At 70.2% G+C, this 56,575-nt stretch carries 51 protein-coding genes, 1 other RNA gene and 2 pseudogenes (1 of these 54 cut by a window edge); 23 read left to right on the top strand and 31 right to left on the bottom strand.

The annotated features are described in order from the left end of the window. The 8 genes from ACWD4G_RS41855 to ACWD4G_RS41820 form a co-directional block, all read left to right on the top strand. Window positions 1–94, top strand: partial view of an MFS transporter gene (locus tag ACWD4G_RS41855; protein WP_451303287.1) — the 3' portion only. The gene continues 884 nt to the left of window position 1, outside the view; only the last 94 of its 978 coding nucleotides appear in the window; its start codon lies off the left edge, out of view; the stop codon is at window positions 92–94. After that, the gene (locus tag ACWD4G_RS41850) at window positions 58–735 is read left to right on the top strand and encodes an MFS transporter (protein WP_451303285.1); all 678 of its coding nucleotides are present in this window, start codon (window positions 58–60) and stop codon (window positions 733–735) included. The genes ACWD4G_RS41855 and ACWD4G_RS41850 overlap by 37 nt, the downstream gene beginning before the upstream one ends. A gap of 379 nt (window positions 736–1,114) precedes the next feature. Continuing rightward, window positions 1,115–1,444: a hypothetical protein gene (locus ACWD4G_RS41845; RefSeq protein ID WP_451303283.1), complete on the top strand. Its 330-nt coding sequence runs from the start codon at window positions 1,115–1,117 to the stop codon at window positions 1,442–1,444. Between the two features lie 540 nt (window positions 1,445–1,984). Further along, the gene (locus ACWD4G_RS41840) at window positions 1,985–2,647 is read left to right on the top strand and encodes a hydrolase (protein ID WP_451303281.1); all 663 of its coding nucleotides are present in this window, start codon (window positions 1,985–1,987) and stop codon (window positions 2,645–2,647) included. Window positions 2,648–2,857: 210 nt separating this feature from the next. Continuing rightward, window positions 2,858–3,562, top strand: coding sequence for a YoaK family protein (locus ACWD4G_RS41835; RefSeq protein WP_451303279.1), 705 nt, complete (start codon window positions 2,858–2,860; stop codon window positions 3,560–3,562). A gap of 98 nt (window positions 3,563–3,660) precedes the next feature. Continuing rightward, on the top strand, window positions 3,661–5,550 hold the full coding sequence (locus ACWD4G_RS41830; protein WP_451303277.1) for an amidohydrolase: 1,890 nt from the start codon (window positions 3,661–3,663) through the stop codon (window positions 5,548–5,550). Window positions 5,551–5,605: 55 nt separating this feature from the next. Continuing rightward, window positions 5,606–6,103, top strand: coding sequence for a DoxX family protein (locus ACWD4G_RS41825; protein ID WP_451303275.1), 498 nt, complete (start codon window positions 5,606–5,608; stop codon window positions 6,101–6,103). A 37-nt stretch (window positions 6,104–6,140) separates the two neighbouring features. Then, window positions 6,141–6,671, top strand: coding sequence for a MarR family winged helix-turn-helix transcriptional regulator (locus ACWD4G_RS41820; RefSeq protein ID WP_451303273.1), 531 nt, complete (start codon window positions 6,141–6,143; stop codon window positions 6,669–6,671). Between the two features lie 385 nt (window positions 6,672–7,056). Here the strand turns inward: ACWD4G_RS41820 and ACWD4G_RS41815 are convergent, their stop codons facing one another. Beyond that, entirely contained in the window at window positions 7,057–7,557 is a 501-nt protein-coding gene (locus ACWD4G_RS41815; RefSeq protein ID WP_451303271.1) for a MarR family winged helix-turn-helix transcriptional regulator, read from the bottom strand. 655 nt (window positions 7,558–8,212) lie between these two features. Between ACWD4G_RS41815 and ACWD4G_RS41810 the strand changes: the two genes are divergently transcribed. Together ACWD4G_RS41810 and ACWD4G_RS41805 are read left to right on the top strand one after the other, a co-directional pair. After that, the gene (locus tag ACWD4G_RS41810; RefSeq protein WP_451303269.1) at window positions 8,213–8,425 is read left to right on the top strand and encodes a hypothetical protein; all 213 of its coding nucleotides are present in this window, start codon (window positions 8,213–8,215) and stop codon (window positions 8,423–8,425) included. Window positions 8,426–8,702: 277 nt separating this feature from the next. Beyond that, window positions 8,703–8,870 (top strand): hypothetical protein, encoded by a 168-nt coding sequence (locus ACWD4G_RS41805; protein WP_451303267.1) that lies wholly within the window; start codon window positions 8,703–8,705, stop codon window positions 8,868–8,870. Between the two features lie 400 nt (window positions 8,871–9,270). On the opposite strand, the gene ACWD4G_RS41800 is transcribed toward ACWD4G_RS41805, so the two are convergent. From ACWD4G_RS41800 to wrbA, 6 genes are all read right to left on the bottom strand, one after another. Next, window positions 9,271–10,032 (bottom strand): pirin family protein, encoded by a 762-nt coding sequence (locus ACWD4G_RS41800; RefSeq protein WP_451303265.1) that lies wholly within the window; start codon window positions 10,030–10,032, stop codon window positions 9,271–9,273. Between the two features lie 349 nt (window positions 10,033–10,381). Further along, window positions 10,382–11,728, bottom strand: coding sequence for a glutamyl-tRNA reductase (locus ACWD4G_RS41795; protein WP_451303263.1), 1,347 nt, complete (start codon window positions 11,726–11,728; stop codon window positions 10,382–10,384). 276 nt (window positions 11,729–12,004) lie between these two features. Continuing rightward, complete coding sequence (locus ACWD4G_RS41790) at window positions 12,005–13,207, bottom strand: thiolase family protein (RefSeq protein WP_451303297.1); 1,203 nt, start codon at window positions 13,205–13,207, stop codon at window positions 12,005–12,007. Between the two features lie 11 nt (window positions 13,208–13,218). Continuing rightward, the gene (locus ACWD4G_RS41785) at window positions 13,219–13,995 is read right to left on the bottom strand and encodes a CoA-transferase subunit beta (RefSeq protein ID WP_451303261.1); all 777 of its coding nucleotides are present in this window, start codon (window positions 13,993–13,995) and stop codon (window positions 13,219–13,221) included. Next, a complete protein-coding gene (locus ACWD4G_RS41780; protein ID WP_451303259.1) occupies window positions 13,992–14,813 on the bottom strand; it encodes a CoA transferase subunit A in 822 nt (273 codons plus the stop codon). Before ACWD4G_RS41780 ends, ACWD4G_RS41785 begins: the two co-directional genes overlap by 4 nt. A gap of 725 nt (window positions 14,814–15,538) precedes the next feature. After that, window positions 15,539–16,162, bottom strand: a complete 624-nt coding sequence (gene wrbA, locus ACWD4G_RS41775) for an NAD(P)H:quinone oxidoreductase (RefSeq protein WP_451303257.1) — start codon at window positions 16,160–16,162, stop codon at window positions 15,539–15,541. A gap of 528 nt (window positions 16,163–16,690) precedes the next feature. On the opposite strand from wrbA, the gene ACWD4G_RS41770 reads away from it, so the two are divergent. Beyond that, window positions 16,691–18,049: an MFS transporter gene (locus ACWD4G_RS41770; protein WP_451303255.1), complete on the top strand. Its 1,359-nt coding sequence runs from the start codon at window positions 16,691–16,693 to the stop codon at window positions 18,047–18,049. A 305-nt stretch (window positions 18,050–18,354) separates the two neighbouring features. Further along, window positions 18,355–19,554, top strand: coding sequence for a serine hydrolase domain-containing protein (locus ACWD4G_RS41765; protein WP_451303253.1), 1,200 nt, complete (start codon window positions 18,355–18,357; stop codon window positions 19,552–19,554). A 768-nt stretch (window positions 19,555–20,322) separates the two neighbouring features. On the opposite strand, the gene ACWD4G_RS41760 is transcribed toward ACWD4G_RS41765, so the two are convergent. The 6 genes from ACWD4G_RS41760 to ACWD4G_RS41735 form a co-directional block, all read right to left on the bottom strand. Next, window positions 20,323–21,039, bottom strand: coding sequence for a class I SAM-dependent methyltransferase (locus tag ACWD4G_RS41760; RefSeq protein WP_451303251.1), 717 nt, complete (start codon window positions 21,037–21,039; stop codon window positions 20,323–20,325). A 200-nt stretch (window positions 21,040–21,239) separates the two neighbouring features. Continuing rightward, window positions 21,240–21,656 carry an SsgA family sporulation/cell division regulator gene (locus ACWD4G_RS41755; RefSeq protein ID WP_451303249.1) on the bottom strand — a complete coding sequence of 139 codons (417 nt, stop codon included), beginning with the start codon at window positions 21,654–21,656 and terminating at the stop codon, window positions 21,240–21,242. A gap of 604 nt (window positions 21,657–22,260) precedes the next feature. Further along, a complete protein-coding gene (locus tag ACWD4G_RS41750) occupies window positions 22,261–23,727 on the bottom strand; it encodes an aldehyde dehydrogenase family protein (RefSeq protein WP_451303247.1) in 1,467 nt (488 codons plus the stop codon). Window positions 23,728–23,802: 75 nt separating this feature from the next. Beyond that, complete coding sequence (locus ACWD4G_RS41745; protein WP_451303245.1) at window positions 23,803–24,789, bottom strand: hypothetical protein; 987 nt, start codon at window positions 24,787–24,789, stop codon at window positions 23,803–23,805. A 37-nt stretch (window positions 24,790–24,826) separates the two neighbouring features. Continuing rightward, entirely contained in the window at window positions 24,827–25,348 is a 522-nt protein-coding gene (locus tag ACWD4G_RS41740) for a hypothetical protein (RefSeq protein WP_451303243.1), read from the bottom strand. 650 nt (window positions 25,349–25,998) lie between these two features. Continuing rightward, a complete protein-coding gene (locus ACWD4G_RS41735; protein ID WP_451303241.1) occupies window positions 25,999–26,754 on the bottom strand; it encodes a hypothetical protein in 756 nt (251 codons plus the stop codon). A 30-nt stretch (window positions 26,755–26,784) separates the two neighbouring features. On the opposite strand from ACWD4G_RS41735, the gene ACWD4G_RS41730 reads away from it, so the two are divergent. Beyond that, window positions 26,785–28,185 (top strand): VWA domain-containing protein, encoded by a 1,401-nt coding sequence (locus ACWD4G_RS41730; RefSeq protein WP_451303239.1) that lies wholly within the window; start codon window positions 26,785–26,787, stop codon window positions 28,183–28,185. 148 nt (window positions 28,186–28,333) lie between these two features. Then, entirely contained in the window at window positions 28,334–29,194 is an 861-nt protein-coding gene (locus ACWD4G_RS41725; RefSeq protein ID WP_451303237.1) for an AAA family ATPase, read from the top strand. 187 nt (window positions 29,195–29,381) lie between these two features. On the opposite strand, the gene ACWD4G_RS41720 is transcribed toward ACWD4G_RS41725, so the two are convergent. The 3 genes from ACWD4G_RS41720 to ACWD4G_RS41710 form a co-directional block, all read right to left on the bottom strand. Continuing rightward, a complete protein-coding gene (locus ACWD4G_RS41720; protein WP_451303235.1) occupies window positions 29,382–31,325 on the bottom strand; it encodes a maleylacetate reductase and hydroxyquinol 1,2-dioxygenase domain-containing protein in 1,944 nt (647 codons plus the stop codon). Between the two features lie 132 nt (window positions 31,326–31,457). Further along, a complete protein-coding gene (locus tag ACWD4G_RS41715) occupies window positions 31,458–32,339 on the bottom strand; it encodes a helix-turn-helix domain-containing protein (RefSeq protein WP_451303233.1) in 882 nt (293 codons plus the stop codon). 772 nt (window positions 32,340–33,111) lie between these two features. Beyond that, window positions 33,112–33,456 carry a transposase gene (locus ACWD4G_RS41710; RefSeq protein WP_451303231.1) on the bottom strand — a complete coding sequence of 115 codons (345 nt, stop codon included), beginning with the start codon at window positions 33,454–33,456 and terminating at the stop codon, window positions 33,112–33,114. On the opposite strand from ACWD4G_RS41710, the gene ACWD4G_RS41705 reads away from it, so the two are divergent. Further along, complete coding sequence (locus ACWD4G_RS41705) at window positions 33,401–33,655, top strand: HNH endonuclease (protein WP_451303229.1); 255 nt, start codon at window positions 33,401–33,403, stop codon at window positions 33,653–33,655. The two genes, ACWD4G_RS41710 and ACWD4G_RS41705, sit on opposite strands and share 56 nt — an antisense overlap. A 234-nt stretch (window positions 33,656–33,889) precedes the next feature. On the opposite strand, the gene ACWD4G_RS41700 is transcribed toward ACWD4G_RS41705, so the two are convergent. From ACWD4G_RS41700 to rnpB, 4 genes are all read right to left on the bottom strand, one after another. Further along, the gene (locus ACWD4G_RS41700) at window positions 33,890–34,357 is read right to left on the bottom strand and encodes a hypothetical protein (RefSeq protein ID WP_451303227.1); all 468 of its coding nucleotides are present in this window, start codon (window positions 34,355–34,357) and stop codon (window positions 33,890–33,892) included. 107 nt (window positions 34,358–34,464) lie between these two features. Continuing rightward, window positions 34,465–35,454, bottom strand: a complete 990-nt coding sequence (locus ACWD4G_RS41695) for a transposase (RefSeq protein ID WP_451303225.1) — start codon at window positions 35,452–35,454, stop codon at window positions 34,465–34,467. Then, window positions 35,397–36,122 carry an ISL3 family transposase gene (locus ACWD4G_RS41690; RefSeq protein ID WP_451303223.1) on the bottom strand — a complete coding sequence of 242 codons (726 nt, stop codon included), beginning with the start codon at window positions 36,120–36,122 and terminating at the stop codon, window positions 35,397–35,399. Before ACWD4G_RS41690 ends, ACWD4G_RS41695 begins: the two co-directional genes overlap by 58 nt. 1,053 nt (window positions 36,123–37,175) lie before the next feature. Next, an RNA gene (gene rnpB, locus ACWD4G_RS41685) (RNase P RNA component class A) lies at window positions 37,176–37,593 on the bottom strand. Window positions 37,594–37,697: 104 nt separating this feature from the next. On the opposite strand from rnpB, the gene ACWD4G_RS41680 reads away from it, so the two are divergent. Next, window positions 37,698–37,862 (top strand): hypothetical protein, encoded by a 165-nt coding sequence (locus ACWD4G_RS41680; protein WP_451303221.1) that lies wholly within the window; start codon window positions 37,698–37,700, stop codon window positions 37,860–37,862. Here the strand turns inward: ACWD4G_RS41680 and ACWD4G_RS41675 are convergent. From ACWD4G_RS41675 to ACWD4G_RS41665, 3 genes and pseudogenes are all read right to left on the bottom strand, one after another. Beyond that, window positions 37,808–38,527: pseudogene (locus ACWD4G_RS41675) on the bottom strand (DMT family transporter); the annotation flags it as partial. The gene ACWD4G_RS41680 and the pseudogene ACWD4G_RS41675 overlap by 55 nt on opposite strands. 228 nt (window positions 38,528–38,755) lie before the next feature. Further along, a complete protein-coding gene (locus tag ACWD4G_RS41670) occupies window positions 38,756–39,571 on the bottom strand; it encodes a helix-turn-helix domain-containing protein (protein WP_451303219.1) in 816 nt (271 codons plus the stop codon). 73 nt (window positions 39,572–39,644) lie between these two features. Next, entirely contained in the window at window positions 39,645–40,223 is a 579-nt protein-coding gene (locus tag ACWD4G_RS41665) for a Uma2 family endonuclease (protein ID WP_451303217.1), read from the bottom strand. A gap of 205 nt (window positions 40,224–40,428) precedes the next feature. Here ACWD4G_RS41665 and ACWD4G_RS41660 point away from each other — a divergent pair, with 205 nt between their 5' ends. Together ACWD4G_RS41660 and ACWD4G_RS41655 are read left to right on the top strand one after the other, a co-directional pair. Next, window positions 40,429–41,217, top strand: a complete 789-nt coding sequence (locus ACWD4G_RS41660; RefSeq protein ID WP_451303215.1) for a MerR family transcriptional regulator — start codon at window positions 40,429–40,431, stop codon at window positions 41,215–41,217. A 32-nt stretch (window positions 41,218–41,249) separates the two neighbouring features. Then, window positions 41,250–41,912 carry a hypothetical protein gene (locus tag ACWD4G_RS41655; RefSeq protein ID WP_451303213.1) on the top strand — a complete coding sequence of 221 codons (663 nt, stop codon included), beginning with the start codon at window positions 41,250–41,252 and terminating at the stop codon, window positions 41,910–41,912. On the opposite strand, the gene ACWD4G_RS41650 is transcribed toward ACWD4G_RS41655, so the two are convergent. Next, window positions 41,854–43,461 carry an RNB domain-containing ribonuclease gene (locus ACWD4G_RS41650; protein WP_451303211.1) on the bottom strand — a complete coding sequence of 536 codons (1,608 nt, stop codon included), beginning with the start codon at window positions 43,459–43,461 and terminating at the stop codon, window positions 41,854–41,856. The two genes, ACWD4G_RS41655 and ACWD4G_RS41650, sit on opposite strands and share 59 nt — an antisense overlap. Before the next feature lie 180 nt (window positions 43,462–43,641). On the opposite strand from ACWD4G_RS41650, the gene yaaA reads away from it, so the two are divergent. After that, window positions 43,642–44,442: a peroxide stress protein YaaA gene (gene yaaA, locus ACWD4G_RS41645; RefSeq protein ID WP_451303209.1), complete on the top strand. Its 801-nt coding sequence runs from the start codon at window positions 43,642–43,644 to the stop codon at window positions 44,440–44,442. Window positions 44,443–44,540: 98 nt separating this feature from the next. Further along, window positions 44,541–45,212: a bifunctional 4-hydroxy-2-oxoglutarate aldolase/2-dehydro-3-deoxy-phosphogluconate aldolase gene (gene eda / locus ACWD4G_RS41640; protein ID WP_451303207.1), complete on the top strand. Its 672-nt coding sequence runs from the start codon at window positions 44,541–44,543 to the stop codon at window positions 45,210–45,212. Between the two features lie 7 nt (window positions 45,213–45,219). Here eda and ACWD4G_RS41635 read toward each other — a convergent pair whose 3' ends face one another. The 4 genes and pseudogenes from ACWD4G_RS41635 to ACWD4G_RS41620 all read right to left on the bottom strand — a co-directional run bounded on the left by ACWD4G_RS41635 (window position 45,220) and on the right by ACWD4G_RS41620 (window position 49,488). Further along, entirely contained in the window at window positions 45,220–46,374 is a 1,155-nt protein-coding gene (locus ACWD4G_RS41635; protein ID WP_451303295.1) for a histidine phosphatase family protein, read from the bottom strand. Window positions 46,375–47,271: 897 nt separating this feature from the next. Beyond that, window positions 47,272–47,715, bottom strand: a pseudogene (locus tag ACWD4G_RS41630) (reverse transcriptase-like protein); the annotation flags it as partial. A 160-nt stretch (window positions 47,716–47,875) separates the two neighbouring features. Further along, window positions 47,876–48,619 (bottom strand): zinc ribbon domain-containing protein, encoded by a 744-nt coding sequence (locus ACWD4G_RS41625; protein WP_451303293.1) that lies wholly within the window; start codon window positions 48,617–48,619, stop codon window positions 47,876–47,878. Beyond that, window positions 48,616–49,488 (bottom strand): Nif3-like dinuclear metal center hexameric protein, encoded by an 873-nt coding sequence (locus tag ACWD4G_RS41620; protein WP_451303205.1) that lies wholly within the window; start codon window positions 49,486–49,488, stop codon window positions 48,616–48,618. Before ACWD4G_RS41620 ends, ACWD4G_RS41625 begins: the two co-directional genes overlap by 4 nt. Window positions 49,489–49,745: 257 nt before the next feature. Here ACWD4G_RS41620 and ACWD4G_RS41615 point away from each other — a divergent pair, with 257 nt between their 5' ends. After that, complete coding sequence (locus ACWD4G_RS41615) at window positions 49,746–51,089, top strand: hypothetical protein (protein ID WP_451303203.1); 1,344 nt, start codon at window positions 49,746–49,748, stop codon at window positions 51,087–51,089. A gap of 143 nt (window positions 51,090–51,232) precedes the next feature. Then, the gene (locus tag ACWD4G_RS41610) at window positions 51,233–51,415 is read left to right on the top strand and encodes a hypothetical protein (protein ID WP_451303201.1); all 183 of its coding nucleotides are present in this window, start codon (window positions 51,233–51,235) and stop codon (window positions 51,413–51,415) included. 120 nt (window positions 51,416–51,535) lie between these two features. On the opposite strand, the gene ACWD4G_RS41605 is transcribed toward ACWD4G_RS41610, so the two are convergent. Genes ACWD4G_RS41605 through ACWD4G_RS41595 form a run of 3 tightly spaced genes read right to left on the bottom strand, consistent with a single transcriptional unit; the run spans window position 51,536 to window position 54,576 of the window. After that, window positions 51,536–52,477: a 3-oxoacyl-ACP reductase gene (locus ACWD4G_RS41605; RefSeq protein ID WP_451303199.1), complete on the bottom strand. Its 942-nt coding sequence runs from the start codon at window positions 52,475–52,477 to the stop codon at window positions 51,536–51,538. Window positions 52,478–52,527: 50 nt separating this feature from the next. Further along, window positions 52,528–53,604, bottom strand: a complete 1,077-nt coding sequence (locus ACWD4G_RS41600) for a Zn-dependent alcohol dehydrogenase (RefSeq protein WP_451303197.1) — start codon at window positions 53,602–53,604, stop codon at window positions 52,528–52,530. A 48-nt stretch (window positions 53,605–53,652) separates the two neighbouring features. Beyond that, window positions 53,653–54,576 (bottom strand): MaoC/PaaZ C-terminal domain-containing protein, encoded by a 924-nt coding sequence (locus ACWD4G_RS41595; RefSeq protein ID WP_451303196.1) that lies wholly within the window; start codon window positions 54,574–54,576, stop codon window positions 53,653–53,655. 295 nt (window positions 54,577–54,871) lie between these two features. Between ACWD4G_RS41595 and ACWD4G_RS41590 the strand changes: the two genes are divergently transcribed. Beyond that, window positions 54,872–56,395, top strand: coding sequence for an MFS transporter (locus tag ACWD4G_RS41590; protein WP_451303194.1), 1,524 nt, complete (start codon window positions 54,872–54,874; stop codon window positions 56,393–56,395). Window positions 56,396–56,575: the final 180 nt, after the last annotated feature.

The raw sequence follows: 56,575 nt of genomic DNA, 5'->3' as shown, positions 1-56,575 counted from the left end.
CAACACGACGCTGGCAGCCGGAGGCGGGTCTTCGCCCTGGCCATCGTTCTGCTCGCCATGGTGCGCACCCTGTGGCTCGTCGGGTTGGCGCTGACGGCTTCGGGAGTCGCCTGGGTCGCCGTGCTGGCCATTCCCAACTCCCAGATGCAGTTGACGGTTCCTGGCCGGGTCCGGGCCCGTGCACTGGCCATCTACCTCACGGCCTTCCAAGGAGGCATGGCGATCGGCGCAGCAGTCTGGGGCATGCTTGCCGACCGGATCGGCCCGGTCGGCGCCTTGCTGACGGCCGCCGCGCTTCTGGCCGTGGGCTCGGCCGTAGGATGGCGTCTTTCCGTCTCCGACACTCCGCTGGACCGGTCGCCCTCCCTGCACTGGCCGGAACCGGCCATGGTGCTCGACCCTGCCGAGGCCGATGGGCCGGTCCTGGTCACCGTGGAGTACTACGTGCTTCCCGACCGCGCTGATGCCTTCGATGCGGCCATGGGCGCGGTCGGACGCTCACGACGGCGCACTGGCGCTCTTCAGTGGGAGCTGTACCGGGACGGGGCCCAGCCGAACCGGTTCCTGGAGACCTTCCTGGTGGCATCCTGGGGCGAGCACCTGCGCCAGCACGGCGGACGGCTCACCGGCGCCGATCGAGTCTTCGAGCAGCAGGCCCGCGCTCTCATCGATCCCGACCGACCTTTTCTGGTCTCCCACCTCCTCCCGGCACGGGCGTCCGGGCCCCTGGGATGACCGGGCCGGAGAGGCGGCCGTCACGTCGGGCTGCTCTCCGCCCAGCGGGCACATCCGCCCGGTCGTTGCGCCGGTGGACGACCATCAGAAAAGAGCAGGCCATAGACCGCGCGCACGGGCCGCGTCCTGGATTGGGGCGCCCGCAGGCAGAGCTCACCAAGCTCGGACGCGTCCCCAGTACCAACGACAACAACTGAATACCCCCCAGCGGAAGACCCTGAGAGCCAGATTTCAACAGCCCAAGAGGAGAGGGAGGATTCAGCCGCCGCCGACGCTCAAGAGAGCGAAACTCTCGCAGTTCTCGACGGAGACGATCGAGCGGGACGGCTTGGCGAGCCTCGCCGACCTGCACACCCCTCAACCCCGTTCAAGGAGGACCGTGCCCCAACCCGGCAACTGCACGCCGGAGGCGTTCGGGGACGAACTCGACCTGTTGCTGGAGCCAGGGAAACGGTGGTGGGGCGGTGCCGCCGCCGACGGTCGCCACATGCCTTTCGGTGCCCGGCCGCATGCCCGCGACCTTGTCCGGTCCGCCGGGCTGCGCGACGACGAGATGCGCGGGGGCAACCAGAGCTGCCCGTTGCTGGTGTCCAGCAGGGGCCGGGTCGTATGGTCCGAGCGGCCCTTCGCGTTCTCCTTCGGCGAGGGAACGACTCCGCGTGTCCGGCAGCGACGTCGTCGTCGGACGTGGGGGCACCGCCCTGCGTGAGAGCTTTTGCGCCGCTTCCGCCCGCTTCTTCCCGCCATCGGGGCGCGCACCCGTCCGGCAGTTGTTCACCGGGCCGCAGCACAACAGCTGGATCGAGCCGCCACATACGCCCACACAGGACGGAGTCCTGGCGTACGCCGTCGCCTCCGTTCCGCACGGCACCGTCTCAAACCGCAGCAGGCCTTCCCCCGCATTCAAGCGCCGGCCCCTCCGCACCCTTGTACGCCGTCGTCGAAAGCGGGCCCACCCGCGACCGGTCGGGAACGGAGTACGACACAACCCACAGGGGCGTGATCCACGTCACTCATTTAATTCATGCTTCAACCTCTTTCTTGGAAATTTCTAGCTCGGAAGATTGATTGTCATGGGTGTCCCACCCGGGACGACCACCGCCCCGGCGTGACACCCAAGGAGGCCGCGATGACGGCATCCAAGAACCAATCGCAAGGACTGTTCGGACGGATCGGCCGTGCCCTTCTGGGTCGACCGACAGCAACGACCGAGTCCCTGCCCATCCCCAACGAAGAGAAGGAACCTGTCATGTTCAACATCGCCAATGTCAAGGCCGCCCCCAGCCCGGACCTGCTGACCCCGGACAACTCGGTGATGCTGTTCGTCGACCACCAGCCGCAGATGTTCTTCGGGACCGGCAGCGGCGACCGCACCGCGATCGTCAATGCCACGGTGGGCCTGGCGAAGGCGGCCAAGACGTTCAACGTCCCGGCAGTACTGACCACCGTGGCCGCCGACTCGTTCTCCGGCCCGCTCCTGCCGCAGCTGGCCGAGGTCTTCCCGGGCCAGGAGATCATCGACCGGACCACGATGAACGCCTGGGAGGACAGCGCCGTTGTCGAGGCCATCAAGGCCACCGGCCGCCGGAAGATCATCATCTCGGGTCTGTGGACCGAGGTCTGCATCGTGCTTCCGGTCCTGTCCGCACTCGGCCAGGGCTACGAGGTCTACGTGGTAGCCGATGCCTCCGGCGGCGTGACCCCGCAGGCCCACGAGCACGCCATCGCGCGGATGGTCAACGCCGGCGCGGTGCCGGTGACCTGGATCCAGGTCCTGCTCGAGCTGCAGCGCGACTGGGCCCGTGGCGAGACCTACGTTCCCGTCACCGAGCTCGTCAAGGAGCACGGCGGTGCCTACGGCCTCGGCATCATCTACGCCCAGGCGGTCATCGGCGCCCACGCCGCAGGCTGATCCGCCGCGCCGGCGCCGGCCCGAGGTCAGCTCCCACCCCGGGCCGGCGCCGGCCGACTGCCGAAGCCCCCTGCGCACGACACCCGTCGGCTCCGGCGGAACGTTCCAGGGCCTGCACACGGCTGGAAAGCCGCCCCTGCCTGCGGCGGGGCGTCCAGCCGGCACGGCGGACGAGTCTCCGCCCATAGCAGGCCGAACCGAACCCGGGTCATGATCAAGGAAACGACAGTGAACCTCAAACCTTCGTCGGCCCCGCGTGCGCCAGGCAGTCGCGAGCCGTTCTTGCCGGCTCTCATGACCGTGACAGGCGTGAGCGGCCTCATCGACGCGATCAGCTACGTGGGCCTGGGACATGTCTTCACCGCGAACATGACCGGCAATGTGGTCCTCATCGGCTTCGCCGCCGCCGGTGTCCCCGGCTTCCCGCTGGTCGGCTCGCTGGTGTCGCTCGCCGCCTTCCTGACCGGAGCGGTGATCGCCGGCCGTCTGGAAACCGTGATGCGCCACCATACGGCGCCGGGCTGGCTCCGCTGGGTTCTGGTGTCCGAAACGGTGCTGCTGGCCACCGCCACCACCGTGGCCTTCACCACGGACCACACGGTACATGTGCTCATCGCGGTCACCGCGCTGGCCATGGGCCTGCGCAACGGGACGGTGCGCAAACTCGCCGTACCGGATGTGACCACGACGGTCCTGACGCTCACGCTGACCGGACTGGCGTCCGACTCGACTCTGGCGGGCGGCACCAATCCGCGGGCCGGCCGTCGGCTGGCCTCCGTGCTGGCGATGCTGGCAGGCGCCTTCACCGGCGCCCTGCTCGTGCGGCACACCGGACTGGGCTGGCCCCTGCTGATCAGCACGCTGGGCACCGCCGCGGCCGCGCTGGCCGTGCCGCGCAGCCCGTCCTCCGACTGACGCGGCCCGCAGCCCCACCCACCCCGCCGCGTGCCGCCGGCAACCGATACACCCCTCCCCCAGCCTCTCAGAATCCCTGCTCACTGGAGATGATTCCCATGGCAACCATGCCCGTGGCCGGTCTGCCCCCTGTCACCGACGACCACGTCGCCGACGTCGTGGTCCGCAATGCCAAGGTCTACACCGGCGACCCGACGCACCCTCAGGTGAGCGCCGTCGCCATCAAGGACGGCAAGGTCACTGTGGTCGGCGACGACGCGGACGTCGCCCCGCTGATCAGCGCCCGGACCCGGGTGGTCGACGCGCTGGGCCGCCGGGTCGTCCCCGGCCTCAACGACTCCCACCTGCACGTCATCCGCGGCGGCCTGAACTACGTGCTGGAACTGCGCTGGGACGGCGTTCCCACGCTGCGTCAGGCGCTGGCGATGCTGCGCGAGCAGGCCGCCCGCACCCCCAAGGGCCAGTGGGTCAGGGTGGTCGGCGGCTGGTCGGCGGACCAGTTCGCCGAGAAGCGCCTGCCCACCCTCGCCGAGCTCAACGCGGCCGCGCCGGACACCCCGGTGTTCGTGCTGCACCTGTACCAGTCCGCGCTGATGAACCGCGCCGCGCTGAAGGCGGCCGGCTACACCAAGGCCACCCCCGACCCGCGGGGCGGTCAGCTCGTGCGCGGCCGTGACGGGGAGCCGACCGGGATGCTCCTGGCCGCGCCCAGCGCCCTGATCCTGTACTCCACCCTCGCCGCGGCACCCACCCTGCAGGGCGAGGACCTCAAGACCTCCACCCGGCACTTCCTGCGCGAGCTGAACCGGTTCGGCCTCACCTCGGCCATCGACGCGGCCGGCGGCTTCCAGAACTTCCCCGACAACTACGGCACCGTCATCGAGCTCGCCAAGGACAAGCAGCTGTCGCTGCGCATCGCCTACCACCTCTTCCCGCAGACGCCGGGACAGGAGATCGACGACCTGCGGCGCTGGATCGACATGGTCCGACCCGGGGACGGCGACGAATGGCTGCGGCTCAACGGCGCCGGAGAGAACCTGACCTGGTCGGCGGCCGACTTCGAGAACTTCACCGAGCCGCGGCCCGAACTCGCGACGGGCTACGAGGAGGGCTTCGAGAAGGCCGTCCGGCTGCTGATGGAGAACGGCTGGGGCTTCCGCCTGCACGCCACCTACGACGAGACGATCCGCCGCGACCTCGACGTCTTCGAGAAGCTCGCGGCCGAGGGCCTGTTCCCCGCCGGGAACCGCTGGCTGTTCGACCACGCCGAGACGGTCTCCCACGACAGCCTCGACCGCATCGCCGCACTCGGCGGCGCCCTGTCGGTCCAAAACCGGATGTCCTTCCAGGGCGAGGCGTTCGTGCGCCGCTACGGCGCCGGAGCCGCCGCGGAGGCGCCGCCAGTACGCGCCATGCTGGACCGCGGACTGACCGTCGGCGCCGGCACGGACGCCACCCGGGTGTCCTCCTACAACCCCTGGGTCGCGCTGCACTGGCTGGTCTCCGGCCGGACCGTCGGCGATCTGACGCTCTATCCGCCGCAGAACCGCGTCAGCCGGGAGACCGCCCTGGCCATGTACACCCAGGCCGGTGCCGAACTCACCGGCGAACAGGACGTCAAGGGCATCCTCAGGCCGGGGTTCTACGGCGACCTCGCCGTCCTGTCCGACGACTTCTTCACCGTCCCGGAACAGGACATCCCGCACATCGAGTCCGTGCTCACCGTCACCGGCGGCCGCATCGTCTACGCCGCGGCCGAGTACGAGGGCCTGGACGAGGCGGTACCGGAGATCAGCCCGGCCTGGAGCCCGGTCGCGCACTACGGCGGCTACCAGGCCACCGTCAAGCCCAGCATCTCGGGCGCACGGCAGGCCGAACTGCTCGGCCAGGCCGTCGCCGAGTCCGAGCAGCACCGGCAGTGGCGTGCGCAGCGCGGCTTCACCCCCGAAGCCCCGACCGAGATCTTCGACACCTGCTTCGCGCTGTAACCCGCTCGAACCCCACCGCTACCGCACCACCTACCCATGCACCGAGGAGTGTGTGATGGACATCGGACTGCTCGTTCTGCGAGTCGCCATCGGCCTGCTGTTCGCCGGGCACGGCATCCAGAAAGTCAGCCACCGCCTCGGAGGTCACGGAATCGAGGGCGGAGCGGCGGAGTTCCGGGCGGACGGGTTCCGCGGCGGCCGCCTCACCGCGGCCGCCGCGGGCCTCGGGCAGATCACCGCGGGCCTGCTGTTCTGTGCAGGAGCGCTGACCCCCCTGGCGGCCACCATCGCGGCGGGCGTCATGACCGTCGCGATCACCGTGAAGTGGCACAACGGACTGTGGGTGCAGCACGACGGCTACGAGTACCCACTCGTCCTGGTGATCCTGCCCGCGGTGCTGACGCTCACCGGGCCCGGCCGTTGGTCGGTCGACCAGGCCCTCGGGCTGCTCGCCTGGTCCCCGTGGTGGACGGTCGCGGCCGTCGGCCTGGGCGTCTTCAGCGGGCTGATGACCCGTGTCATCCTTGGGCGGCCGGGCCTGCATACTGAGTGATGAGGAACAACTGCGCAGTCAAGGCGTTGAGTCTGCCATGGAGAACGAAGCGAGGGGGTCGAAGAGCGTGGTGACGCCGTCCCCTGCCGCCAGCGACGATGGTCGAGGTGTTGGCCAGAGCGTTGATCGCGAACTGCTCGACTGGTGGAAACTGGTGATGCAGGGCTTCCACGCCACACAGGAGTCCCTCGTGAGTGACCTGGCCGAGCGCTTCAACCTCGGCCGGGGCCTCGCCGGCGTACTGCTGCGCCTGCTCGCCGCCCCCGATCAGCGGATGCCGATGACACACCTGGCCTACGAGACAGGCATGTCCAGCGGCGGGTTCACCAAGGTTGCCGACCGACTCTGCGCAGCCGGCCTGGTCCGGCGTGTGGCGTGCAAGGCCGACCGGCGCGTCACGTACCTCGAACTGACCGACGAGGGCGAGGACACGGCCCAGGCGATCTCCCAGGCAGTTACCCAGATGCTCCGCGCCCGAGTGCTCGAGCCCCTCGGGCGCGACGGGTTCAGCAAGCTCGCCGGGTCCATGAGTGCACTACGCAAAGCCAACGACGGCCTCGGGAAGTGACGACGGCACAGCTCACGCTGGGACGCGGGCAATACCGCACGCGCAGGCCCGTGATGGTGCAGTCGGAGCCGGCAGCGCCTGTGCAGTCCCCCCCTGAGATGTGACGAGTACTGACAGCCGGTCAGACGAGTCTTGGCTCACAAGAGAATCCCCGATGATGCCTTTCCCGAAGTACCCGCGAAGTCTCGCCACGTCGGCATCGGAAGACCGTCGCGGCCTGAGATGACGAGACCTATCCCCACCGCTCAGAAGCCATGACTCGCCTCGCGGTAATCGGCCTCATGGCCGGTCGCTTCACCAGACAGACCATTCCGAACTGACGCGACACCTGACTGGGGCCAAGCGCAAATAGCTGGGCCAAATGTCCGGCTGAGGGGCGACGACGTCAGGTTGATGTGCCTGTGTCTCCCAACCCCCTGCCGCCTTCATGCCGTTGGTCGACCGACCCAATGAGCGCCTCGCTGATCTCATGCAACTGCTCCACCTGGGCCGGAGTGAGAAGCTCGAGAAAGCGCGAGCCCACACATGCGAGTTGGAAGGGGGCTGCTGCCTGCAGGGCGTCTTTCCCCGGACCGGTCAGCCTGGCGAGGATGACGCGGTGGCCAGCAGGGTCGGGCGCGCGTTCGACCCAGCCGTTGTCGTGCGCACGATCCACCAGATGGGAGAGCCTGCTCGGCGATATCCCCATGCGCCGAGCCAACTTGCCCAATCCCATTTGTCCCTCAGGAGCTTCCGACAGCCACGCGAGCATCTCGTAGTGGATCTGTCGCATGCCGGTCTCGCGTCGAAATTCCTGCCCGAGTCGCTCGGTGAGCCAGCGTGCCGCACTGCTGAAGGCGCGCATAGGCTGCTGCGGGTCGAGGCTGACCGGTTCGATTCGCTCCACAGGGACTCCTTGAATTCGCTGAGGACGCAGCGCGACTCCACATTATTCCTTTGTTTCAACAAAGCAGACCGGTCGAATCTTCCGCTGCCACCTCAGTACGTGTACGTCTTTTGTGCAGCAGGATGCGCCGATCGTGCAGGAATTCTGCACACTCAGCGGGAACAGCCGACGAACCCAGAAAAGGCTCACCGCCACGCCGTGAACCCTTTTCAACCTGACGATGCATGTTGACGAGTCGAATGTGAAGGGGTTTCCATCACGTGACCGACGACCTGGCAGCCTCAGCCGGGGACTGATGCCTCGGCAGGGGCACCCGGGTGACACCCTGCTCTCTCACTCACCAGCCACAACTGACGCAGTCCGTCAGGTACTCATCGGACGGAAGCGCTGATCTCCTGGGCGGCCTCAAGCAGTAACAGGGCCAGTTCATCGACCCGCCCAGAGGGGAAGCCTGTCGTTGACCGCCGAGACGGGCGTCTTCACGGGGCGCTTCCTGGTGACCGCGACCGGGCACCTCAGCGACGAGAGCCTCCCCACGGTCAGGGCCTGGACGGCTTCACCGACGAGGTGTTCCACTCGGCCCGGTGGAACCACGAGGCCGCGCTGGAAGGCAAGCGGATCGGCGTCGTCGGGCTCCGGGGCCACAGCGACACAGGTGGTGCCCAAGCACGCCGGGACTGCCTCCGAGCTGGTGGTCTTCGAGCGCAACACCCCGTACGTCACCCCGCGTCCGGAGCTGCGCTGCACGGAGACAAAGAGGCGGCTCTTTCACCGGGATCCGGAGGCGATGGCCGCCCACCACTCCAAGGCGGAAGCACTGGGCCATCTCGAACGGCAAGTCGAGGACCCCGCGCTGCGCGCGAACTGACGCCCGACTACGAGATCGGCTGCAAACGCGTCCTGATCTCCGACACCTACTATCCGGCCCCGTCCCGGGACAACGTCACCCTGGAGGCGTCGGCCCTCGACCATGTCGAGGGCGGCAAGGCGAGTTCCGCGGAGGGCACCTCGTACACCTCGACGTACTGGTCTTCTGCACCGGCTTCGAGACCGCCGAGCCGCCCTACGTCCACCTAGTCCACGACGCGGAAGGCATCTGTCTGTCGGACCGCTGGGCCCAGGGCACGGAGGCGTTCGCGTCGACCATGGTCTCCGGCTTCCCCAACCTCTTCATCATCAACGGGCCCAACACCGGCCTCGGCCACAACTCGATCGTCTGCGTCATCAAGGTGCAGATCGACTACATCCTGGGCGCCCCCGGCTGGAGCCGCGCCCACGGCGACCGCGTCCTGGAGGTGTCCGCCGCGGAATAGGAACGCTACGTGGACGAACTCCAGCGGCGCAGCACGGGTACGGTCTGGCGACGGCTGCAAGAACTGGTACATCGATCCGCGAAGCGGCCGCCTGACCCTGATCTGGCCCGACTTCGCGCACGAGTTTCCGGTACCGCAACGGCACGTTCGACCCGGCCCCGTACACGGCGGTCGAAAGCACCACGGCAGTGCAGGCCTGGGCGGCGGCGAGCCCCGCGCAAGGCGTCGGCACAAGCGAGTGGCCGGGCATGCCTTGGACTGGACGGGAGGCGGGAGCCTGCGCCCTGGGCAATGGCCGGCTTGCAGGCAGCAGTCGCAGCACTCGGTGGCGCGCGAGTAAGGCGCGCCGGACCTCGACCTCCCCTGCGGCCGAGGTGCGGTCGCTGTCGATACCGCTGAATCAGCCTGCCGAGATCTCAGCGGTCATCTCCCACATCAGGACTTCCGCGCCGTCGGGACCACCGGTGACGCGCTGCGCCTCCGCGCGCGTGACACGTCCGGCGTCCCCGGTGGACAGCAACCCCACTCCCTCCAGTTCGACGCTGCCGCGGGCGACGAAGAGGTGGACGAAGGGAGCGTTGGCGATCTGAAGCGTCTCGCCGGGACGGATCCGGCCGACGTGCAGGGCGGCGTGCTTCTGGCGGATGCCGATGGCCCGCTGGTCGGCGTGCTTGGACATGCCGGAAGCCAGGGTGGTCCAGCCACCGCGGTCGAGTTCGCCGTTGATGTCGAGCTGTTCGTAGCCGGGACGGATGCCGGCCTCGTCGGGGATCACCCACATCTGGATGAAGTGGACCGGGTCCTGGTGCTCGGGGTCGCCGGTGAAGGTCCAGGAGTCGTTCTTCTCGCTGTGGAGGATGCCCGTTCCGGCGCTCATCCGCTGGGCGAGGCCCGGGTAGATCACACCGGTGTGGCCTTGGGAGTCCTGGTGGACCAGACCGCCCTCGAGCACCCAGGTGATGATCTCCATGTCGCGGTGGGGGTGGGTCTCGAAACCGGTGCCGGGGATGACGACATCGTCGTTCGAGACCATCAGGAGCCCGAAGTGGGTGTTTCTGGGGTCCCAGTGGTGCGCGAAGGAGAAGGAGTGATGGGATTCGAGCCACCCGGCCTGGGTGTGGAAGCGCTCGTCTGCGCGGCGGATGTCGAGGGTCGAAGCCATGAGGGTTTCCTCGCTCTGTGCGGTGGGGCTCTTCCGGAGCCAACATGGTTTAACGTTGAACAACAATCGAGGGTGAGGGCATTCCCGCGGCGGCCCACGCCGAACGCGCAGGAGTTCGCTCACAGGCAGGTAGCACACTCGAGGTCGGGCTCCACACGGACGCCCGCACACGGTTCCCGTCCCACACCGTGATCCGTGCCGGCACCTCGGCCCGGCTCCGCAGGGAGGTGGGACGGCTCAGCGGCTCACGGTGCGGCCCACCGCCCGGCGCCTCGCACGGGTGGGAGGGCCGGGTGTGATTCCGTGTGGGGTCGGTAGACCCGGGCGTCCCGGCTCAGGCCGCGGCCGTCTATGTCTGCGTGTGGAGGTCGAAGAGTTCACGCAGCGCATCCGCGTACTCCTCGCCACCGGGCTCGCCCGCGAGCTGCTTCACCCGCGCGGTCGGGGCATGCAGAAGCTTGCCGACAACACGGCGCACCGTCTGCGTGACTTCGGCGCGCTGCTTGTCGGCCAGGTCCGGAAGGCGTCGCTCCAGGCGGGCGAGCTCGCCGATGACGACTTCCGCCGCCATTGCTCGCAGTGCCACGACTGTCGGGATGATTCGAGCGGCGCGCCGGGCCGCGCGGAACGCGGCGACCTCGGCCGAGACGAGGCTGTGGACCTGGTCCACGTCGGCGGCCGCGGGGGCGTCGGCGGCCGCTGCGGCCAACGTTTCGATGTCGACCAGGCGTGCTCCGTCAATGCTGTGCGCGGCCGCGTCCACGTCGCGCGGCATGGCCAGGTCCAGCAGGTGCAAAGTGCCCCCGTGGCCGACCGGGACCGGGCCCGTTTCCGATGGGGTACCCGGCAGCGTGCGGCGTCCGCCGACGGCCGCCGCCACGTCCGCGGCCGTCAGCACGAGCCCGGTCGCGCCGGTACAGGAGACCACCAGGTCCGCGCGTGCCAGCTCGGCGGGCACCTCGTCCATCGGGACGGCGCGTGTCGTAAGACCGGGGCCGAACTGTGCGGAGAGCATGGCCGTCAGCCGCTGCGCGCGCTCAGGCGTACGGTTGGCGACCGTGACGCGGCCCGCTCCCGCACGGGCGAGCGTGGTTGCCGCGAGCGAGGACATCGAGCCGGCACCGATGACCAGAGCCCGTTTGCCGGCCGCCCATTCCTCGACCGAGGAGCCCTCGGCGAGTTGCTCCAGGCCGAAGGTGACCAACGACTGCCCGGCCCGGTCGATCCCGGTCTCGCTGTGCGCCCGCTTGCCGACCCTCAGTGCCTGCTGAAAGAGGTTGTTGAGAAGGTGCCCGGCCGTGTACAGCTCCTGGCCGGCAGCAAGGGCGTCCTTGATCTGTCCGAGGATGTGCGCTTCACCGACGACCATCGAGTCCAGGCCGCAGGCCACCGAGAACAGATGACGGACCGCTTGATCCTCGTAGTGGACATACAGGTGCGGTGCGAGCTCTTCAAGGTCTACGCCACTGTGCACGGACAGCAGTTCGGACAGCTCCGCGAGGCCGCCGTGGAACTTGTCCACGTCTGCGTAGAGCTCGATGCGGTTGCACGTGGCGAGCATCATGGCCTCGGCGACCGACTCACCGGCAAGCACGTCCTGGAGCAGCTTGGGTTGCGCATCTGGAGTGAGGGCCGCCTGCTCCAGCACGCTTATCGGAGCGCTGCGGTGACTCAGACCAACGACCAGCAGACTCATGCTCGTATCACGACGGGCGCGCGGCCGACCGATCTCCTGATGCCGCCGCCCGCACCCGGCCCCGCGCAGATTCCGGCGGGGCGGTTGGAGAGGCTCCCGACGATGCGACCGGCACTGCACACACTCATGGCTCGCGCCCTCTTCTCAAAACGCCGATCGGGCCTCGTGGAAGGCGAACCGTGACGCCTGTGCCGACTCGGCGGAACGGCCGGGTCGATGCCGCTCCGGTGCCCTCGCTGTCCTGGGTGGGCGGGCTCCGGAGCGGCCACTTGGGGATCAGCGCTCAAGGACGAGGGAGAGGCCCTGTCCGACACCGATGCACAGGGCGGCGATTCCGGTGCCGGATCCCGCCGCGGCGAGCTGGTGAGCTACGGCTCCCGTGAGGCGGGCGCCGGAGGCGCCCAGCGGGTGGCCGATCGCGATCGCGCCTCCGCGCGGGTTGAGGATCCCGGGATCGAGTTCCGGCCACTCCGCGACGCACCCCAGCACCTGTGCGGCGAAGGCCTCGTTCAGCTCCAAGGTGGTCACATCGGCGAAGGTGCGGCCGGCCTTGGCCAGGGCCCGCTTCACCGCTTCGACAGGGCCGAGGCCGAAGTACTGCGGCTCGATGCCGGTGACCGCCGCGGCACTGATCCGGGCCAGTGGCTGGCGCCCGCACGCCTTCACGCCGTCCTCGTCCGCCAGGAGCAGGGCCGCGGCGCCGTCGTTGAGGGGGGAGGCGTTGCCCGCGGTGACGGTGCCGTTCTCAGTGCGGAACGAAGGCTTCAGCCTGGCCATGGCTTCGAGGGAGGGGCTGTCGCGCACGCTCTCGTCCCGGGAGACGAGCACCGGCTCGCCCTTGCGCTGCGGAACCGGAACCGGCACGACCTCCGCCTCGTAGAGTCCGTCCTTCCACGCCTGGGCGGCCTTCTCATGGCTGGCCAGCGCGAAGGCGTCCTGCTGTTCCCGGGTGATGCCGTGCTTGTCGGCGATCAGCTCCGCACTCTCGCCCAGGGGGACGGTCCACTGCGGCGGCATCGCCTGGTTGACCATGCGCCAGCCCAGCGTTGTGGAGTACAACTCGGCATGCGCCGCCGGAAAGGGCCTGTCGCTCTTGGGCAGGACGTAGGGTGCGCGGGTCATCGACTCGACTCCGCCGGCCAGGGCAACGGAGGCATCGCCGAGCGCGATGGCCCGCGCGGCTTGGATAACGGCCTCCAGCCCGGAGGCACACAGACGATTGACCGTGACCCCGGGCACGGTCACCGGAACACCCGCCAGCAGCGCGGCCATGCGGGCCACGTTGCGGTTCTCCTCGCCGGCACCGTTGGCGTTACCGAGGAACACGTCGTCGATCCGGGCCGGATCGAGGTCGGGTGTACGGGCCAGCAGCTCACGAATGGTGTGCGCGGCCAGGTCGTCCGGACGGACGGAGGCAAGGCCGCCACCGTACCTGCCCACCGGAGTGCGGACGGCATCGACGATGTAGACGTCGCGCAGACGGGCGTCGGTCATGGGGCGTCGCTCCTTCCGGCGGCCTTCAGCGCCCGCAGGGCTCTGAGTTCCTCCAGGGTCGGTGGTTCGGTGGTGACGACCTCGTCGGCGACCTTCAGCTCCCAGCCCGTGGCAGCACGCACCTGCTCGACCGTCACCCCGGGGTGGACCTCGGTCAGGAAGAGTTCGGCGGTGGAAGCATCGGGACGCAGGATGCCCAGGTCGGTGATGACGGCGACCGGACCGGCGCCGGGCAGGCCCAGCTTGGCCCGGTCACCGGGGCCGTTGCCGTGGCCGAGGGTCGTCACGAAGTCGATCTTGTTGACGAAGCTGCGGGGGCTGTGGCGCAGCACCATCAGCACCTTGCCGCAGTTGGCGGCGATCTCCGGAGCCCCGCCGGCTCCGGGCAGGCGTATCTCGGGCCGGTCCGGGCCGCGGCTGACGACGGTCGTGTTGATGTTGGCGTAGCGGTCCACCTGGGCGGCACCGAGGAAGCCGACGTCGATCCGGCCGCCCTGCAGCCAGTAGTTGAACATCTCCGGCACGGAGACCACCGCGTCGGCGCTGTCGGCGAGTTCCCCGTCCCCGATGGACAGGGGCAGCCGGGTGGGCTTGGAGCCGATGGTGCCCGATTCGTAGATCAGCACCAGGCCGGGGTTGACCGTGGCGCGAGCGAGGTTGGCTGCGGTGCTGGGCAGTCCGATGCCGACGAAGCAGCTTCTCGCCCCGGCCAGCGCGCGGGAGGCGTTGACCTCCATCAGCTCGTCCCGGCTGAATTCCGTGTTCTCGGTCATCGAGCGACCGCCCCGGCACCGAGCACGTTCTCCTCAAGCCACATCGTGAAGACCTCGCGGTCCCGGGCGATCGGATCCCAGGCCCGGTAGAAGTCGTTGTCGCGCACCGAGTATCCGGCCGCGTACGAGGGGTGGGCACCGCCCGGCACAACGGCGACCGCGTCGATCACCCAGGTGGGCAGGATCACGCCGCCCGGACGGAGCTCAAGTTCGTCCACGACCTCCTCCACGGTCACGAGGGACCGTTTGGCGGCGAGCACGGCCTCCTTCTGCACACCGGTCAGACCCCACAGCTGGACGTTGCCGTGGCGGTCGGCCTGCTGTGCGTGGATCACCGCGACGTCCGGATTGAGAGCGGCGACGGCGGCCAGTTCCTCGCCGGTGAAAGGGCAGACGACGGTGGAGACAGTGTCGGTGCGTTTAGGCAGGTCACTGCCGCGGTAGCCGCGCAGCGTGGCGAACGGCAGCTTCTGTGCGCCGGCGACATAGCGGTTGGCCATGCCGGCGTGGCTGTGCTCGTCCAGTTGCAGCGGGCGCGGCCAGCCGTTCTCCACCGCGTCCCGAAAACGGTGCAGCGAGCCCACTCCGGGGTTGCCCCCCCAGGAGAAGACCAGTTTCCGCACCAGGCCGGCACCGATCAACTGGTCGTAGATCACATCCGGGGTCATCCGGACGAGAGTGAGGTCGGTGATCCGCTGCCGGATGATCTCGTGTGCGGCCGCATACGGGATCAGGTGCGTGAAGCCCTCCATCGCGACGGTGTCCCCGTCGTGGATCAGCTCCGCCACCGCTTCCTGCAGCGTGAGTCGTTTGGCCATCGCTCTTGCCCATCGTTCGCTTGGTGATCATTACTGCCGCTCGGGTTTTGGTCCCGGGCGCGGAGTCGCCTGCTCGGCAACGACTCCTCGGTCCCGCTCACGGTGCGCCCGGCAGAGGCCGCCCATAATGCCGACGGCGATGGGGTGAGCCCTGCCCCACCGCGCCTTGGGGCATCGGCCGTCGCCGTCAGGGGCGTGGCCCAGTCTGCGGCCTCGGTCCGGGCCTCCTGGGCGGCCGAACAACCGTGGGAACGAACTGAGGCCCGGGTGTTCCCGCGTGCGGCTCTCTGTATTGCGGGCCATGGCGCTGCCCGGGTTGTTCAGGATCGTCCCAGAGGAAGCATGGACTGATCCGCCGCTGGATCTCCTGCACGATCTCGCCGCCGCCACTGCACGAAACACGCGGTGGTGCTCTCCGAGCGGGGCAGTTCCGGGCAGCGTTCGCGACCCTCGTTGCGCTCTGGCATCTTCGCGTCAGTCAGGTGCGGTCAGCCGACGACGGCTGAGTCCGGCGACGCTCCTGGAGGTGACTGCGCGTCAGACGACAAGCCCCCAGGGAGAATCCTCCATATCGTGCGCGGCCCGGGCCGGCATGGCATGGCATGGCCGCAACAAGGCGAGCGGGTGCCGCCCCTCCCGAGCAGGGAGGGGCGGCACCCGCGGCGACGCGTTCGCGAAGGACAGGGCGGCAGGCGAACGCGCCACGTGCGGGGTGTCGTCCCAGCTCAGCCAGCGAGGCTGTTCTTGAGGGCTGCGGCGATCTTGACGACGCGTTCGGCCTGGTGGCGGGCGGCGTTGCGCGTCTGGTCCCCGACGGGGTTGGCGCCCTGGGCGTCGACGTGGGAGGTGCCGTAGGGGTTGCCGTCGACGAACTTGACCGGGTCGGTGTAGCCGGGGCTGACGATCAGGCCGCCGAAGTGGTGGATGGAGTTGTAGAGCGCGAGCAGGGTCGACTCCTGGCCGCCGTGGGCGGTGGCGGAGGTGACGAAGCCGCTGTACACCTTGTCCGCCAGCTTGCCCTGGGCCCACAGGCCGCCCAGGACGTCGATGAACTGCTTCAGCTGCGAGGAGACGTTTCCGAAGCGGGTCGGCGTTCCGAAGATCACGGCGTCGGCCCACTCCACGTCGTCCGGGGTGGCGACCGGAATGTCCGCGCTGGCCGCGGCGTGAGCGGCCCAGGCCTCGTTGGCGGAGATGGCAGCCTCAGGGGCGAGCTCGGCGGCCTTGCGCAGTCGCACCTCCGCCCCGGCCTTCTCTGCGGCTTCGGAGATTTCCTTGGCGATCTCGGCGCTGAATCCGGTCGAGGAGTAGTAGACGACGGTCAGCTTGACGGACACGGTTGCGGCCATGAGTGTCTTGATCCCTTGCAGTCGGTGGTTCGTCGACGGGCGGCATGCGAGTGCACACCCGGAGGTTTAGTTGAGCATTGAACTACACTTGGGCGGGTGATACCACCCCCCCGGGGAGACGCGGTTCTTCCGTCCCGAGCGGGGGCGCCCCCGCCGCCCGGAGCCCGAACCGGCCGCAGACGGCCGCCCGCACGGCCCTCCGGCGCCCGCGCCGCCTCGGGCCGCCAGCACCGGCGCCTCTTCCCCCGTCCCGTTTCTTGCGTGATTCGTGCAGCTGCGGCAGCACGATCGTGCAGGAGATCTCCCTCCGGCCTGCCGATACTCCCTGTCAGTCGGGACGTACCGCGCAGGAGCCGCTCGCGAGAAATGACCCATCTGCACCGGCCAGGCCGCCGGGCAGCACGGTCACTTCGCGGGTGCGTCCCGGACATCACGAACAACGGTCGCCGGCCTTCCGGTGAGACCTTCCGCGGCCTTCGCCACGGGCACGGCAACCGCGTTCATGGAAGTTCATCAAGGGAGATGCTCATGACCAACCCATCCACTCGTCCCGGGGAGTCCGAGGTGCCGGGGCACGGTGCTGGGGCACCGGCGGGTACGGCCAGCAGGTCCGCGCGGCGCTACGAGGTGCGCATCGTCTCGCTGCTCGCCGTCGGCTTCGGTCTCGTCGGACTGGACCGCAACATCATCGCCCCGCTGTTCCCCTCGATGGTCGAGGACCTCGGCCTGACCTACCAGGACCTCGGCATCATCAGCGGCGTCCTCGCCCTGTTCTGGGGCGCGTCGTCGATCGTCGCCGGCAACCTCTCCGACCGCATCGGCCGGCGCAAGGTCCTCATCCCCGCCGTGATCGGGTTCTCCCTCATCTGCGGTTTCACCGGTGTCGCGTCCGGCATGGGCATGCTGCTGGTGCTGCGCGCCGCCATGGGGGTGTTCGAGGGCGCTTACACGCCGACGAGCATCGCGCACACCTCGGAGTCGTCGACGCCGTCCCGCCGCGGCTTCAACATGGGCCTGCAGCAGAGCCTGTTCGCCCTGCTCGGGCTCGGCGTCGGCCCGATCATCGCCACCCAGCTGCTGGTCGTGCTGCCGAGCTGGCGCTGGGTCTTCTGTCTCGTGGCGCTGCCCGGGTTCGTCGTCGCCTTCCTGCTCTACCGGACCCTGCGGGAGCCCGAGCACACGGCCGCGGCGAACCGGCGGCGCAAGGCCGAGCGGACCGCTGCCACCCGGGCGCAGCGCCCGTCGATGCGCGCGGTCTTCGGCGAGCGCAACGTCGTCCTGGCCACGGCCATGCTGTTCGGCAACTTCTCCTGCGTCTTCGTCATGATCACTCTCATGCCGAGCTACCTCACCGACCATCTCGGCCTGTCCGCCACCGACATGGGATTCGTCCTGTCGGCCTTCGGGTTCGGCGGGTTCATCGGCTACATCGCCCTGCCGGCGCTGTCCGACCGGCTGGGCCGCAAGCCCGTCCTGGCCGTGGCCTTCGTCATAGGCATCGCCGCGCTCGTCGTCTTCCGCACCCTCGGCGCGAACCTGCCGGCCCTCTTCGTGGTGCTGTTCGTCGCCGCCGTCTGCGAGTTCGGTGCCCTGTGCCTGCTGGCCGGCCCCGTGGTCACCGAGGCCGTACCGGCCACCCTGGTCGCCTCCGCGGCAGGTCTGCCGATCGGCATCGGCGAGATCACCGGCGGCGGGCTCACCCCGGTCATCGGCGGGTTCATGGCCCAGCACTTCGGGATCCAGTCCATCGTCTTCGTCGCGATCGTCGGCCTCGCGATCAGTCTGACGATGTCGCTGTTCCTGCGGGAGACGGCGCCCGTGCGGACCAGGGCCCGAAGCGACGAGGCGGCGGCCCGCCCGGTCACCGCCGCAGCCAGCGCGGGGTGACCACTCCCGGCAACAGACACCACGGCCGGTTCGACTCAGTCGAACCGGCCACGTGTCCTGTCCGGGCACACCCCGCCAGACCCACCTCCCGCAGGACGGCGCCCGCTGTCCCCCCGGCCGATCCGACCGCCGGGCCGGCCCGTCCGGCGGCCGCCCGGCCCCGGCCGTGGCCTCCACCCGGCCCCGGATCCGGCGGGCCGCGACCGGCCCGGCCGCAAGCCGCAACCGCACGTCCACGACTGCACGCCCGGAACTACAAGCGCAACTGATCGATCATCGATCATCCTCTCTCGCAGGAGCACATCATGCAGACCGGTGAACCTGACATCCAGGGCACGACCGCCGACGGGTTCGCCGCGGTCGCCGACGCCTTCGCGGCCAACTTCGCGCAGCGCGGCGAGCGCGGCGCGGCCCTCGCCGTCTACCAGGACGGCCGGCTGGTGGCCGACCTGTGGGGTGGAACCGCCGACGCCGACACTCCCGATGGTCGCGGCAGGCCGTGGACCCGCGACACCGCGCAGATTCTGCGCTCCGCCACCAAGGGCATAGCCGTCACCGTCCTGCTGCTGCTCGCCGACCGCGGCTGCGTCGACCCGGACGCTCCCGTATGCGACTACTGGCCGGAGTTCGCGGCCGCGGGCAAGGACCGCATCACCGTGCGCCAACTGCTCTCCCACCAGGCCGGGCTGGCCGCACTCGATGCCCCGCTCACCGTCGCGCAGGCCGCGGACCAGATCACCGGCCCGGCGGCCATCGCTGCGCAGCAGCCGCTCTGGGAGCCCGGCACCGCGCACGGCTACCACGCCCAGACCTTCAGCTGGCTGCTCGGCGAACTGGTCCGCAGGGTGGACGGCCGCTCACTCGGCACCGTACTGGCCGAAGACCTCACCGACCTGCTCGGCCTCGACCTGTGGATCGGCCTGCCCGCGGACCGCCAGCACAGGGTTGGCCGGATCGCCGCCGCCCAGCCCCCTCAGGCGGAAACCGGATCGCCGCGCACGCGCCCTCGCGCGAGCATCGCCGCGGCCTACGCCGACCCTGCGTCTTTGACCCGCCGCGCTTTCGGCACCGTCTCGCCCTCCCCGGACGAGAACGAACCCACGTGGCGCGCCGCGGAGCTGCCCGCCTCCAACGGCGTCGCCACCGCACGGGGACTCGCCGGGTTCTACGCCGCGCTGAGCGAGGGGCGGATCCTGACCCGGCACATGCTGGCCGAAGCGCGCACCGAGCAGACCGCCGGGCCGGACAGGGTACTGCTCGCCAGAACGCGCTTCGGCCTGGGGTACATGCTCCACGGCCCCGCCTCGCCCATGACGTCGCCCGCCGCCTTCGGGCATCCCGGGCGCGGTGGGTCACTCGCGTTCGCCGACCCCGACCTGGGCCTCGCGTTCGCCTACGTCACCAACGGCATGCAGCCCACCGTCACCAGCGACCCCCGCGCCCAGGCACTCGTCCACGCCGTGCGCGAGGCTGCAGCCCGTCCCCGCTTTCCGGCAGGGGCATGACATGCAGGATCGGGTATGGCCCGGCCGGCGTGCCGGAGGCAGCCCCTCCCCCGTCGCCACGTGCGCGGCTCCGCGACGGCTTGCGGCCTCCGAGGCCGACCTGGCTCCCCCTTGTCCATGATCCAGCGGGGCGTCGGCCTCGAAGACATCGGCAGACCGCTCATGACGCGCTTGAGCTCCGGCTTGCGCCAGCGGCCTTCGAGAGTTGACCCGGACAGCTCCGGCCGGCGTCCGGACCGTCCCGGAACCCGAAGATCCCGCCGGACCGGCTCAACCGGACGAAATCCCGTCTCCGGCGGGGCCTTCCGTCGGCTTCCTGCCGCGGGCACGGCACGCAGCGTTCGCCGGTGTTCCGGGGGCAGTCCTCGCCGTCCTCGGGCGGGGTGCCGGATCCACCGTGGGCAGTGTCTCCCCGCGGCCCATGGGAAGCCCCGCCCCCGACAGAGGCCATCTGCTGTGGACCGGCGAGCCGGGACAGCCGATGCCCGTGCCCGAGGTGCCGGGCACGGCGGGCGGGCGTGTCGGCGGGGCGCAGCGCGGTGACGGCGGCGGCCGGCGGATTGACGGCCGGTGCCACCAGGCCGGCGTTGATGTTGCGGTGGGGCCGTGGCCGGTGAAGACCGGCACGAGGTCCAGGGCGATTCCCCACGACAAGGCCGCTGACCGCCGCTGCCAGCGGCAGCGCCAGCAGGACCATGGGCAGCAGTTGGGCCTTCCCCTCGCAGGAGAGAACCGACAGCCGCACCGGCGCGTCGGGGAACACCTACGTCACGCCGGGCGCCGACAGACCGGCCACGAGAGCGACCAGCCGGGCCGGCTGACGCTGCCGGGAGGCGGTGCGCGGATGGGCGCCAAGCGCCGAAGGCCGGCACAGCGGGCGGGCTTTCCCCAGGTCAGCGAGTACCGGCGGAGCACATGCCGGCGATAGCGCATACCGGGTAGCAGCCGTTGCGCCGCAGGCCGCACCTGTCCATAGCTCATCTGCGGGACAGCGACGGGCATGCCCTCCGGTCCGCGCGCGCGACGCAGCACCTTCGTGATCCTCACGACCGGGGCAGACGCGATCATCGCCGCCCACTCCGCCGGGCTCGCCTCGCGGGCCAGACCGACGACCACCAGCGTGCCGCCGGGCCGCAGCAACTCGCGCATCGGGGTCAGGGCGGCCTCGAAGTCCATGTGGTGGATCGTGGTCACCGAACAGATGAAGTCGTAGCCGTCGGCCGGGAGGCCAGCCGTGAGGAAGTCGCCTTCGATGAAGGTGAGTTGCTGGTAGCCGACAGCAAGTTCGCGTGCGCAGGCGATCATCTCGGGCGGTTCGTCGATCCCTGTGACGCGCTTGCCCCGCTCGGCGAGCTTCCGCGCCAGCAGACCGTCCCCGCAGCCGACGTCCAACGCGTCGCCGCAGCCTGCGGGAACGGCGCGGAGGATGCCCGGATGCCGGGCGACGTCAGTGCTCCAGTACGGCTTCGGGTCGGCCTGGTGCATCGGATGATCGTAGGGGCATGGCCGAGGCCTCCGGATATGCACGGCGGATTCACGGTTCTCCCGAAGAACCGTCTTCCCCATGGGGAGCCGTGCATGACCGTCGGCACCGGGCACCGGGCACCGGGCACCGGGCACCGGGCACCGGGGCAAGAGGACTGTCCTACCGGCACGTCACAGGACCGGGCTCACGCCCCTGCGGGTCAGGCCGCCTCCCCCAGCAGTCCGCACAGCTCATCGTCCAGATTGAGCAGCCGCCCTTCCTGGCCTTCCGGAACCATCTGGTGGATCCGCTCCAGCCACCGCTCCACGGTGGTCAGGGGAGCACGTAGCAGTGCCCGTCCACTGGGGGAGGACAAGGCCAGGCACAGGACACGTCGCCGTCCTTCACGGGCCGGCCAGATTCTCACGTCGCCGTCCCCGGCCGACTTGACGGTGCCCAGCGCCAGCAGGTCGCGGGCGAATACCCAGGTGACCCGGGTGCCAGGGCCGGTGTCGATGTCGACGTAGACGGCGTAGGGGTCATGCGGGCTGTACCACAGGCGAGTGGTCACACCGGCGCTGATGTCCGGTGAGACCACCAGGCGCATCGCGCACTCCTGCTCGACGAAGATCTCCATGGCCTTGCTTCTCTCTGTGGGCCACGACTGGCCCAGGACCCTGCTGAAGGCAGGCATAGCGGTCCACGAGGCCTGTTCATCACCCGCGCGCAGTGTCGGCTGTGCCGCCGGCTGTTGCCGGGAGCGGGGCCGGACTTCTCCGACTGCCGATGGTCACGTGTTCCGGCTATACCGCCAAGCTCGGACTGGCTCCGGATTCCACAGCGGCTCTCCTGCGACACGGCCCGGTCGGCGCTGATCCAGCTGCGCCGCGGTCGTCCTGTGCGAATCCGGCGTGACGACACTACGCCGATTTAATTTAATACTGAACCATCTTTGGTGTGGTGTATGCCATGCCTCGGCCATGGGCTCCAGGGAATTTCCGCCCTCCCCGGTCAGTGGCCGCGCCGCAGGCGAAGACGCGTCCGGACGCCGGCCGGCGGGCAACGCGGGAAGACCCGTCTGCCCCCGTGCCCGGGCAGGGCCCGATCGTGCGGTGGTGGCCGTTCGGACAGCGCCTCTTCGTCGTCATCGGCCGTTGAAACAGCGGTGCACGCGTACCGTGTCACGGTCCGCGTGCACCCCAGAAGCGGTCGCCGAAACCCTGCCGGGCGGCGAACAGGGCTCAGCCCTGGCCGTACAGCCTCGGCAGTTCGGCATCGACGTTGATCCACACCGATTTGGCCTCGGTGTACTCGTGCATGGCCTCGAAACCCATCTCACGGCCGTACCCAGACCGGCCCACACCGCCGAACGGCGAGCCGGGGCTCACCCGCTTGTAGGAGTTGACCCACACCATGCCAGAGCGCAGGTCCCGGGCGACCTTGTGGGCGCGGGAGAGGTCACGGGTCCACAGCCCGCCGCCGAGGCCGTAGTCGACCGCGTTGGCCAGTTGCAGTGCCTCCTCGTCGGTCCCGAACCGATGCACCGCCACGACGGGTCCGAAGACCTCCTCCCGGGCCACCCGGTGCGCCGGATCGGCTGCGATCACGGTGGGCTCCAGGTAGCAGCCGTCGGCGAACTCCGGGCCTTCGGGCGCCTTGCCGCCGGTGAGGATCTCGTCCCCCTCGGCGCGTGCCACGTCCATGTACGTGAGGACACGGTCGCGGTGCATGGTCGAGGTGAGCGGGCCCATCTGCGTCGCGGGGTCCTTGGGGTCGCCCAGGCGCACGGAGCGGGCCAGCGCGGTGAACCGGTCCAGGAATTCATCGGCGATCGACTCGTGCAGGATCAGCCTGCTGCCGGCGATGCATGCCTGCCCCTGGTTGTGGAAGATGGCGAAGGCCGAGCCCTGCACCGCGGCATCGAGGTCGGCGTCGCCGTACACGATGTTGGCGCCCTTGCCGCCCAGTTCCAGTTGCACCCGCTTGAGCGTGTCGGCCGCGTCCCTCGCGATGCTCTGGCCGACGGCCGTCGACCCGGTGAAGGAGATCTTGCCGATCCCGGGGTGTTCGACGATGCGGGCGCCGGCGGTCGCCCCGTATCCGGTGACGATGTTCACCACGCCGGGAGGGAAACCGACCTCGCCCATCAGTTCGACCACCCGCAGGGTCGACAGCGGGGTGAGCTCGGACTGCTTGAGCACCACCGTGTTGCCCGCCGCGAGCGCCGGGCCGAGCTTCCAGCTGGTGAACATGAGCGGGAAGTTCCACGGCACGATCTGCCCGACCACCCCGACGGGTTCGCGGCCGACGTAGTTGAGGAAGCCGCGCTCGACCGGGATCACCGAGCCCTGCACCTTGTCCGCGATGCCGCCGAAGTAGCGAAACGTGGCCGCCGTGCGCGGGACGTCCAGGTTGCGGGTGTCGCGGATCGGGTGGCCGGTGTCGCGGGTCTCCAGCAGCGCCAGTTCATCGGCGTGTTCCTCGATGGCGTCGGCGAGCCTGAGCAGCAGCCGGCCTCGCTGCTCGGCCGACAGATGCCGCCAGCCGTCGAACGCCTTGGCGGCGGCGTCCACCGCCCGGTCCACGTCGGCGGCGCGCGCCTCGGCCACCTGGGCGAGCAGGCCGCCGTCATGCGGGTCGTACACATCGATGGTGGCGCCGTCGATACCGTCGACGAACTCGCCGCCGATGAAGAGCTTGGTCTGCACAGTGTTCTCTCTCCACGGTGGATCGGGGCGTGCCACGCGGCACCGACACCGCATGGCACGCCCCGGGAACGGGGGTCAGAAGTCGATCGGGTACGTCGGCGTCTTGCCGCTCGCGATCAGGTCCGGCAGGTCGGGGTTGGCGTTCTCCCAGACCAGCAGCATCGACCGCTTGGGCGAGTAGCCCTGGTGGCGGATGTCGGCCGGCATCGCGGAGACATCGCCGGCCTTCATGACCACGCGGGCCCGCACCGCACCGCTGTCGCGGTCCTCGACCTCCCAGGTGATCTCGTCGGAGAGCTGGATGAACCACTCGACCCGGTCGTTGCCGTGGATGATCGGCAGGATGTACTCCTCGGTGGTCGGGCAGAACAGCGAGTTCTTGCACGCGCTGGCCACCGACGGGTTCCACGTCACGTCCGACCGGGAGAGGTAGGCGAACAGGTTGAAGGAGGACACCTCACCCTCGAAGCCTTCCTCGGCCTCCACCAGCGGCTCTTCCTGGTCCACGTCGGCGAGCATCCGGTTCACCGGGTAGCCGTTGGCGTCCGTGCGCAGCGGCGCGTCACCGGGCAGGCCCACCATGCGCTCCGCGGTGACCCGCTCCCGGCGGACCGCCTTGGTGTTGTCGCCGTTCTTGATCCCGAACGCCGACCCGGTCTCGTGGGGAGAGGCGAACGGGTCGAACGTCTCGTTGGTCCAGTCGTCCAGGATGGACGTGAACGTCTCCCGGATCAGCGGGGTCTCGACGGTCTCGCTGAAGTCCAGCTCGGCCTTGCGGTAGGCGTCGTTGTAGCGGCCCGCGAAGACGTCGACCTTGCCGTAGTGGTTGACGGTGCCGAAGACCCCGTCGAAGTTGACGGTGCCGTAGAAGAAGTCCCACGCGATGTCACGCTGCATCGCGCGCAGGAAGGAGTCCACGCTCATCATGTGGCTGCCGGTGGGCCAGGTGATGTAGGCGAAGTACTCGTCCCTGCGGAAGTGGAACTGGCCGAGGGTGTAGTCGCGGTAGCCCACCTCGTTGGGCTGGGACGCGATGACGGTGGGTTCGGCGGTCGTGGTCATGGTCGGATCTCTCCCGGTGTGTGGAAAGGCTGCTGGCTCAGAGCGACTGGGCGATCTCGGCCCAGCGGTACTGGGTGTCCGGACCGGCGATGGTCTGCTGCAGGATCACGCTCGCGCGCTCGGCCGAGAAGCGGTACGCCGCACCGGCCGGCAGCAGTGTCATGTGGCCTCGGCGGGCCACGACGCGTCCCATGCGGCGGCCGGCCGGCTCCTCGGCCAGCGCAACCGAGCCCTCGGCGTCGGCCGGCAGCGGGCTCTGGTCCAGCTTGACCAGGGTGATCTCCACCGTGCCGTCCATCACCAGGGCGAACTCGTCGTGCGAAGCCGTGCGCCACTCGCTGGTGCCCTCGGCGCGGATCGCCTCCAGGACGTACTCCATGTTCTTGCCGACGGCGATCTTCTCGTACGGCTTCGCGTTGCTCGCCACCTCGAACACGTTCGAGAAGGCGTAGTGGCGCGGATCGTCGTTGACGATCTCGACGCCACCCTTCTCGTAATTCTCCAGGGAGCCGAATCGCGTGACGTACGACGACTTTTCCATACCTTTGAGAGCTGACACGCCCGGTACCTCACTTCACTTCAGCAGGCGAGTTCACGCCTAACAATTTATCGCGTCAAAGCGAACGCCTAGATTTGCGATTGCAAAATCATCCCCGCGTGATTAGCCGCGCTCCGGAACTCAGGTGGCCCGGGAGTTGCGCCAGGTCGGCTGCGCCGTTTCGGCCGGCTCAGGCGTTGCCCGGAACCGGTCTGGGATGTGGGTCAAGCGGCCTCACCGGAGGTGGCACCTTCCGGCAAGGCGGAGCAAGGGGGTTCCCGCATGAGGCCCTCCAGGGTGCGCGGCTCTGGGCGCCGACTTGGCGGGGGGGCGCCGCTGCGACACGAGTATGCGCAGCGCCACACGAGGGGTCCTGCACAATCCCGCCCCCGCGTCTGCATGAAAACCGCAAGTGCGGAAAGCGGGCCGTCACAGGCTTGTCACGCGACTGTCACGCGGCCGTCCGCGGGGCCGGGCCGGCGCGCCGTGCGCGGGCACCGGGACACCCGCACCGCCGACGGGCCGGGGTGCCTTCGGCCGTGCCCGCGCCCGTGGCGAAGGGCCGGGAGGAGTCCAATACGGTCCGGCGGCGCCAGGCGGGGGTGCGGGAAGCCGCGCGAGGGGCTCCGGCGGTGCCGCGGCCGGTTGCCACGGCATTTCCGGTACGGCACTCAGCGCGAGCGGGCGTGCAGCAGCGGCGTCGGCCCGACCGCTACCGCACGCAGCTGGGCGAGCAGGTCGGCGGCGTCCTGCTCGTCGGCGAGCGTTGCCCGCAGGGTGTCGGCGCCCGCGCGGGCGAGCCCGAGTGCCTGCTCCTGGGCGTGCTCGAGGGTGCCGAAAAGACCGGCGATCCGCGGATGACGGGGGCCGGAGAGCGCGTCGTCGCGTTGCGCGCGCGCCTCGGCCTCGCTCATGGTGCGGCCGATGGAGACCGTGAGGGCGACGGAGAGCACCGGGGAGCGCTCCCGGACGCCGCGGCGCCCGGACGCGTCGGCCAGCGCCTTCAGCGCCGTTTCCCGGTCCGCGGCCTGTTCGGCGGGGACCACGTGGCCTGCGGCCTCCTCGTCGTACCAGGGCACGAAGGCCCGTCGGCGCCACTGGTCCGGCCCGCCGAGGGCGGCGACCAGGCGGTCCCGGAGCGCTGCCGGGGCGTGGATCTCCAGCAGCAGGTCGCGGCTGTCGCGCAGTGCCGTAAGGCGCCGTATCACGGACTCGGGGTCGCCGCTGAGGACGAGTCCCACCCGGCCCGGCCGTGCGCTCAGCGCCAGGGCGGCCGTGTCCGGCAGGGCGGCGCCTTCCGGGACGGGCAGCCAGAGGTACCGGAAGCCGAGGCGGGCCGCGAGCCGTGCGGTGTGCAGCAGACGCTCGGTGCCCTGCTGTGACCGCAAGGTCAGCCCCAGGTCCAGGAGGGTGTCCGGCACTGTCATTTATAACTCCCATCAATTACTATCCATGACATGGATCTTAACGATCGGAAATCTAACACCATCCCTTTGCCACCGTCCACGGCGGCAGGAATTGTTGTTGCTTTCTGTGGTGGCCTGCGCGCTGCGGGTGTTTCCGTATCGACGGGAGAAACGATCGACGCCGTCGCCGCCCTGGCGGCAGTGGATTCCTCACGGCGCAACCTGGTGCGGGCGGCGCTGCGGGCCGCCCTGCTCAAGACCGACACGCATGACCGGGTCTTCGACCGGCTCTTCGAGACGTTCTTCCCCGCGTCGCGCGCCGGGCGGCGGGAAGCGGGGCCGGACCGGGCCGGCGGCAGCCATCAGCCCGGTGCAGAGGATCTGCGGGGCCAGCTCGCCGAGGCCCTGCGCCACGGGGACGACGACTCGGTCTCCGTCGCGCTCGAGGACGCGGTGGAACAGTGGGCGGGCATCGGCGATCAGGCGGCCGGCAGCGAGCGGCACCATCTGCAGCGCGTGCTGCGCCGTCTGGACCTCGGCCGGGTGCTCCAGCAGCTCATGCGCAACTCCGCGGACCGGACCGAGCTGGAGCGGCACCTCGACAACGCGGAAGCCCACGCACAGCTCGAGGAAGTGCTGCGCATGCTGAAACAGCTCCTCCGTGAGCGCCTGCAGGACTCGGGAGATCACGAGGCCGTGCCCCAGCCTCACACGCACGGGCTGCAGGACGTGCCCGTCATGGACGCGTCGCCGGACGAGCTGGCCGCGCTGCGCGCTGCCGTACGGCCGCTCGCCCGGCGTATCGCCAGCAGGCTGGGACGGCGGCGGCAGCGCGGCCGCGGGCATCTCGACGTGCGGCGCACCATTCGCGACAGCATGGGCTCCGGCGGTGTCCCGCTGACGCCGCGGATGCGGCGGCGGCATCCGTCCAAGCCCGATCTGGTGGTGCTGTGCGACGTCTCCGGATCCGTCGCCCGCTTCGCGCCCTTCACGCTGTCACTGCTGCACGCGCTGCATGGGGAGTTCGGTCGGGTGCGGTCGTGGGTGTTCATCGACGGCATCGTCGAGGTCACCGACTTGCTCCAGACCGCACCCGGCGTGGTCGACGCCCCTCACCTGCTGGGGCGGCGCGGCCTGGTCGCCGCCGACGGCCGCAGCGACTACGGCCGCGCCTTCGAGGAACATCTGCGGCGCTGGCCGGACGTCGTCACGGGAAAGACCACCGTGCTGGTGATCGGCGACGCGCGCACCCACGACCGCGCGCCCGCGCTCGCGCAGACCAAGGAGCTGCACCGGCTCAGCCGGCGTCTCTACTGGTTCAATCCGGAACCCCGTCCCGAATGGGACACCGGCGACTCCAGGCTGTCGCAGTACGCCGCGCACACCACCAGGGTCTTCGAGGTGTCGACGCTGCGCCAGCTCGGCGACGCAGTCACTCACATCGCCGTCTGACCGTGATGCCAGGCTCGATCCGGCCGAACTCGCCGGCCCACGCATTCCTTCTCCACCCCGCTTCCTCGCCTTCCCTGCCCACCCGGCCGCCCGGACCGGTAAGAGCCGTGGCCAAGCCAACGCACCTCGCACGAACAGGACATCATTCATGACAGCGTTCTCGACCATTGCCGACGTACGCGAAAGGCTCGCGTCGACGGGCTATCTCGCCGACGAGTCGATAGCGACCACCGCCTTCCTCGCCGATCGGCTGGGAAAGCCGATGCTGGTCGAGGGGCCGGCGGGGGTGGGCAAGACGGAGCTGGCCAAGGCAGTGGCACTGGTCACCGGCGCCGACCTGGTGCGGTTGCAGTGCTACGAAGGCCTGGACGAGGCGCGGGCACTGTACGAGTGGAACTACAAGAAGCAGCTGCTGCGCATCCAGGCTTCGCGTGACGGCTCCGCATGGGAGCAGGTCCACGACGACGTATTCGGGGAGGAGTTCCTGCTCGACCGGCCGTTGCTGACGGCCATCCGCCGATCTCAGCCCACCGTGCTCCTCGTCGACGAGGTGGACAAGGCGGACGTCGAGATGGAGGGACTGCTGCTTGAAGTGCTATCCGATTTCCAGGTGAGCATCCCGGAGCTGGGGACGATCACTGCGGTGCGGCGTCCGTTCGTGGTGCTGACCTCCAACGGCAGCCGTGAGCTCTCCGAGGCGCTCAAGCGCCGGTGCCTGTATTTGCACCTGGGTTACCCGACGCCGCAGCAGGAGAGGGAGATCGTGCTCGCCCGCGTACCGCAGGCCGCGGAGCGGCTGGTGGAACAGGTGGTCCGCACGGTGGCGGCCCTGCGTGGCCTTGAGCTGCGCAAGGCGCCGTCGATCGCGGAGACCATCGACTGGACCCAGACCCTGATGGCTCTCGGCCATGACGAGCTGGATGGTGAGACGGCCCGCAGGACACTCGGCGTCGTGCTCAAGAACCTGAGCGATCAGGAGCGGGCCGTCGAGGCGTTGTCCCTGGGCTGAGCGGCGGCCTGGGTCGGTGACCCGTGGCAGCCGGCCGCGGGTCACCGGGCCGGGCGGCCGCCGACGGCCGAAGCCCGGTCTGCTGGGCGGCCTTGTGCTGCCCGCAGGCCCGTTTCCGTTGTCCTGGCATGCGTAACGCCCGGCAGCGGCGGGGAGATCCCTGCCGCTGCCGGGCGTTGCGTTCGGCCTACTGGTCGGAGGCGAGGCGGAATGTGTAGTCCAGCCGACACCACGGGCCGTCGAGGACGCGGCCGTCGGGGGTGGGGCCCTTGTGCTCTTCGAAGTCGATGATCAGAGCGTCCTTGACGCCGAAGACCGTGTCCCCGCCGATGTAGTCACCGCCCGCGACGAAGAGCTGGGTGATCAGCGTCTTACAACCGGGAGCGCTGATCATGAAGTGGATGTGCGGGGCGCGGTAGGGGTGGCGGCCCGTGTTCCTGAGCATCTGCCCCACCGGGCCGTCGTCGGGGATGGGGTAGGCCACAGGCACGATCGACCAGAACGTGAGCCGGCCGTCGTCGTCGGTGTGGAAGCGGGCGCGCAGCACCGGGCCGTCCTGGTCGGGCAGTTGGACGTCGTAGAAGCCGTCCTCGTTGGTCTGCCAGACGTCGACGACCGCGTCGGCCAGTGGTGTGCCCTCGGCGTCGGTGACCTGCATGTCCGCGTACAGGGCTGTTCCGGGGAGGCCGTCGGCGATGTCGGCACCCTGCTCACGTGGCGGCGGGCCCTCGACGTAGAACGGGCCGAGGACCGCGGAGGGTGTGGTCTGCGCGGTGCGGGAGTTGGTGAGGGCGTCCACCGCGCTGGAGACTCCGAGGGTGTCGGAGAGCAGGATGAACTCCTGCCTGGTGGGGCTGCAGATCTCCCCGGCGCGGGTGAGGAAGTCGATCGCGTGGCGCCACTCGGCTTGGGTCAGCTCATTGTCTGCGGCGAAGCCGTGCAGGCGGCTTACCAGGTCGGTGAGCAACTGCCGTGCCCTGGGGTTGGGAGCATGGTCGAAGCTCGCCGTGACCTGGCCCAGCAGCGTGTGCAGGGTGGCGGTGAGCGGGTCGGCCGCCGGCGGGCGGCCGCCGGACCAGGCGTCGTTGAGCAGGATGGTGATTCCCTCGGAGGTCACCGGACGGGGGTTGGGATAGGGCTTGGCGGTGGCGAGTTCTACGGCGCGGGGAAGATCATCCTCGCTCAGGCCCAGCTCACGCAGGGACAGCGGGCCGCCGAGCTCGGCGATCAGGTCGTAGACGGCGGTCGCCGCGTCGGGAAGGACCCCGGCTCCCGGACCGGCGAGCGCGCCCGCGATCCGGCGCATGGCCTCCGGGGCGCCGGGTGCGTTGTATGCCATGGCATGCGGCAGTACGACCGTGTGCGTGGGCGCGTGCGGCAGGTCGAAGGAGCCGCCGAGGGTGTGACACAGTTTGTGGTGCAGTCCCATGCCGACTGCGCCGAGGCAGGTACCCGCCAGCCAGGCGGCCTCCAGTGCCTCGGCGCGGGCGTCACGGTCGGCGGGGTCGGCGACGATCTGCGGCAGGGCGCCGCCCAGCAGGGAGATCGCCCGGAGTGCCAGCTCGTCGATGACGGGGTTCGCCTGTGGCGAGTACAGCGCCTCCACTGCGTGCGCCATGGCGTTGATGCCGCTGGTCACCGACAGAGAGACCGGCATCCCGAGGGTGAGCTCGACGTCGTAGACGACCGTCTCCGGAAGGATCTCCGGCGAGGACCGGGTGGTCTTGACGCCGTTCTCGGTTTCGCCGAGGACCGGGGTGACCTCGGAGCCGGCGTAAGTGGTGGGGACGATGACCTGCGGCAGTCCGGTGCGCACGGCCACGGCTTTGGACAAGCCTGTGGTCGAGCCTCCGCCGACCGCGACCAGACAGTCCGCGTCCAGGTCGGCGGCGGTCTTGCGGGCTCGTTCGGTGACGTCGACCGGGGTGTGCATCGCGGCACCGGTGAACGTGCCGACAGCCAAGGGGCCCAGCACCTCTCGCGCCCGCTCGGCCAGGTCCGCCTGCCCAGGAGTGGCCAGGACCAGTACCCGGGCACGGCCCAAGTGCTCCACTTCCTGACGCAGGCGATCCAGGGTCCCTGCGCCGAACACAACCCGTGTGGCGGGACTGGAGTAGAGGAATTCCCTCATGCGGCTCTCCGTACTGCGCGGCATGGCGATACCCGGCGTGTCCGGGATCGCTGCTGAGGAAGTATGGGCTGCGCCGCCGCCCGATCTCCTGCACCATCCTGCCGCCACCGCTGCACAAAACCCGCGACGACGCTATCCGCGACGACGCAGCTCGGCGGGGGTACTGCCCAGCTGCGCACGGAGCACCCGCGTGAGGTGTTCCTGGTGAGAGAACCCACAGCGAGCGGCCACCTCGGCGATGGGCAGGACGTCCGTGCGCAGCAACCGTGCGGCCTGCTCCACCCGCAGCCGCATCAGGTAGCGGTGAGGGGGCTGCCCGGTACGGGCTTTGAACGCACGGGCGAACTGGCTGATGCTCAACCCCGCCGCAGCAGCCAAGTCCTCGAGCGGCAGAGGATCGGACAGCCGGGCGTCCATCAGCTCCCGCGTCACCATGAACTGCCGGTCGGTGAGGCCCGCAGGCCTGGCGGGGGCGACCGGAGCGCGGCGCCGGTCGCTGTGCCGCCAGGCCAGCTGGACGGCGATGGTGAGTCCGAGCTGGTCGACGTACGTGCGGCTGACCGGCTCCCGATTCCGCGCCACACCGTCCAAGGCCAGGACCGCCTGCTCGAGCAGGGGATCCGTGACGCCGAATTCTTCCGTCAACCGAACCGTCCGGTCCGACTCGTCGACAGCCTGCTGCAGGGTCTCTTCCGCCAGGTAGACATGAACTGTCCGGAGCTGCTCACGGAGCTCCACCTCCAGCGCTGTCCCTGCCGGATGCAGGAACAACCCGCCCGGCGGTATCCGACGGGTGTCGGTCAGTCCCCGCCGTCCGCGGCGCACCGTGACCGGGCCGTCCAGGTGCAGGATCAACAGGTGACTCCGCGCCCCGTCGAAGGCATTCCGGTACGGCCGCTCAGCCTGGGTGGACAAATACAATCCGCTCCAGCCGAGACCAGCACTCGTATGTACCGGGCGCACCCACGGTTGCCGGAGGATTCCAAGAGTGTCCTGGACGCTCAGTTCTTGCATCGGCTCCAGCTCCCTGCCGAGTACGTCAGCGGACCGGCTCTACCACCGAGCATAGGCTGACAGACTGGGATACGGAACGCTCATCGCCAGATTAGTTGAAAGCGAAACCTCAGAGGATCCCGTGCACGCTCACCCCCGGCGCCAGCCGACGCTCGGGCGCTTGTGGGCGCCGGGCCGAGCAGGGCCGGTGGGCTGTCGCCACGTGAACCGGCCCGACGCGATGCCGTCAGCCAGCCCCGCTCAGCCAGCCGCCTCGCCCCGAACCGCACCCCCTCGATCTTCGCGGGCACCGGCTCCGGCTGAAGCCCAGCGGCAAGCTGCTTCGCCGCGATCCCCTCGCCCTCGCCCTCACCCGCACCGGATTCCACCAGCTCGACGATCCGCCGTTAGTTCACCGCGAGCGCGTCCACCGCCGCCGCCTCGTGCCAGCGCGGCACGACGGACCCCACAGCCGAAGCCGGGGCCTTCTCGCTCCCGGCCGACACCTCCTGCACACCGGCAGCGGGTGCCTGCGCCTGTTCGCCCCCAGCAGCCGGGGCTCGGCGAGCTCCGTCCGGGCGATCATCCGCCGCTCCAACACTGCCTCCGCATCAGCGAGTTCAGCCGTGATCCGCTCCATCTCCGCGCGAAGCTCCTCCGCCCGCACCCGGGCAGCCACCTCCCGCTCGCAGCGACACGAAACCATGCCTGAACAGCGGAAACTCAATGCTCATACCCGGAAAGACAACGGCCTCTCAGCTTGACTCTGTCGGGGATCTTGGAGTTGTCGAGGTCAGATGCCCAGGGTTCGCCAGGACTTCACCCGGGGAATCTCACGCTGGTCGAGGTAGTCCTGGAAGGCAGTCGGTCGGCGGGGCGTGGGGGTTTCCTCGGTCGGTGGCAGTCCGCTGAGGCGCTCGATGTTGACGGCGATGGCCGTCAGGACGTGCTGGATGTGGGCCTTTCCCTGTCCGCGGTAGCGGCAGCGTCGCATGCCGTGTCCGTGGGCGAACTCGTTGACCGTGCTCTCTACTCCGGAGCGGACCGCATAGCGGGCCTTCCACTCGGCGGTCTGTTGCTCAGTGCGGACGCGGAGTTGTGCGCGCAACGAAGTGGTCAGGCGCCTGCTCGCCGACACCTGCGAGATATGCGGATCCCGCAATAGTGTCGAAGTGCACCACGTTCGGCACCTGAAGGATCTGAGCGTCCGGGGACGAGCTCCCAAGCCCGCCTGGGCCCAAATGATGGCCGCGCGCCATCGGAAGACCCTGGTCGTCTGCCGTGTCTGTCACGAGGACATTCACTTCGGCGAAAGTCGCTCGCGGCAGAACTCATGAGAAGAAAAGGCACTGGAGAGCCGGATGCGGTTACAAGCCGCACGTCCGGTTCGGTGGGGGGCCGTTGGAAAAGGGCCTGGTCACAGGCACCTCGCTGGCGGCCTACCCAACCGCACGGCGGGTTCGGCGAGAGGTCCGGAGAAACGGACCGGGAGCAATCCCGGCACCGCGCTCCGGGCCTACTCAGCGGAGTCGTCGCAGAGCGTCACCCGGCAGGTCGATTTGCGGGCGTGCTCACACCTGTTCCTGGTAGACCCTGATTTCCGTGGGATGGAAATTGCGGACGATCGTCCAGAACTCGTGAAGCCCGAGGCCATCAACCCAGCGGTCGAGTTCCTCGTCCGTGTCGTGGAAGAACCAGGAATCGAAGTGCCCCAGCGCCCGAAGTTGAGGGACGGGTTCGTACCGAAGTTCGCAGTGGAGCTGGATGTAATGATCATGCTCGCCTGAGGCATCGTTGACCTCGAACTGCCGGGCAAAGTCCAGAGTGAAGGCAGGCGGCCCGTCGAAGGCGTGGGTCCCGTACTGACAGAGCAGGCCATCTGCGTCGGGTGTGTTCGCGGTGTCGAATCGTTGTGAGCCGAAGCGCACGAACCTCAGCCACACCTCGTCCAAGTCCAGTTCGGCGAAAGGCCGTTGTCCAGGGCTCACTTCATATCGAAGTCGCTCCTGGGCCTGCTCTATGGGCAGTCTCCTCGGCATTCCTGTCCTTCTTGGTCTCGAGGGAATCTGAAGTCTCGCGGCGATCTTCTCAGCCCGTCACCGCCGCTGACGTGCCCAGGGTTGGCTGCAGAGCCTGTGGTGAGACGCTATTGGAGCAGGATCATCTTGCGGAGGAGTTCGAATCCGGCACGGCCGTAGAGCTGCCTCTTGATCTTCTTGATGCGGTTCACGGCACCTTCTGTGCCGCCGGAGCTCCAGTGCACCGTGAGTCCGGCGATCACGGCTTCGAGGTCGGTGGTGAGTCCGTGGGCGAAGCCGGTCATCCCCGGCAGCCGTGTAGCGCGGGCGGTGCTGATCCAGTCCGGCAGGTCGGCGCCGGTGCGCCGGGCGAGCATCTGGGTGAAGGCGCGTACGAGTTGGTGGGTTTGATCCAGCTCGGGGCAGGCGTCGAGGACGGCCTTGAGCTGGGTGGTTTCGTCTTCGGTGAGGGTGTCGGGGTGGCGGGTGATCCAGCCGACGACGGTGCGCACGGACGGCGCCGCAGCGGTCGGCGTGGGTGCATCGGGCCACTCCAAGCGGCTGCGGGCCCAGTCTCGCAGGCTGCTGTAGGGCACTCGGTGGCCTCGCGTGGCGAGTTCCTCGCGCAGGTCCTTGATAGTGATCACGCCGTCGGTGTCGTCGATGCGCCGTTGCAGGTAGGACTGGTGCACGTCGAGGTGGCTGGAACGGGTTCGGCGTCCGGTGACCATGTCCTGCCAGCGGGCGGCCCGTGCGTATCGCTGGACAGTGTGCCGTCCCCAGCCGAGGTGGCGGGCGATGGCCCGCAGCCCCATTCCCTCCCTCAACAGGCCGTGGACCAGGGCATGATGGGCCCGCATCCGCTCGGCCCTGCGGCCGGCGGGCAGCTCGATCTCGGCGGTCCGTGTGCTGGTGGTCGCAGGAGCCGGTGGTGGGGCGGCGATGCGAAGGCAGTCGCGATGCGCCGCGACGCACTTCTCAACGGCCTGGTTGAGGTTCTGGAGAATATGGAACCGGTCCGCGACCTGCAGCGCGTCCGGGGCGCCGAGCGCGGCACCCTCTACGCGCCCGCACGATCCCTGCAGATCACTTCTACTCCTGGATGCGCCCTCAGCCAAGCCGCCAGCGGCGCGGCCTCGCGGCCCGGCAACACATCGATGGGGCGGTGGCGTTCACCATCCGTGATCACGGTGGCGTAAGCGTGGCCGCGGCGGGTGGCGAAATCGTCGACCCCGACCGCCTGCGGCGTGTTGAACTGCGGATCCGGCAAGGCCATCACCCGGCGCAGAAGCGTCATCCGACCAGCATCAAGGCCCAGTTGGGCCGCCATCCGGGCGCCAGCCCGTCCCGCCAGTGCGAGCCCGATGTACCCCAGGAGACGGCCGAGCCGGGTGGTGAAACGCGAGTACGGGCACGTCAGCCATGCGAACGATTCGACGAACGTGCGGCGCGGACATGTCCTTGTGTCACAGACGAACCGCCGGACCTTCAACAGGATCACGACGCTCCGCTCACCGAGCGGAAGATCCCGCAGTCTGCGCTGGTAGGAGCCGTGCACCCGATCTGAGGGGCAGCCGCAGTCAGGGCAGGTCGCGCCTGTCGTGCGGCCTTTGGCCACGATGTCGATCGTTCCGAAGGCGGCGGTCACCTTCTCGACGTCCATCTCGTCGATTCCGTCGAACACGAGCGTCTTCCAGAACAGTGCGTCGGTCTGCATGACCTGCACCGTCACTGGCTGCCGCTGCGGAAAGCGGAGTTCTGCACCGACTTGACGGAGCGTCAGCATCCGTTGATCGGGTGCACAGCGCACGCGGCCTCACGGAGAAGCAACTCTCCACATTCGAACACCGTAGTGACGCTCTGCGACGACTCCACAAGATCTGTGCCAGAGCCCAAAAGAAGCCGCCCTAGCCAGACGGGCGCGTGGTCCGCTACCGGATCATCGACCCGATCACCGCGACCTACTCAAACTGCGTCAGCGGGAATGGCTGAGCGGCGACGACCTTCCGGCGGACGCACGGCCATCAACCGCATCTCAGACCCATCCTCTGTGCACCGGCTCGGATCGACCCACGTGCCCGGCGGGAAGACGCGCCGACCACATACAACCGAATGAGCCCGAGGCACCGATGTCCCTTGAAGACGGGCTTCGGACCGCACACACACCCGATACAACCCGGTCTGCCCGGTCGGCAGTGGACCGGGAGGAGAACGGCGGTGTGGCCGGCGGTAAACGCTGGATCCTGTCACCGGCCACCCTCGGCTCGCTTCCTGGCCACATCGCCAACGCCCACACCCTTCGGCCGTGCCGAATTCGACGACGACTCATGGGGACTCGACTTCCAGCACGAACCAACCCGCAAGCAGCGTCCGCAGGAGCCGACATCACCCGCTATGCGGACCGACTCAGCTACTGGCCCTCAGCCTGAGACATCCGGACAACCGAAGGGCGCTTTCACCGCCGCACGGGGAGGTTCAGTCCGGCGCGTCCCGCGACACCCGAGAGGGCGCCATTGGCAGCTGCCTCGAAATGCCGTAAGCAATGTCACCTGTCCCGGCCCGGGCACGGCTCGCTAGAGGACGCGCCATCGGTGCTCAGGTTCAACCAGAGCAGGCCGACAAGGAGACACCTCGTACATGTACTTCCGAGTGCATCAGAATCCGAGATGTCTCCTGTAGAGCGACACTGGACCACATTTGACACCCAGAATGCCCGAATATGTCGCATGGACAGCAGACAGAAACGACGACACCTACAGCCCGGATTCGACCCGGATTCGACCCCGAGAGTTTGTTCGGTCAGTAAACATTGCCTCTGGCCTGCGAAAATGCGGAGCGGCAGACGAGCCGAGCTATACGCCGGGTTCTGTTCCGGGGGTTCTCGCGAACCGCCCGGCGACGGCCATCCATCTAGGGCCGACGTTGCCGTCGGCCTCGTGCGGTCTACCCGCGGACTTGGGCGGGCAGCCCTCGAACGTCCGCGCAGTCGCGTCCTTTCCAAGCCTGGGAAGGACGCTCCCTTTTGACCTTGCTCCGGGTGGGGTTTACCTAGCTGCCCAGGTCACCCTGGGCACTGGTGGTCTCTTACACCGCCGTTTCACCCTTACCCGGCGCCTGAGCGCCGGGCGGTCTGTTTTCTGTGGCACTGTCCCGCGGGTCACCCCGGGTGGCCGTTAGCCATCACCCTGCCCTGTGGAGCCCGGACGTTCCTCGGGAAGCCCCCTAGGGGGACTCCACGCGGCCGTCCGCCCGGCTCGTCTGCCGTGGCGACCATGTTACCGGGCGGCCGGGAGTCCTCCGCTCGGCCGCAGCCTCGGCCCCCGGCCCCTCCGCCGTCTCGGCTCCCACACCCCGCACCGTCTTGGCCCCCGGCCCCGACACCGTCTCCGGCCCCGCCTCCGTCGTCGCCGTCGTCGCCAGGAACGACCCCGCCAGAATCAGGGCGAAAGCCGCAAGGATCGGTGCCGTGAGTGGTTCGTCCAAGAAGATCGCTCCGGCCGCCACCGCCACCGCCGGGTTGACGTAGGTGAAGACCGTCGCCCGGGTCGGGCCCACCTCTCGGATCAGTTCGAGGAAGGCGACGAAGGCCAGCGCGGTGCAGATCACTCCCAGGCCGGCCAGCGAGGCCAGGACCGGCGTCGAGGGCATGGCCGTCGGCCGGGTCAGGGCCGCCGCCGGGGCGTATACCAGCGCCGACAGGAGCAGGACCGGGGCTATCAGTTGCAGCGTGGGGACCTGCTTGAGGTGGCGGGCCATGATCAGGGGGGCCGTGGCGTAGCCGATCACCGTGATCGCCACCTCCGCGAGGGCGAGGGCACTGCCTCCCGTGAGGTGGGGGATCGTGAGGACCGCGACCCCGGCCAGGCCCAGTACCAGGCCCGTCAGCCGCCGTACCCCCAGGTGTTCCGCGTCGCCGAAGAAGCGGGCCAGGCAGACGCCCACGATCGGTACGCCCGCGATCAGCAGGCCGGCCGTGGAACTGGAGAGATGGCGTTCGGCGTCGGTCAGGGTCCACCAGGGGCCGATGACCTCGATGACGGCGAAGGCGAGCATCGGGCGCCAGTGGTTCCTCACCACGCGGATCAGGTTTCCCTGGCGGATCGCGAAGGGGAGCAGCAGGGCCGCGCCCAGGGCACAGCGTACGAAGACGACCATGGACGGTGAGACACCCTCCACGGCCACTTTGATCATCAGATAGGGGATGCCCCAGAGGACTCCCATCAGGGAGAAGAGGAACCAGCCACGTGCGTTCATGGGGAGAGTTTCGGGCCGCCGCGCGTGGGGCGTCTTGAACGTGGTTGCGCGCCGAGTCACTGACGCCCGACCTGCCCGCCCGACCTGCACGTATCGGCTACGCCCGCACTCTCGCCCTGCACGTACCGCCTACGCCCTGGCCCCCGCCCTGAACGCACGTACCGCCTACGCCCCCACCCCCGCCCGGTACGCCGCCGGTGTCACCCCCAGCACCCGTCCGAACCACCTCGTCATATGGGCCTGGTCCGCGAAGCCCACCTGGTCGGCGGCCTCCGCCGGGCGGACTCCGGTCTCCAGCAGCCCGCGCGCCCTGTTCACCCGGTACTGGGCCAGCCAGGCGTACGGGGGCATGCCCATGGTCGTACGGAAGGCGCGGAGGAGTTGGTAGCGGGAGAGGCCCAGGTCGGTGGCGAGGTCGGCGAGGGAGGGTGGGGTGCGGAGTTCGTCGGCGAGGCGGTCCCGTACGGCGTGGGCGATGGTGTGTGCGCCGGGGACGGTGTCGGGGGCCGGGCGGGACGTGGAGTGGCGGCGGGCCAGGGCCGTGAGCAGCCAGGGGAGGCGGGACTCGGCCTCCAGGGGGTCGGGGCAGGTGCTCAGCTCCAGGTGGGCGGTGCTCAGGGCGGCGGCCAGTTCGGGGTCGTGGAGGAGGGGCTCGCGGAAGTGCGGTACGCCGCCGAGGATGCCGTCGGTGAGGAGGGCGGGGGCCGGGTAGAGGGCGCGGTAGGCGTAGGAGCCGTAGGCCGACTCGCCGGTGTGGGGTTCGCCGGGGGCCAGGACGACGATCGAGCCCTCGCGTGCCTTGAGGGCGCCGCCCCGGTAGTCGATGCACGAGGCGCCCATCACGCAGATGCCCACGCTGAACTCCTCGTGCGTGTGCGGAGCGTAGCGATGGCGGTCGAAGCGGGCGGTGAGGAGATCGAGGGGACGGCCGGGACTGCCGAGGGTGGCCCGTATCCAGCTCGTCTCGCCGCGTCCGCTCACCTCCGCCTCCCCTCCCCGGCCCCCGCGCCGGTCCGTGTGTCCTCCGCCCCGGGCCAGGGTACGCCCGGCGGTCTCAGGTGAAGTCCAAGGTCTCCAGGTCGAAGTCGAAGGGCTCGGGGAGTGTGATCGGCTTGCCGAAGGGCTGCCTGCACACCCCGCGGTAGTCGTCGCCCTTCGGGTCGCTGAACAGCGTGACGGAGGAGGCGTCGCGGTCGACGAGCAGGTAGAGGGGGATGCCGCCGCGGGCGTAGCAGCGGCGTTTCGCCTCTCGATCGACCTTGGGCTTGGTCGACGTGGCCTCAAGGACCATGGCGACGCCCTCGCAGGGCATCCAGGAATCGGCGGTTCGGAAGAGCCCCAGCTCCAGGGGAGCGAAAGTGATGTCCGGGATCACGTGGTTCTTCGGGCAGGCTTCCCCGCTCTTGAGCTTCAGCCCCTTGTTTCCGGAAAAATCCATGTCGACCTGGGACCGCCTGATCACCTGCCGCGCCGTCCGGCTGATGTAGTGCTCGTGCTCTCCGTCCGGCGGCGGCGTCACGACGATCTCCCCCTCGATCAGTTCCGCCCGGAAGCCCTCCGGGGTGTCCAGGGCGAGAAACCCCTCCAGCAGGACTTCTTCCTGCGTGACGGGCTCATGGGCCATGGCAGTCATGTCACGCCCCTCCTTCTTCGGTCGCTCGCCATGCTGGGACATCGGCTGATCACCTGGCCGTGAGATCGGGAACCGTTCCCTCGATCGTGGCACACCCTCGCGGCCGCCGATCGTGGCACACGCTCGCGGCCGCCGTCAGGCGTCGTCCCCGACCACGTCCGGTGTCGCTTGACCCTTCCGCAGCGTCAACGTTTCTACTGGTCCCATGCGGATCGGAGAGCTGGCCGCGGCCGTCGGGGTGACCACCCGGGCGGTGCGGCACTATCACCAGCTGGGGCTGTTGCCGGAGCCGGAGCGGCGGGCGAACGGGTATCGGGACTACACGTTGCGGCACGCGGTCGTGCTCGCGCGGATTCGGCGGCTGACCGAGCTGGGGCTCGGGCTCGCCGAGGTACGGGATGTGCTCGCGGACGACGCCGGGCGCGAACTCGCCGAGGTGCTGGAGGAGTTGGACGAGGATCTCGCCCGGCAGGAGACCGCCGTGCGGGAGCGGCGGGCGCGGTTGCGCGTCCTGATGGAGGACGCGCGGGCGGGGCGGTTGCCCGCCGAGGGGCCCGTGTCGCCCGAACTCGCCGCGCTCTTCGGGAAGTTCGGGCCCGTGCCCCACTCCCCCATGGCCGCCAAGGACCGTGAGGTGTTCGCGCTCCTGGAGACCACCGCCACACCGGAGGCACGGGAACGGCTCCTGGCCGGGCTGGAGAGCATGACGGCCGCCCCGGGCGCCGTGGAGCGCGCGCACGAGGCGTACGCGCTCCTCGACGCCCTCGCCGACGCCGACCCCGACGACCCCCGAGTGAACGAGGCCGCCCGGCTGCTGGCCGACCTCATCCCACCGGACCTGGTCCCGCCCGACACCGTCGTCGACGACGACAGCGACACCGCCGGCGGCAACGGCGGCACCGGCTTTCTGCGCGCCTTCTACGCCGACTTCGCGCCCGCCCAGGCGGAGGCCATCCGCCGCACGCTACGGATACTGAGGGAGGACCGCCGATGAGGTCGATGAGGTCGATGAGATCGATGAGATCGATGAGGCCGACATGGCCGAAGGAACAGGTCAGGGGTGCCGGGCGGATCGGTCGCGCCCTGCTGCGTCATGAGCTGCTGCTTCTCGCCGGTCTCTGCCGCTGGATCTGCCGTCGTCCGCACGGTGTCGGGGCGGCGGGGCGGGCGTTCGGGTACGCGCGGGGGCAGGGGGCCATGCTGTTCGGCTTCGCGTTCGTCTGCGTCATCGAGACGGTGATGATGTCCTTCCTGCTGCGCGGTCTCCCGACCGTGCACCACGCCTTCCTCGTCGTCGACATCTACACCGCCGTGATCATCATCGGGCTGCACGCCGCCTCCGTGACCCGGCCCCACGTCCTCACCGGGACGACCCTGCGTCTGCGCCGCTACGTCGCCCTGGACGTACACGTCCCGCTCACCGCCATCGCCTCCGTCCACCGCGAACTGCGGACGACACACAAGAAGCGGGACGGCGAACTCGACCTCGACATCGCCTCCCAGACCAACGTCACCCTCGAACTGGCCGAGTCCGTCGAGTACGTGACCTTCTTCGGCCGCCCGAGGACCGTCCGCACGATCCGTCTCAACGCCGACGAGCCCGACCGACTCGTATCCCTCATACGCGAGTTCACGCCGACGGAACCGGAACGAACCGAACCTTCGCCACTCCCGGCTCGGCCCGCGTAAGGCGTACGCGCAGCCGTTCCCCGAGCGGCAGCCGACCACCACCGGACTCGGCACCGGACGCGACGACTTCGCCGATGACCGCCGGGGTCTCCAACTGGACGGTGCCGACGGCCGGTTCGTCTTCCTCCACCTCCACCACCCACCCGTCGAACGTCTCCCCCACTCGATCCCTGAGCAGCGCCGCCTCGACGATGTCCACGCACTCGCGCTCCACCCGGCCCGCCCGCCGGCTGCCCTCGGCCATCTCCTCCGGGAGCGTGTCCAGGGCGGCGAGGACCCAGTCGGGGGGCGGGGTGCCGGCCACGGCCGCGAGGCAGAGTTCCGAGGAGTAGCGGTCGACGAGGCGGCGGAGCGGGGCCGTGCAGTGGGCGTAGGGGGCGGCCACGGCGGAGTGGGTGGTGATGGCGGGGAGGCGGCCGTCGCGGAAGACCGTGTAGCGCGCGCCGCGCAGGAGGGTCGTGCACTCCTGGAGGAAGGCCGCGTGGTGGGGGTCGTGCGGGTCGAGGGAGCGGATCAGCTGGGCGTACGAGACGTGGTGCGGCCAGTCGATGCGCAGGGCCTCGGCGGTACGGCGCAGGCGGCCGACCGCGCCGTCGGGTGCGGCGGGGAGGGTACGCAGCACACCCGTGCCGTGGGCCAGCATCAGTTCGGCCGCCGCCATGCCGGTGAGCAGGGAGATCTGGGCGTTCCACGCCTCGGCGGGGAGGGGGGCGTGGTAGGCGAGTCCGTATGTCTCGTACGTGGGTGTTTCGTGCAGGGGGGTTTCGTACGTAGGTGTTTCGTACATGGGGTCGCTTCCGGACGGGGCGGCCCGTTCGACGATCTCCTGTTCGGGGACGTTGAGGGAGATGCCGCCGCGTTCGGTCTCCAGGCGCTCCCTGAGCTGTCCGATCTCCTTGAGCAGGGCAAGGGGTTCCTCGGCGGTTCCGGTGTCGATGTCCTTCTGTACGGCCGCGTAGTCGAGTTTGGCGCGGCTGCGGACCAGGGCGCGGCGGACGTCGACGGACACGGTACGGCCGTCCGCGTCGAGGTCTAGGGTCCACAGCACCGCCGGGCGGGTGTGGTCCGGGAGCAGACTGGCGGCGCCCTCGGAGAGACAGGCGGGGTGGAGGGGGACCTTGGCGTCGGGGAAGTACAGGGTCATGACCCGGTGGTGGGCCTCGGCGTCGAGTGCGGTGCCGGGGGTGACGAAGGCGGCGACGTCGGCGATGGCGTACCGGACCCGGTAGCCGCCGCGCCCCGGACCGCCGACCGGGCCACTGGACGAACCGCCGGCCGACCCGTTGGCCGGTCGCGCCGACTTGCCCGGTCGCCTCGACAGGTGCATGGCCTGGTCGAGGTCGGTCGCCGTGGGAGGGTCGATGGTGAAGAAGGGGATGTCCGTGGCGTCGTACGAGGGGAGGCGCGGTGCGTGCGCGGCGTGCTCGGCGTCGACCAGGACCTGGAGCGGGAAGGCGTCGGGCACCCGGAGTTCACCGCGCAACGCGCGCAACGCCGTCCGCAACGGGGCCTCGGCGGCGCCCGTGACACGCAGATGGCGACGGGGCATGCGTCGAGCGTAGGCCGGGCCGCCCCGGACGGCACCCCGGTCCGGCCCGACCGGGAAGGCGAGTCCGGCCCGACCGGGAAGGCGACCTGGTCCGGCCCGACCGGGACGGCCCCCGGCACCTGTCCGACCCCCCTTTCCCACCCCGTACGCTGTCGCGGAGCCCTATCCGAAGGAGTGCCCGTGCTCGTCCTGTTGCCCCCGTCCGAAGGTAAGGCGCCCTCTTCGGGTGGTGCCCCGCTGAAGCTGGAGGGGCTGTCCCTGCCGGCGCTCGCCGGGGCGCGGGAGGCCGTACTCGGCGAGTTGGTCGAGTTGTGCGCCGGTGACGAGGAGAAGGCGCGCGAGGTGCTCGGGCTGAGCGAGGGGCTGCGGGGTGAGGTCGCCAAGAACGCCGGACTGCTGACGGCGGGGGCGCGGCCGGCCGGGCAGATCTACACCGGGGTGTTGTACGACGCCCTCGGCCTGGCCTCCCTGGACACCGCCGCGAAGCAGCGGGCGGCGCGTTCACTGCTGGTGTTCTCGGGGCTGTGGGGCGCGGTCCGGGTGACGGACCGGATTCCCTCGTACCGCTGCTCGATGGGTGTGAAGCTGCCCGGCCTCGGCGCGCTGGGCGCGCACTGGCGTACGCCGATGGCCTCCGCGCTCCCCGAGGCGGCCGGGGACGGGCTGGTGCTGGATCTGCGTTCGTCGGCGTACGCCGCCGCGTGGAAGCCGAAGGGCGAGGTGGCGGGGCGGACGGCGGCCGTACGGGTGCTGCACGCGCCCACCCGGAAGGTGGTCAGCCACTTCAACAAGGCGACCAAGGGCCGCATCGTACGGAGTCTGCTGTCGGCCGGGATCGCGCCGAAGGGCCCGGCGGAGCTGGTGGAGGCGCTGCGGGACCTCGGGTATGTGGTGGAGGTGGAGCCGCCGGCGGGGGCCGGGAGCGGGGCCGGCGCCAAGAAGGCGTGGACGTTGGATGTGCTGGTGGACGAGGTGCACTGACGGCTGCGGCGCCGACAGCGCAGGCAGTCACTGAGCCTGGAATTGCAACATACGCAACGCCCATTGCTGAGGATGCTCCTCGGAGGCACGATGAGGGCATGAGCCTGCCGCTGCCCTCCTCGGACGCCCAGCCCTCTTCCGAGGCGCCCTCCGTCTCCGTGCTGGACCTCGCCCCCGTCGTCCCCGTCGTCGTGATCGAGGACGTCGCCGATGCCGTGCCGCTGGCGCGGGCGCTGGTGGCGGGTGGGCTGCCGGCGATCGAGGTGACGTTGCGGACGCCCGCCGGGCCGGGCGCGATCCGGGCGATCGCCGAGGAGGTGCCGGACGCGGTGGTCGGCGCGGGGACCGTCATCACTCCGGCGCAGGTGAGGGAGTCGGTCGCGGCGGGCGCCCGCTTCCTGGTCAGCCCCGGCTGGACGGACGTACTGCTGGAGGCGATGCGGGCGTCCGGGGTGCCGTTCCTGCCGGGGGTGTCGACGGTGTCGGAGGTCGTGGCGCTGTTGGAGCGGGGGGTGCGGGAGATGAAGTTCTTCCCCGCTCAGGCGGCGGGCGGTACGGCGTATCTGAGGTCGATCGCGGGGCCGCTGCCGCAGGCGCGCTTCTGCCCGACGGGAGGGATCGGCCCGGCCAACGCGCCGGAGTACCTCGCCCTCCCCAACGTCGGCTGTGTGGGCGGGACTTGGATGCTCCCGGGGGACGCGTTGGCCGCGCGGGACTGGGGCCGGGTCGAGACGCTGGCCCGGGAGGCCGCGGCGCTCCGCGCCCCGTGAGTGAGGCTCAGCGCAGGGGTGAGGTGTCGTTGAGGAGGCGGAGGGTGGCGTTGCCGTCGGCGTAGTACGCGAGGGCCGTGAGGGAGGCCGCCGAGAGCTCCATGCGGAACAGGGACTCCGGGGGTGCGCCGAGGGCCAGCCGTACCAGGGTCTTGATGGGCGTGACATGGGTGACGAGCAGGACGGTACGGCCCCGGTGGGTCACGACGAGTTCGTCCCGGAGGGCGGCGACGCGTTCGGCTACGGCCGCGAAGCTCTCGCCGCCGCCGGTGGGTTCGGCGTCCTGCGAGGTCAGCCAGGCGTTCATGTCGTCGGGGTACCGCTCCCGCACCTCGCCGAAGGTGAGCCCCTCCCAGGCGCCGAAGTCGGTCTCGCGCAGCCCGTGTTCGACCTTGACGGGGAGCCCCAGCCGGGCCGCGACGATCCCCGCCGTCTCCCGGCACCGGGCGAGCGGCGACGACACGACCTCCTGGATCGTCCCGCGAGCGGCCAACGCCACGGCGACCCGCTCGGCCTGGTACCGGCCGACCTCGGAGAGGGACGGATCGGAACCCCCGCTCCCCGAGAACCGCTTCTGCGGCGTCAGCGAGGTCTCACCATGCCGCAACAGCACAAAGGTGGCCGGCGCCCCGAGATCGGGCGCCGCACTGGCGATGTTCTTGGCGGCCCGGATGTCGGCGGCGGCTTTACGGGAGGCCGGGGAGGCGGCCGACGCGGAGGAGGCGGCCGAACGAGGAGGGGCAGAGGACGGGCGGGGAGGGGCAGAGGACGGGTGGAGAGGGGCAGAGGACGGGCGGGGAGGGGCAGAGGACGGGTGGAGAGGGGCAGAGGACGGGTGGAGAGGCGTGACCGGGTCGGAGGTGGGAGCGGCCGAGGTGGGGGCGGAGGCCGACTCGGAAGACCGAGCCGTACCCGAGGGGACGGCCGGCCTGGAGGAGGTGGCCGCAGCCGGAGACGGGGCAGGCCGGGAAGGCTCGGCAACCCTGGAAGACTCAGCCGGTCGGGATGGCTCAACCGGTAGGGATGGCTCAACCGGTAGGGATGGCTCGCCCGGTAGGGAAGACTCAGCCACTCGGGAGGGCTCAGCCGGTGGGGAAAGCTCGGCTAGCCGGGAAGACTCGGCCGGTCGGGATCGCTCGCCCGGCCGGGGAGACTCAGCCACTCGGGAGGGCTCAGCCGGTAGGGAAGACTCAGCCGGTCGGGATCGCTCGCCCGGCCGGGAACACTCAGCCACTCGGGAGGGCTCAGCCGGTAGGAAAGGCTCAGCTACCCGGGAAGACTCGGCCGACCGGAAAGGCTCAGCCGGTAGGGAAGACTCGGCTGGTCGGGATGGCTCGGCTGGTCGGGATGGCTCGGCCGACCGAAAAGGCTCGCCCGGCCGGACAGACCCCGCCGGCCGGGCAGCAGAGGCTGTGCCCGAGGGCAGAGGCTGGGCGTCGGCGACAGGTGCCGAAGGCAGTGCCTCGGGGTCCGGTGCCGAAGGCAGTGCGTCGGCGTCCGGTGCCGAAGGCAATCCCTCACCGACCGGCGCCGAAGACAGTCCCTCACCGACCGGCGCCGAAGGCAATCCCTCACCGACCGGCGCCGAAGACAGTCCCTCACCGACCGGCGCCGAAGGCAATCCCTCAGCCTCCCCCCGCGCCTTCGCCAAAGCCGCCCGGATCTTCGCCGCACCGGCAGTGGCGTCGCCAGGCGGACCGGCCGTCGCGTCGCCAGGCGGACCGGCCGCCGCATCCCCAGGCCCACCAGCCGCCACATCGCCAAGCCCACCAGCCGCCACATCCCCAGGCCCACCAGCCGCCACATCCCCAGGCGGACCGGCCGCCGCATCCCCAGACCCACCAGCCGCCACATCGCCAAGCCCACCAGCGGTCGCGTCGCCCGGCGGACCAGCGGGTTCGGGGGCCGGCGGACCGGCGGGTTCGGGGGCCGGCGGACCGGCGGGTTCGGGGGCCGGCGGACCGGCGGGTTCGGGGGCCGGCGGACCGGCGGGTTCGGGGGCCGCCCCCTTCGCCGACGTCCCCATCCCCCTCGCCGCCCCCGCCGACCGCAGGTCCAGCTCCGCCGTCGATGTCGACGGGGACCAGGACTCCCCCCGCTTCCCCGCGTCCATCGCCTCGTTGGCCAGGCGGTCGGCGTGTTTGTTGTCGGCTCGGGGGACCCACTCGTAGGTGACGCGGTCGGGCGGGAAGATGCCGGCGGCCTCGGCGGCCAGGGGTTTCATGCCGGGGTGTTTGATCTTCCAGCGGCCCGACATCTGCTCGACGACCAGCTTGGAGTCCATACGGACGCGGACGACCGCCGTCGGGTCAAGGGCGTACGCCGCCCTCAGGCCCGCGATGAGGCCCCGGTACTCGGCGACGTTGTTCGTGGCGACCCCGATGTACTCGGCGGCCTCCAGCAACGTCTCCCCGGTCACCCCGTCCAGCACGACCGAGCCGTAGCCCGCGGGCCCCGGGTTGCCCCGGGAACCCCCGTCGGCCTCGACGATGAACTCCCGCACGTCACCAGCCCCTTACCTCTGGACCGCCTCAACGGCCGCCGCCCGCCGCCCGATACGTCGACCGTCAGTACGCCGACCCCGGTACGCCGACCCCGGCCGCCCTCCGCCCCTCAGGCCCCGACTCAGACCCCGACCCAGACCCCCGACTCAGAGCCCCGACTCAGAGCCCCGACTCAGCCGTACGCACCAGAATCCGGCGGCAGTTCTCGCAGCGGACCACGGTGTCGGGGGCCGCCTTGCGGATCTCGTTCAGTTCGGTGATGGCCAGCTCCTGGCGGCACCCCTGGCAGGTGCGGGCGTACAGCTTGGCCGCCCCGATGCCGCCCTGCTGCTCGCGCAGCTTGTCGTACAGCTTCAGCAGATCGGCGGGGACGGACCCGGCGATGACCTCGCGCTCCTTCGTCACCGTCGCCACCTCCCCGTCGATCTCCTCGAACGCGGCGTCCCGGCGCGCGGTCGCGTCGTCGACCTTGCCCTGCACGGCGCCGACCCGCTCGGTCAGCTCGGCGACCCGCTCCTGCGCGGACTCCCGGCGCTCCATGACCTCCAGGACGATGTCCTCCAGGTCGCCCTGCCGCTTGGCGAGGGAGGCGATCTCGCGCTGGAGGTTCTCCAGGTCCTTCGGGGAGGTGACGGCACCGGAGTCGAGGCGCTGCTGGTCGCGGGTGGCGCGCTGGCGCACCTGGTCCACGTCCTGCTCGGCCTTGGTCTGCTCGCGGGCGGTGTCGCTCTCCTCGGTCTGCGCGGCCACCAGCAGGTCGCGCAGCTGGGTGTGGTCCTTCGTCAGCGACTCGATCTCGGCGTGCTCGGGCAGCGACCTCCGCTTGTGCGCCAGCTGCTGCAGGCGGACGTCGAGGGCCTGGACGTCGAGGAGTCGGATCTGGTCGGCGGGCGCGGCGTTCAGTTGGGGGCTCCAGATGTATCGGTGACGGTGGACGCCGCGTGGGCGGTCCAGGGGTCGGTGACCGTCTTGGAGACGTGGACGCGCAGTCCCCATCCCTCACGGTCGGAGATCTCGTCGAGCTGGGCGGCGGCCAGCTCGCACCAGGGCCACTCGGTGGCCCAGTGCGCCGCGTCGAGCAGCGCGAGAGGGGTACGGGCGGCTTCACCGGCGGCGGCCATGGCCTCGGACGCCGGATGGTGGCGCAGATCGGCGGTGAGGAACGCGTCCACACCGGCGGCACGTACGTCGTCGAACAGGCTGTCGCCGGAGCCGCCGCTCACCGCGATCGTGCGGACGACCGCCTCGGGGTCGCCGGCGACCCGGATGCCCTGCGCGGTGGCGGGCAGCCGCTCGGCCGCCCGTGCCGCCAGCTCCCGTACGGTCAGCGGATGGTCCAGCTCGCAGACCCGGCCGAGACCGCGCCGCCCGGCGGGGTCGGAGGGGTCCGGGACGAGGGGTCGTACGACACGGAGGGCGAGGGCGCCGGCGAGGGCGTCGCTGACGCCGGGGTCGGCCGTGTCGGCGTTGGTGTGGGCGACGTGCAGCGCGATGTCGTTCCGGATGAGGGTGTGCACCACGCGGCCCTTGAAGGTGGAGGCCGCGACCGTCGTCGTACCGTGCAGATAGAGCGGGTGGTGGGTGATCAGCAGATCGGCGTCCAGCTTGACCGCCTCGTCGACGATCTCCTGGACCGGGTCGACGGCGAACAGGACCCGGCCGACCTCCTGGTCGGGGTCGCCGCAGACCGTGCCGACCGCGTCCCATCCCTCGGCCCTCTCGGGCGGCCAGAGGGAGTCGAGGGCGGCGATGACTTCAGACAGACGGGGCACGTCCCAAAGGCTACCTGCACCGCTCCCCTCCGAGACCGGCCATGGGTCACGTGACCAGCCGCCCTTCCCGTCGGCCAGGGGGCGCCCCCTCCTCGTCACGGCCGTCCGCACCCTCCCCCACCGGCCCCGGGAGCACATCCGTCTCCGTTTCCTCAGGCGAATCGCCGGACGAGCACCCTTATGTGTGAAGCGGGCGCTCGGGGGTCCCACGCCTGTGCGTACGAAAACTAAGTTTCGTCGCCGGAGGTGACCGAACGATGACGGCCTGTGCGCCCCCCGAGCTCTCGACCCCGTTCGAGCAGGATGGATTCCCACCGACCGGGACGGGAACACACCCCCCGGCAGACACAGCGGACGCGGCGGACACCGGGCCCGAGCCCGAGCCCGAGCCCGACGAACGGTCCGCTGTCCGACGCGGCCGACGGCCCGTGTCGCCGCCCGGCTGCGTGATCACCGCCGACGGTGCGTACGCGGCACGCCTCGCCCTCGCCGGTGAGTCCTGGTTCCCCGAGCGCTGGACCCTGGACGGCCCCGAGCCGTACGCCGTGCCCCTGCCGGGCAACCAGCCGGAGGAGCCCGGCACCGAAGTCCTCCCGTTGACCGACGGCCGCGTACTGATCCACCGTCTCGCGGCCGAGCGGCATCTGTTCTCGCTGCTCTACCCGACCGGCCCCGGCACCGGTGAACTGCCGCTCGGCGCGGTCGAATGCCCCGACCCGGCCACACGGCTGCGGCTGCTGCCGCCGGGCCCGTGCGGGCAGCGCGCGTACGCCCTCGCCGTGGGCCGGAGTTCGACGACGGTGTGGCTGGTGGCGGGCGGGGCGTTCGGGCCGGAGCGGGTGGCGGAGGTGCCGGGGCGGTGTTCCGGCGGGGTCTGGCTGGACCGGGAGGGCCGGCTGCTCGCCCTGGACCAGGAGGTGGACGGCCGGACCAAGACGGTCGCACTCGATCTGGAGCGCGACGGCGAGCTGTCGCCCCTGCTGCAGATCGCCGACCACAGCGACGACCGGCTGCTGCTCGCCGACCCGGACAGCGGACTGCTGCTGATCCGCTCCGACGCGCCCTCCCCGGGCCACGACCGGCTCGGCTGGGGCGTGTTGGGCAGCACCCTGCCGGTCCGTTTCCCCGAGTGTCTGCGGGTGCCCGACGACCACCGGATGACCCCCTTCGCCATCCAGCCCGGCCAGATCCTCACCCCCGAGAGCTGCGCGGTCGCCCTGCGCGTCGACGGCGCCCGCGGAACCTGGCTCGGTCTGTGGCGGCCCACCTCCCGCCGGGTGCACCATCTGCCCGCCCCCGAGGGCTGGTTGACGGGCACCGGACTGTGGACCCGCGAGGGCGTCCTCCAACTGCCGTACGCGACGGCAGCGGTGCGCTGCGGGGTGGCCCGGATGGGGGTGCCTTGGGGAGATGAGGTGGAGGAACCTTGGGGGGAGTCGTCACAGTCCTCCGACACGGCCGCCCCGGGCGCGGACACCCCGCCCGGCGCCCCCGCGCCACCCTCCGTCGATGGATCGCCGGGTGCGGAGCCGTCCCCACCTGCGGTGGCCCGCCCTGTGCCTTTGCAACAGGCGCCGCTGGAGGGGGCGACCGCCCGATGAAGTGACCGCCGGGTAACTGTAACGATGCCATCGCCGCAGATCACAGACCGGTCAACACCCGCGCCGCTCCTTAGAGAGGCACAGGGCGGCCCGTTAAACTCACCGGCTTGTAAGAAGATCATGCGACGGGGTGAACACTTCCAATGAGCGACGCTTACACAACCCAGCCGCCCACTGCCGACCCCCGTGTCGCCATGGCGGAGGGCCATGGCAAACACCGGGGCGAGGGCTCGGTCCAGGAAACCCCCGAGGTTGCCGAGACGACCCCTCGCGGCCGTCACCGCAAGCCGGCCGTGGCGCCGGCGGAGGCGACGAACGCGGCCTGACGGCAGCGGTTCGATCGCGGGCGCCAGAGCTGGCGAAACGTCAATTCACTGGTCCCGTCCGTCATTTGACGGACGGGACCGTTCTGTTCTCCGTCAACTCCCCCTCCTCAACCCTCTTTCTCAGCTGTCCCTCTTCAGCCTCAGCACCTCCGCCGCCGCGAACGTCTCGCCCTCCGGCCGGTCCACGTAGTACGGCGTGAGGAGCCCGTCCAGTTCGTCGTAGGTGAAGGCGTCCTGCTTGGTGTCGAACTTGGCCTGGACACGCGGCCGTTCGACGATGGCGACCATTCCGCCGTGGACGACGAAGAGTTGGCCGTTGACGCGGGCGGCGGCCGGTGAGGCCAGATAGCCGACGAGCGGGGCGACATGCTCGGGGGCGAGCGGGTCGAGGTCGTCGGGGGCCGCCCCGAACACGTCCTCCGTCATCCGGGTCCGCGCCCGTGGGCAGATGACGTTCGCCGTGACGCCGTACTTGGCGAGGGCGAGGGCCGTGGAGGTGGTCAGCCCCACGATTCCGCCCTTGGCGGCGGCGTAGTTGGGCTGCCCGGCGGACCCGGCGAGAAACGCCTCCGACGAGGTGTTGACGATCCGCCCGTAGACCCGCCCGCCCCCACCCATGGCCGTCTTGGCCCTCGTACGCCAGTGCGCGGCGGCGAACCGGATCGTGTTGAAGTGCCCCTTCAGATGCACCCGAACGACCGAGTCCCACTCCTCCTCCGACATGGAGAAGACCATGCGGTCGCGCAGGATGCCGGCGTTGTTGACGAGGATGTCCAGTTTCCCGAACTCGGAGATCGCCAACTCGACGAGTTCGCGGGCCTGTTGGTGGTCGGAGACGTCCCCGGTGTGGACGACGGCACGACCGCCGGCGTCGCGGATCGTCGCGGCGACCTCTTCGGCGGGCCCGCCCGAGACCTCGCCCGAGCCGTCCCGCCCCGGCCGCCCGTAGTCATTGACGACGACGGCCGCACCGAGCCGCCCCAACTCCAGCGCCTCGGCCCGGCCGAGCCCGCGCCCGCCCCCGGTGACGATCGCCGACAGCCCCTCAAGCGGCAGTGACATGGCCCCAGCCCTTCCCGATGGCTCGATGGTCGGATCTCGTGACGGGGCGGTCAGATCTCTATGCACGTTCGCAGGGCCGTGCCCGTCCGCATCTGGTCCAGCGCCTCGTTGATGTCGGCGAGGGGCACCCGGTGGGTGATCAGGTTCTCCAGGTCGATACGGCCCGCGCGCCACAGGGCGATGGTCCGCTCGTACGACCGCAGCACATCCCCTCCGCCGTACATGGACGGCAGTATCCGCTTCTCGTCGAAGAACAGCTCGAACATGCTGAGCTGGAGGAAGTCGTCCAGCGCGCCCGCGCCGACCACGACGAGGGTGCCGCCGCGCCGGGTGTTCTCGTACGCGGTGCGGGCGGTGGCGGACTTGCCGACGACCTCGAAGACGTAGTCGAAGCCCTCGCCGCCGGTGACGGACTGTTTGGCGTCGGCCAGTCCGTCGGGGGCGACGGCCTGGGTGGCGCCGAAGGTGAGCGCGGCCTCGCGGCGGGAGGCGACCGGGTCGACGGCGACGATCTCGGCGGCGCCCTTGAGGCGGGCGCCCTGGATCGCCGAGATACCGACACCGCCGCAGCCGATGACGGCGACCGACGAACCGGCGGTCACATCGGCGGTGTTGAGGGCCGCGCCGAGTCCGGTGGTGACCCCGCAGCCGATGAGGGCGCCGATGTCGAAGGGCACGTCGTCGGGGAGGGGCACCGCGCACCCGGCGTCGACGACGACCTCCTCGGCGAACGTACCCGTGCCGGCCATCCCGAAGACATCCCCGCTAGGCCGCTTGAAGTTGGGGGTACCGGCGTTCATGAACCCGGCGAGACAGAGCTGGGTCTGGCCGCGCTTGCAGGCGGGGCAGGCGCCGCAGGCCGGAAGCCAGCAGACGACGACCCGGTCGCCCGGCTTCAGCGCGGTGACCCCCTCGCCGACCTCGACGATCTCCCCGGCGCCCTCATGACCGGGCACGAACGGCCCCGGCTGGGGCAGCACCCCGGACATCGCGGACAGATCCGAGTGGCACAGCCCCGTGGCCCGCACCCGAATCCTCACCTTGCCCGGCCCGAAGCCCGCCGCCTCGACGTCGTCGAGAACCTCCAGCTTGTCCTGACCGATCTCGTGCAGTACGGCTGCGCGCATGGTGCGGCTCCCCTCAGGAGTAGCTGCCCTGTAGATGCTTCTGGCTCGTCAGTCGTGCTCGACGAGGGTGTCGGTCAGCACCGGCGCGTCATCGCGTTCGACCGCGGTGACCTCCACCCGCACCGAGCCGCGCTCCGACCGCACCGAGCCGTCTTTCGGCCGTACGGCCCCGTCGTCCGGCCCTACCGCCCCGTCGCCCGTCCGCCACATCCGGATGCGGAGCGTCTCGCCCGGGAAGACGGCCCCCGCGAAACGCGTCGCGTACGTACGCACACGGCCGACGTCCCCGCCGAGCAGGGTGTCCACGACGGCCTTCAACGTGATCCCGTACGTACACAGCCCGTGCAGGATCGGCCGCTCGAACCCGGCCCGCGCGGCGAACTCCGGGTCGGCGTGCAGCGGGTTCCAGTCCCCGGAGAGCCGGTAGAGCAGCGCCTGGTCCTCGCGTACGACCCGCTCGACCTCCTTGTCCGGATCGGCGGTCAGCGGCTCCATCCGCGCCGAGGGCCCGCGCTCACCGCCCCACCCGCCCTCGCCCCGCACGAAGATCTGCGCCTCGTTCGTCCACAACGGCCCTTCCCCGTCGGCCACTTCGGTCCGCATGACCAGCACGGCCGCCTTGCCCTTGTCGTACACGGCGGCGATCCGCGAGGTCGCCGTCGCCCGCCCCTCGACCGGGAGGGCCCGGTACGACTCGACCCGCTGCCCCCCGTGCAGCACCTTCGCGAGATCGACGTCCACGCCGGGCGCGCTCAGCCCTCCGATGACCTCCGGTGCCCCCGCGCCCGCGACGGTCGCGAAACTGGGCAGGACGTGCAGCCGGGATTCGAGGGTGTAGCGCAGCTCGCCGGGGTCGGTCGCGGGCACACCGGCGCCGATGCCGAGGTGGTACAGCTGGACGTCCTTACGGCTCCAGGAGATCTCGACGGAACGGGGCTCGGCGGCCAGCGCCTTGGCTGCGTCGATGGGCATGGGGCTCCTGTCTCACGGCTGTGCGTCGGGGAACCTCGGTACGGCCGTCCGCACCAGCGGCCGCACCGAGGTCGTCACAGGGACCCGGAACCCGCCCCAGCTAGAACGCGTTCCAGTCCGGCGACCCTCTGTATAGCCCAGCCCGGTGTAGTTGTGAAGGCTCCTGACGGCACGTCACATCCCCATGAGTCGGTCAAGAATTCGTTAGCCACACGAAGGAACGGAATAGTTGCCCGGGCGTACGAGGTTCAGCGGACACCTACCCTCTCTTCCCCCGGCCAGGAGGCCACGCTCCATGACGCAGTCGTCCCCGACCACGACCTCGGCCGCCGTCGACGGCCCGTCCCGGAAACCGGCGGGGCCGATCGTCCCGGTGCTGGCGTTCGCCGGGATCGTGGTCGCGGTGATGCAGACGTTGCTCGTCCCGGTGATCAAGGATCTGCCGCACCTGCTGGACACGACGCCCGGCAACGCCACCTGGGTCCTGACGTCGACCCTCCTCTCGGGCGCCGTGGCGACGCCGATCATGGGACGGCTGGGCGACCTCCACAGCAAGCGCCGGATGCTGCTCGTGAGCCTGGCCGTGATGGTGGTCGGCGCCCTGATCAGCGGTTTCACCAGCGAACTGATCCCGATGATCCTCGGCCGTACCCTCCAGGGCTTCGCGATGGGCGCCATCCCCCTGGGCATCGGCCTGATGCGCGACGAACTCCCCCGCGAACGCCTCGCCTCCGCGATGGCCCTGATGAGCTCGTCCATAGGCGTCGGCGGCGGCCTGGCGCTGCCGCTCGCGGCCCTGGTCGCCCAGAACACCGACTGGCACGCCCTCTTCTTCGGCGCGGCAGGTCTCGGCGCGCTCTCGATCGTGCTCATCCTCGTCGCCGTACCCGAGACGAAGACCCGCGCGGCGGGCTCCTTCGACCTCCTCGGCGCGCTCGGACTCTCCCTCGGCCTGGTCCTCTTCCTCCTGCCCATCACCAAGGGCAGCGACTGGGGCTGGACCTCCGCGACGACGCTGGGCATGTTCGCCGCGTCGGCCCTCGTCCTCCTCCTCTGGGGCGTCCTGGAACTACGCCTCCCCGCACCCCTGGTCGACCTGCGCACCACCGCCCGCCGCGAGGTCCTCCTCACCAACCTCGCCTCGATCATGGTCGGCGTCTCCTTCTACGTCGTCTCCCTCGTCCTCCCGCAACTCCTCCAACTGCCCACGTCCACCGGCTACGGCCTGGGCCAGTCGATGGTCGTCGCGGGCCTCTGCGTGGCCCCGCTCGGCCTCACGATGATGTTCACGGCGCCGGTCTACGCCCGTATCTCCGCCAAGTACGGCCCCCGGAGCACCCTCCTCATCGGCCTGCTGATCATCGCGATCGGCTACGGCGCCGGCCTCGGCCTGATGAGCGCGGCCTGGCAGACCGTGGTCATCTCGATCCTCCTGGGCACCGGCATCGGCCTCGCGTACTCCTCGCTCCCGGCCCTCATCGTCGGCGCGGTGGACCCCTCCGAGACGGGCGCGGCCAACGGCCTCAACACCCTCATGCGGTCCATCGGTACGTCGGTGTCGAGCGCCGTGATCGGCATGGTCCTGGCCAACACCGCGCACCACGTCGACGGCGTCGCGATCCCCACGATGCACGGCTTCCGCGTCTCCTTCCTGATCGCCACGACCGCCGTGGCCGTCGGCCTCGCCCTCGCCTTCTTCCTCCCGCGCCACGACCGCCGGACGCCTGACCGGCGGTTGCTGGCGAGCGGCGGAGGGGAGGCGGTGGCCGACGGGGCGGAGGCGCGCCCCGTAGCCGCAACGAGCCCAACGCGGGCGTGACGAGGGCTGAACCGGGCCGGTGGTCACGGGGCACCCAGCACGGGGCTGACCGGGCCGGGGTCGCGCTTACCGGCGCTGGCAGGGCGCCGCTGCGCCCACCCTCCCCCACGCTCGGCTTCTCCCCCACTCTCAGCTTCGTTCGAGCGGGAGGGGCCCCCACCGCGGGCGGTACCCCCATCG

Source organism: Streptomyces sp. NPDC002643, from assembly GCF_053592555.1.
Note: the sequence above shows the minus strand (reverse complement) of the source record. Positions and strands in the feature narration are given on the sequence as shown.

Excerpts from the sequence above, each read along its gene's own strand:
- ACWD4G_RS41850 (WP_451303285.1), top strand. The coding sequence starts at position 58 with ATGGTGCGCACCCTGTGGCTCGTCGGGTTGGCGCTGACGGCTTCGGGA.
- ACWD4G_RS41840 (WP_451303281.1), top strand. The coding sequence starts at position 1,985 with ATGTTCAACATCGCCAATGTCAAGGCCGCCCCCAGCCCGGACCTGCTG.
- ACWD4G_RS41835 (WP_451303279.1), top strand. The coding sequence starts at position 2,858 with ATGATCAAGGAAACGACAGTGAACCTCAAACCTTCGTCGGCCCCGCGT.
- ACWD4G_RS41830 (WP_451303277.1), top strand. The coding sequence starts at position 3,661 with ATGGCAACCATGCCCGTGGCCGGTCTGCCCCCTGTCACCGACGACCAC.
- ACWD4G_RS41825 (WP_451303275.1), top strand. The coding sequence starts at position 5,606 with ATGGACATCGGACTGCTCGTTCTGCGAGTCGCCATCGGCCTGCTGTTC.
- ACWD4G_RS41820 (WP_451303273.1), top strand. The coding sequence starts at position 6,141 with ATGGAGAACGAAGCGAGGGGGTCGAAGAGCGTGGTGACGCCGTCCCCT.
- ACWD4G_RS41805 (WP_451303267.1), top strand. The coding sequence starts at position 8,703 with ATGGTCTCCGGCTTCCCCAACCTCTTCATCATCAACGGGCCCAACACC.
- ACWD4G_RS41800 (WP_451303265.1), bottom strand. The coding sequence starts at position 10,032 with ATGGCTTCGACCCTCGACATCCGCCGCGCAGACGAGCGCTTCCACACC.
- ACWD4G_RS41795 (WP_451303263.1), bottom strand. The coding sequence starts at position 11,728 with ATGAGTCTGCTGGTCGTTGGTCTGAGTCACCGCAGCGCTCCGATAAGC.
- ACWD4G_RS41785 (WP_451303261.1), bottom strand. The coding sequence starts at position 13,995 with ATGACCGAGAACACGGAATTCAGCCGGGACGAGCTGATGGAGGTCAAC.
- ACWD4G_RS41780 (WP_451303259.1), bottom strand. The coding sequence starts at position 14,813 with ATGGCCAAACGACTCACGCTGCAGGAAGCGGTGGCGGAGCTGATCCAC.
- wrbA (WP_451303257.1), bottom strand. The coding sequence starts at position 16,162 with ATGGCCGCAACCGTGTCCGTCAAGCTGACCGTCGTCTACTACTCCTCG.
- ACWD4G_RS41770 (WP_451303255.1), top strand. The coding sequence starts at position 16,691 with ATGACCAACCCATCCACTCGTCCCGGGGAGTCCGAGGTGCCGGGGCAC.
- ACWD4G_RS41765 (WP_451303253.1), top strand. The coding sequence starts at position 18,355 with ATGCAGACCGGTGAACCTGACATCCAGGGCACGACCGCCGACGGGTTC.
- ACWD4G_RS41760 (WP_451303251.1), bottom strand. The coding sequence starts at position 21,039 with ATGCACCAGGCCGACCCGAAGCCGTACTGGAGCACTGACGTCGCCCGG.
- ACWD4G_RS41755 (WP_451303249.1), bottom strand. The coding sequence starts at position 21,656 with ATGGAGATCTTCGTCGAGCAGGAGTGCGCGATGCGCCTGGTGGTCTCA.
- ACWD4G_RS41745 (WP_451303245.1), bottom strand. The coding sequence starts at position 24,789 with ATGACCACGACCGCCGAACCCACCGTCATCGCGTCCCAGCCCAACGAG.
- ACWD4G_RS41735 (WP_451303241.1), bottom strand. The coding sequence starts at position 26,754 with ATGACAGTGCCGGACACCCTCCTGGACCTGGGGCTGACCTTGCGGTCA.
- ACWD4G_RS41730 (WP_451303239.1), top strand. The coding sequence starts at position 26,785 with ATGGATCTTAACGATCGGAAATCTAACACCATCCCTTTGCCACCGTCC.
- ACWD4G_RS41725 (WP_451303237.1), top strand. The coding sequence starts at position 28,334 with ATGACAGCGTTCTCGACCATTGCCGACGTACGCGAAAGGCTCGCGTCG.
- ACWD4G_RS41720 (WP_451303235.1), bottom strand. The coding sequence starts at position 31,325 with ATGAGGGAATTCCTCTACTCCAGTCCCGCCACACGGGTTGTGTTCGGC.
- ACWD4G_RS41715 (WP_451303233.1), bottom strand. The coding sequence starts at position 32,339 with ATGCAAGAACTGAGCGTCCAGGACACTCTTGGAATCCTCCGGCAACCG.
- ACWD4G_RS41700 (WP_451303227.1), bottom strand. The coding sequence starts at position 34,357 with ATGCCGAGGAGACTGCCCATAGAGCAGGCCCAGGAGCGACTTCGATAT.
- ACWD4G_RS41690 (WP_451303223.1), bottom strand. The coding sequence starts at position 36,122 with ATGCTGACGCTCCGTCAAGTCGGTGCAGAACTCCGCTTTCCGCAGCGG.
- ACWD4G_RS41665 (WP_451303217.1), bottom strand. The coding sequence starts at position 40,223 with ATGACTGCCATGGCCCATGAGCCCGTCACGCAGGAAGAAGTCCTGCTG.
- ACWD4G_RS41660 (WP_451303215.1), top strand. The coding sequence starts at position 40,429 with ATGCGGATCGGAGAGCTGGCCGCGGCCGTCGGGGTGACCACCCGGGCG.
- ACWD4G_RS41655 (WP_451303213.1), top strand. The coding sequence starts at position 41,250 with ATGAGGCCGACATGGCCGAAGGAACAGGTCAGGGGTGCCGGGCGGATC.
- ACWD4G_RS41650 (WP_451303211.1), bottom strand. The coding sequence starts at position 43,461 with ATGCCCCGTCGCCATCTGCGTGTCACGGGCGCCGCCGAGGCCCCGTTG.
- eda (WP_451303207.1), top strand. The coding sequence starts at position 44,541 with ATGAGCCTGCCGCTGCCCTCCTCGGACGCCCAGCCCTCTTCCGAGGCG.
- ACWD4G_RS41615 (WP_451303203.1), top strand. The coding sequence starts at position 49,746 with ATGACGGCCTGTGCGCCCCCCGAGCTCTCGACCCCGTTCGAGCAGGAT.
- ACWD4G_RS41610 (WP_451303201.1), top strand. The coding sequence starts at position 51,233 with ATGAGCGACGCTTACACAACCCAGCCGCCCACTGCCGACCCCCGTGTC.
- ACWD4G_RS41605 (WP_451303199.1), bottom strand. The coding sequence starts at position 52,477 with ATGTCACTGCCGCTTGAGGGGCTGTCGGCGATCGTCACCGGGGGCGGG.
- ACWD4G_RS41600 (WP_451303197.1), bottom strand. The coding sequence starts at position 53,604 with ATGCGCGCAGCCGTACTGCACGAGATCGGTCAGGACAAGCTGGAGGTT.
- ACWD4G_RS41595 (WP_451303196.1), bottom strand. The coding sequence starts at position 54,576 with ATGCCCATCGACGCAGCCAAGGCGCTGGCCGCCGAGCCCCGTTCCGTC.
- ACWD4G_RS41590 (WP_451303194.1), top strand. The coding sequence starts at position 54,872 with ATGACGCAGTCGTCCCCGACCACGACCTCGGCCGCCGTCGACGGCCCG.